Annotated in this window: 62 protein-coding genes, 1 tRNA gene and 1 pseudogene (1 of these 64 cut by a window edge); 22 read left to right on the plus strand and 42 right to left on the minus strand. The window is 68.7% G+C overall.

What is annotated here, in order from left to right; translation table 11 throughout:
* A partial coding sequence (locus tag TU34_RS16340; RefSeq protein WP_150116573.1) for a DUF2207 domain-containing protein occupies positions 1–325 on the minus strand: 325 nt, incomplete at its 3' end.
* A 10-nt stretch (positions 326–335) separates the two neighbouring features.
* A complete protein-coding gene (locus TU34_RS16345) occupies positions 336–728 on the minus strand; it encodes a nuclear transport factor 2 family protein (protein ID WP_082080368.1) in 393 nt (130 codons plus the stop codon).
* 89 nt (positions 729–817) lie between these two features.
* On the opposite strand from TU34_RS16345, the gene TU34_RS16350 reads away from it, so the two are divergent.
* Entirely contained in the window at positions 818–1,873 is a 1,056-nt protein-coding gene (locus TU34_RS16350; RefSeq protein ID WP_045823973.1) for a threonine aldolase family protein, read from the plus strand.
* Here TU34_RS16350 and TU34_RS16355 read toward each other — a convergent pair.
* The 10 genes from TU34_RS16355 to TU34_RS16400 form a co-directional block, all read right to left on the minus strand.
* Positions 1,860–3,374, minus strand: a complete 1,515-nt coding sequence (locus TU34_RS16355) for a phytoene desaturase family protein (protein WP_045823974.1) — start codon at positions 3,372–3,374, stop codon at positions 1,860–1,862. The genes TU34_RS16350 and TU34_RS16355 overlap by 14 nt on opposite strands.
* A gap of 51 nt (positions 3,375–3,425) precedes the next feature.
* Positions 3,426–3,917: a DUF6841 family protein gene (locus TU34_RS16360; protein ID WP_045823975.1), complete on the minus strand. Its 492-nt coding sequence runs from the start codon at positions 3,915–3,917 to the stop codon at positions 3,426–3,428.
* A 105-nt stretch (positions 3,918–4,022) separates the two neighbouring features.
* A complete protein-coding gene (locus TU34_RS16365; RefSeq protein WP_045824062.1) occupies positions 4,023–4,628 on the minus strand; it encodes a TetR/AcrR family transcriptional regulator in 606 nt (201 codons plus the stop codon).
* A 13-nt stretch (positions 4,629–4,641) separates the two neighbouring features.
* Positions 4,642–5,877: an acyl-CoA dehydrogenase family protein gene (locus TU34_RS16370; protein WP_045823976.1), complete on the minus strand. Its 1,236-nt coding sequence runs from the start codon at positions 5,875–5,877 to the stop codon at positions 4,642–4,644.
* Positions 5,878–6,059: 182 nt separating this feature from the next.
* Positions 6,060–6,132 (minus strand) — tRNA-Ala (locus TU34_RS16375).
* A gap of 53 nt (positions 6,133–6,185) precedes the next feature.
* On the minus strand, positions 6,186–6,521 hold the full coding sequence (locus TU34_RS16380) for an MmcQ/YjbR family DNA-binding protein (protein ID WP_045823977.1): 336 nt from the start codon (positions 6,519–6,521) through the stop codon (positions 6,186–6,188).
* Positions 6,518–7,498, minus strand: a complete 981-nt coding sequence (gene sepX / locus TU34_RS16385; protein ID WP_045823978.1) for a divisome protein SepX/GlpR — start codon at positions 7,496–7,498, stop codon at positions 6,518–6,520. Before sepX ends, TU34_RS16380 begins: the two co-directional genes overlap by 4 nt.
* 159 nt (positions 7,499–7,657) lie before the next feature.
* A complete protein-coding gene (locus TU34_RS16390; RefSeq protein WP_408068705.1) occupies positions 7,658–8,323 on the minus strand; it encodes a GNAT family N-acetyltransferase in 666 nt (221 codons plus the stop codon).
* Between the two features lie 13 nt (positions 8,324–8,336).
* Entirely contained in the window at positions 8,337–9,605 is a 1,269-nt protein-coding gene (gene glp / locus TU34_RS16395; protein ID WP_045823979.1) for a molybdotransferase-like divisome protein Glp, read from the minus strand.
* Between the two features lie 89 nt (positions 9,606–9,694).
* On the minus strand, positions 9,695–10,627 hold the full coding sequence (locus TU34_RS16400; protein WP_045823980.1) for a UTP--glucose-1-phosphate uridylyltransferase: 933 nt from the start codon (positions 10,625–10,627) through the stop codon (positions 9,695–9,697).
* Between the two features lie 205 nt (positions 10,628–10,832).
* Between TU34_RS16400 and TU34_RS23105 the strand changes: the two genes are divergently transcribed.
* The 4 genes from TU34_RS23105 to mscL all read left to right on the plus strand — a co-directional run bounded on the left by TU34_RS23105 (position 10,833) and on the right by mscL (position 13,219).
* Positions 10,833–11,471 carry a 5-formyltetrahydrofolate cyclo-ligase gene (locus TU34_RS23105; RefSeq protein WP_065973626.1) on the plus strand — a complete coding sequence of 213 codons (639 nt, stop codon included), beginning with the start codon at positions 10,833–10,835 and terminating at the stop codon, positions 11,469–11,471.
* Positions 11,472–11,545: 74 nt separating this feature from the next.
* Entirely contained in the window at positions 11,546–11,917 is a 372-nt protein-coding gene (locus TU34_RS16410; RefSeq protein ID WP_045823981.1) for an FmdB family zinc ribbon protein, read from the plus strand.
* 81 nt (positions 11,918–11,998) lie between these two features.
* Positions 11,999–12,685: an SAF domain-containing protein gene (locus tag TU34_RS16415; RefSeq protein WP_045823982.1), complete on the plus strand. Its 687-nt coding sequence runs from the start codon at positions 11,999–12,001 to the stop codon at positions 12,683–12,685.
* A gap of 108 nt (positions 12,686–12,793) precedes the next feature.
* A complete protein-coding gene (gene mscL, locus TU34_RS16420) occupies positions 12,794–13,219 on the plus strand; it encodes a large-conductance mechanosensitive channel protein MscL (protein ID WP_045823983.1) in 426 nt (141 codons plus the stop codon).
* Positions 13,220–13,249: 30 nt separating this feature from the next.
* Here the strand turns inward: mscL and TU34_RS16425 are convergent, their stop codons facing one another.
* The 14 genes from TU34_RS16425 to TU34_RS16485 all read right to left on the minus strand — a co-directional run bounded on the left by TU34_RS16425 (position 13,250) and on the right by TU34_RS16485 (position 26,615).
* Positions 13,250–14,857, minus strand: a complete 1,608-nt coding sequence (locus TU34_RS16425; protein WP_045823984.1) for a solute symporter family protein — start codon at positions 14,855–14,857, stop codon at positions 13,250–13,252.
* A complete protein-coding gene (locus TU34_RS16430; RefSeq protein ID WP_045823985.1) occupies positions 14,854–15,228 on the minus strand; it encodes a DUF485 domain-containing protein in 375 nt (124 codons plus the stop codon). Before TU34_RS16430 ends, TU34_RS16425 begins: the two co-directional genes overlap by 4 nt.
* Before the next feature lie 113 nt (positions 15,229–15,341).
* The gene (locus TU34_RS16435) at positions 15,342–17,129 is read right to left on the minus strand and encodes a sodium/solute symporter (RefSeq protein ID WP_045823986.1); all 1,788 of its coding nucleotides are present in this window, start codon (positions 17,127–17,129) and stop codon (positions 15,342–15,344) included.
* Positions 17,130–17,133: 4 nt separating this feature from the next.
* Positions 17,134–17,511, minus strand: coding sequence for a membrane protein (locus TU34_RS16440; protein ID WP_045823987.1), 378 nt, complete (start codon positions 17,509–17,511; stop codon positions 17,134–17,136).
* Positions 17,508–18,332, minus strand: a complete 825-nt coding sequence (locus tag TU34_RS16445; protein WP_045823988.1) for a LytR/AlgR family response regulator transcription factor — start codon at positions 18,330–18,332, stop codon at positions 17,508–17,510. Before TU34_RS16445 ends, TU34_RS16440 begins: the two co-directional genes overlap by 4 nt.
* A 7-nt stretch (positions 18,333–18,339) precedes the next feature.
* Positions 18,340–19,527 carry a sensor histidine kinase gene (locus TU34_RS16450; RefSeq protein ID WP_045823989.1) on the minus strand — a complete coding sequence of 396 codons (1,188 nt, stop codon included), beginning with the start codon at positions 19,525–19,527 and terminating at the stop codon, positions 18,340–18,342.
* Between the two features lie 69 nt (positions 19,528–19,596).
* The gene (locus TU34_RS16455) at positions 19,597–19,857 is read right to left on the minus strand and encodes a hypothetical protein (protein WP_045823990.1); all 261 of its coding nucleotides are present in this window, start codon (positions 19,855–19,857) and stop codon (positions 19,597–19,599) included.
* 254 nt (positions 19,858–20,111) lie between these two features.
* A complete protein-coding gene (locus tag TU34_RS16460; protein ID WP_045824065.1) occupies positions 20,112–20,822 on the minus strand; it encodes an MspA family porin in 711 nt (236 codons plus the stop codon).
* 52 nt (positions 20,823–20,874) lie between these two features.
* Entirely contained in the window at positions 20,875–21,507 is a 633-nt protein-coding gene (locus tag TU34_RS16465; RefSeq protein WP_238981352.1) for an MspA family porin, read from the minus strand.
* A gap of 381 nt (positions 21,508–21,888) precedes the next feature.
* The gene (locus tag TU34_RS24120) at positions 21,889–22,062 is read right to left on the minus strand and encodes a hypothetical protein (protein WP_203225483.1); all 174 of its coding nucleotides are present in this window, start codon (positions 22,060–22,062) and stop codon (positions 21,889–21,891) included.
* A gap of 9 nt (positions 22,063–22,071) precedes the next feature.
* Complete coding sequence (locus TU34_RS16470; protein WP_045823992.1) at positions 22,072–22,758, minus strand: MogA/MoaB family molybdenum cofactor biosynthesis protein; 687 nt, start codon at positions 22,756–22,758, stop codon at positions 22,072–22,074.
* Positions 22,758–24,317: a trypsin-like peptidase domain-containing protein gene (locus TU34_RS16475; RefSeq protein ID WP_045823993.1), complete on the minus strand. Its 1,560-nt coding sequence runs from the start codon at positions 24,315–24,317 to the stop codon at positions 22,758–22,760. Before TU34_RS16475 ends, TU34_RS16470 begins: the two co-directional genes overlap by 1 nt.
* A 167-nt stretch (positions 24,318–24,484) precedes the next feature.
* Positions 24,485–25,894 carry a HAMP domain-containing sensor histidine kinase gene (locus TU34_RS16480; RefSeq protein WP_045823994.1) on the minus strand — a complete coding sequence of 470 codons (1,410 nt, stop codon included), beginning with the start codon at positions 25,892–25,894 and terminating at the stop codon, positions 24,485–24,487.
* 34 nt (positions 25,895–25,928) lie between these two features.
* Positions 25,929–26,615 (minus strand): response regulator transcription factor, encoded by a 687-nt coding sequence (locus TU34_RS16485; protein ID WP_045823995.1) that lies wholly within the window; start codon positions 26,613–26,615, stop codon positions 25,929–25,931.
* A gap of 238 nt (positions 26,616–26,853) precedes the next feature.
* Between TU34_RS16485 and TU34_RS16490 the strand changes: the two genes are divergently transcribed.
* From TU34_RS16490 to TU34_RS16510, 5 genes are read left to right on the plus strand one after another with little or no spacing between them, the layout of a single operon-like run.
* The gene (locus TU34_RS16490; RefSeq protein ID WP_045823996.1) at positions 26,854–28,086 is read left to right on the plus strand and encodes an SDR family oxidoreductase; all 1,233 of its coding nucleotides are present in this window, start codon (positions 26,854–26,856) and stop codon (positions 28,084–28,086) included.
* Positions 28,083–28,298: a hypothetical protein gene (locus TU34_RS16495; RefSeq protein ID WP_045823997.1), complete on the plus strand. Its 216-nt coding sequence runs from the start codon at positions 28,083–28,085 to the stop codon at positions 28,296–28,298. The genes TU34_RS16490 and TU34_RS16495 overlap by 4 nt, the downstream gene beginning before the upstream one ends.
* Entirely contained in the window at positions 28,262–29,089 is an 828-nt protein-coding gene (locus TU34_RS16500) for a phosphatidylserine decarboxylase (protein WP_238981353.1), read from the plus strand. The genes TU34_RS16495 and TU34_RS16500 overlap by 37 nt, the downstream gene beginning before the upstream one ends.
* Positions 29,086–30,243 (plus strand): hypothetical protein, encoded by a 1,158-nt coding sequence (locus tag TU34_RS16505; protein WP_045823998.1) that lies wholly within the window; start codon positions 29,086–29,088, stop codon positions 30,241–30,243. Before TU34_RS16500 ends, TU34_RS16505 begins: the two co-directional genes overlap by 4 nt.
* 52 nt (positions 30,244–30,295) lie before the next feature.
* Positions 30,296–32,524, plus strand: coding sequence for an MMPL family transporter (locus tag TU34_RS16510; protein ID WP_045823999.1), 2,229 nt, complete (start codon positions 30,296–30,298; stop codon positions 32,522–32,524).
* 82 nt (positions 32,525–32,606) lie between these two features.
* Here the strand turns inward: TU34_RS16510 and rpmF are convergent, their stop codons facing one another.
* From rpmF to mrf, 3 genes are read right to left on the minus strand one after another with little or no spacing between them, the layout of a single operon-like run.
* The gene (gene rpmF / locus TU34_RS16515; RefSeq protein ID WP_045824000.1) at positions 32,607–32,780 is read right to left on the minus strand and encodes a 50S ribosomal protein L32; all 174 of its coding nucleotides are present in this window, start codon (positions 32,778–32,780) and stop codon (positions 32,607–32,609) included.
* Positions 32,781–32,805: 25 nt separating this feature from the next.
* Positions 32,806–33,069 (minus strand): type B 50S ribosomal protein L31, encoded by a 264-nt coding sequence (locus TU34_RS16520; RefSeq protein WP_045824001.1) that lies wholly within the window; start codon positions 33,067–33,069, stop codon positions 32,806–32,808.
* Entirely contained in the window at positions 33,066–34,379 is a 1,314-nt protein-coding gene (gene mrf / locus TU34_RS16525; RefSeq protein WP_045824002.1) for a ribosome hibernation factor-recruiting GTPase MRF, read from the minus strand. Before mrf ends, TU34_RS16520 begins: the two co-directional genes overlap by 4 nt.
* Positions 34,380–34,470: 91 nt before the next feature.
* Here mrf and rpmB point away from each other — a divergent pair, with 91 nt between their 5' ends.
* The 6 genes from rpmB to TU34_RS16555 all read left to right on the plus strand — a co-directional run bounded on the left by rpmB (position 34,471) and on the right by TU34_RS16555 (position 37,298).
* A complete protein-coding gene (gene rpmB, locus TU34_RS16530; RefSeq protein ID WP_045824003.1) occupies positions 34,471–34,707 on the plus strand; it encodes a 50S ribosomal protein L28 in 237 nt (78 codons plus the stop codon).
* A complete protein-coding gene (gene rpmG, locus TU34_RS16535) occupies positions 34,707–34,877 on the plus strand; it encodes a 50S ribosomal protein L33 (RefSeq protein ID WP_045824004.1) in 171 nt (56 codons plus the stop codon). The genes rpmB and rpmG overlap by 1 nt, the downstream gene beginning before the upstream one ends.
* A gap of 1 nt (position 34,878) precedes the next feature.
* Positions 34,879–35,184, plus strand: a complete 306-nt coding sequence (gene rpsN, locus TU34_RS16540) for a 30S ribosomal protein S14 (protein ID WP_045824005.1) — start codon at positions 34,879–34,881, stop codon at positions 35,182–35,184.
* 108 nt (positions 35,185–35,292) lie between these two features.
* Positions 35,293–35,550: a 30S ribosomal protein S18 gene (gene rpsR / locus TU34_RS16545; RefSeq protein ID WP_045824006.1), complete on the plus strand. Its 258-nt coding sequence runs from the start codon at positions 35,293–35,295 to the stop codon at positions 35,548–35,550.
* A 100-nt stretch (positions 35,551–35,650) separates the two neighbouring features.
* The gene (locus tag TU34_RS16550; protein WP_045824007.1) at positions 35,651–36,586 is read left to right on the plus strand and encodes an AEC family transporter; all 936 of its coding nucleotides are present in this window, start codon (positions 35,651–35,653) and stop codon (positions 36,584–36,586) included.
* A 58-nt stretch (positions 36,587–36,644) separates the two neighbouring features.
* Complete coding sequence (locus tag TU34_RS16555) at positions 36,645–37,298, plus strand: DUF1707 SHOCT-like domain-containing protein (protein ID WP_045824008.1); 654 nt, start codon at positions 36,645–36,647, stop codon at positions 37,296–37,298.
* An 8-nt stretch (positions 37,299–37,306) separates the two neighbouring features.
* On the opposite strand, the gene TU34_RS16560 is transcribed toward TU34_RS16555, so the two are convergent.
* The 4 genes from TU34_RS16560 to TU34_RS16575 form a co-directional block, all read right to left on the minus strand.
* Positions 37,307–38,125, minus strand: a complete 819-nt coding sequence (locus TU34_RS16560; protein ID WP_045824009.1) for a DUF72 domain-containing protein — start codon at positions 38,123–38,125, stop codon at positions 37,307–37,309.
* Positions 38,122–40,122, minus strand: a complete 2,001-nt coding sequence (locus TU34_RS16565) for a vWA domain-containing protein (protein ID WP_045824067.1) — start codon at positions 40,120–40,122, stop codon at positions 38,122–38,124. Before TU34_RS16565 ends, TU34_RS16560 begins: the two co-directional genes overlap by 4 nt.
* Before the next feature lie 27 nt (positions 40,123–40,149).
* A complete protein-coding gene (locus TU34_RS16570; RefSeq protein ID WP_238981354.1) occupies positions 40,150–41,556 on the minus strand; it encodes a sigma 54-interacting transcriptional regulator in 1,407 nt (468 codons plus the stop codon).
* Positions 41,557–41,660: 104 nt separating this feature from the next.
* A complete protein-coding gene (locus tag TU34_RS16575; protein ID WP_045824011.1) occupies positions 41,661–42,398 on the minus strand; it encodes a sulfite exporter TauE/SafE family protein in 738 nt (245 codons plus the stop codon).
* A gap of 179 nt (positions 42,399–42,577) precedes the next feature.
* Between TU34_RS16575 and TU34_RS16580 the strand changes: the two genes are divergently transcribed.
* The 3 genes from TU34_RS16580 to TU34_RS16590 all read left to right on the plus strand — a co-directional run bounded on the left by TU34_RS16580 (position 42,578) and on the right by TU34_RS16590 (position 45,341).
* Positions 42,578–43,582: a methionine ABC transporter ATP-binding protein gene (locus TU34_RS16580; protein ID WP_045824012.1), complete on the plus strand. Its 1,005-nt coding sequence runs from the start codon at positions 42,578–42,580 to the stop codon at positions 43,580–43,582.
* Complete coding sequence (locus TU34_RS16585) at positions 43,579–44,322, plus strand: methionine ABC transporter permease (RefSeq protein WP_045824013.1); 744 nt, start codon at positions 43,579–43,581, stop codon at positions 44,320–44,322. Before TU34_RS16580 ends, TU34_RS16585 begins: the two co-directional genes overlap by 4 nt.
* Positions 44,323–44,432: 110 nt before the next feature.
* On the plus strand, positions 44,433–45,341 hold the full coding sequence (locus TU34_RS16590; RefSeq protein WP_045824014.1) for a MetQ/NlpA family ABC transporter substrate-binding protein: 909 nt from the start codon (positions 44,433–44,435) through the stop codon (positions 45,339–45,341).
* A gap of 102 nt (positions 45,342–45,443) precedes the next feature.
* On the opposite strand, the gene TU34_RS16595 is transcribed toward TU34_RS16590, so the two are convergent.
* The 9 genes and pseudogenes from TU34_RS16595 to TU34_RS16635 form a co-directional block, all read right to left on the minus strand.
* A complete protein-coding gene (locus tag TU34_RS16595; RefSeq protein ID WP_238981355.1) occupies positions 45,444–45,905 on the minus strand; it encodes a hypothetical protein in 462 nt (153 codons plus the stop codon).
* 319 nt (positions 45,906–46,224) lie between these two features.
* Positions 46,225–47,160 carry an MlaD family protein gene (locus TU34_RS16600; RefSeq protein WP_238981356.1) on the minus strand — a complete coding sequence of 312 codons (936 nt, stop codon included), beginning with the start codon at positions 47,158–47,160 and terminating at the stop codon, positions 46,225–46,227.
* An 8-nt stretch (positions 47,161–47,168) separates the two neighbouring features.
* A complete protein-coding gene (locus TU34_RS16605; protein WP_238981357.1) occupies positions 47,169–48,233 on the minus strand; it encodes an MlaD family protein in 1,065 nt (354 codons plus the stop codon).
* Positions 48,230–49,366, minus strand: a complete 1,137-nt coding sequence (locus tag TU34_RS16610; RefSeq protein ID WP_052688990.1) for an MlaD family protein — start codon at positions 49,364–49,366, stop codon at positions 48,230–48,232. The genes TU34_RS16605 and TU34_RS16610 overlap by 4 nt, the downstream gene beginning before the upstream one ends.
* Before the next feature lies 1 nt (position 49,367).
* Positions 49,368–50,372 carry an MlaD family protein gene (locus TU34_RS16615; RefSeq protein ID WP_052688991.1) on the minus strand — a complete coding sequence of 335 codons (1,005 nt, stop codon included), beginning with the start codon at positions 50,370–50,372 and terminating at the stop codon, positions 49,368–49,370.
* Positions 50,369–51,352 carry an MlaD family protein gene (locus tag TU34_RS16620; protein ID WP_238981358.1) on the minus strand — a complete coding sequence of 328 codons (984 nt, stop codon included), beginning with the start codon at positions 51,350–51,352 and terminating at the stop codon, positions 50,369–50,371. The genes TU34_RS16615 and TU34_RS16620 overlap by 4 nt, the downstream gene beginning before the upstream one ends.
* A complete protein-coding gene (locus tag TU34_RS16625; protein WP_052688992.1) occupies positions 51,267–52,505 on the minus strand; it encodes an MlaD family protein in 1,239 nt (412 codons plus the stop codon). The genes TU34_RS16620 and TU34_RS16625 overlap by 86 nt, the downstream gene beginning before the upstream one ends.
* On the minus strand, positions 52,505–53,296 hold the full coding sequence (locus TU34_RS16630) for an ABC transporter permease (protein ID WP_238981365.1): 792 nt from the start codon (positions 53,294–53,296) through the stop codon (positions 52,505–52,507). Before TU34_RS16630 ends, TU34_RS16625 begins: the two co-directional genes overlap by 1 nt.
* 82 nt (positions 53,297–53,378) lie before the next feature.
* Positions 53,379–54,215 (minus strand): annotated as a pseudogene (locus TU34_RS16635) (MlaE family ABC transporter permease); the annotation flags it as partial.
* Positions 54,216–54,407: 192 nt separating this feature from the next.
* Here TU34_RS16635 and TU34_RS16640 point away from each other — a divergent pair.
* From TU34_RS16640 to TU34_RS16650, 3 genes are all read left to right on the plus strand, one after another.
* A complete protein-coding gene (locus TU34_RS16640; RefSeq protein ID WP_045824018.1) occupies positions 54,408–55,643 on the plus strand; it encodes a CaiB/BaiF CoA transferase family protein in 1,236 nt (411 codons plus the stop codon).
* Positions 55,644–55,656: 13 nt separating this feature from the next.
* A complete protein-coding gene (locus TU34_RS16645) occupies positions 55,657–56,352 on the plus strand; it encodes a TetR/AcrR family transcriptional regulator (protein WP_045824072.1) in 696 nt (231 codons plus the stop codon).
* 253 nt (positions 56,353–56,605) lie between these two features.
* Positions 56,606–56,788 carry the start of a WD40 repeat domain-containing protein gene (locus TU34_RS16650; protein ID WP_045824019.1) on the plus strand. Its footprint extends 3,414 nt past the window's final position, so only the first 183 of its 3,597 coding nucleotides appear in the window; its start codon is at positions 56,606–56,608; its stop codon lies off the right edge, out of view.

Consider the following 56,788-nt stretch of genomic DNA (forward strand, 5'->3'; position numbering starts at 1 on the left):
TCTCGGTGCTCACGTCGAGGCCGTCGGGGCGTCCGTCGCGGGTCACCCCGATGTCCTTCGGGACCAATCGTGCGTCGGGGTTGTTCGGGTCGACCACGTCGAAGAAGCGGAAGATGCCGTGGCGGTAGAGCGGGAAGTCCACGCGGAGGGTCTCGGTGGCGCGCAGCGTGCCGTCGCGGGCGACGTCGAACTGGGCCTGGTAGTCGGTGATGGTGGCACTCTCGGTGCCCGACGCGGCGTCGTCGCTGGAGGCGAACACCACCGGGGTGAACATCGCGGCGAGTGCCACGATGAACCCGACCAGCACCAACACCGCACGCCTCATGGCGCGGAGCCTACTGTGCCGAGGTGTTCATCCGCTCCATCTCGAGCGCGAACTCGGTGGCCATGCGCTCGGCGAGGGCGTTCGCCGCCGACAGCGGCCGCACCATGACGGTGAACTCCTCGATGAGGCCGTCGGCGTTCGTGTGCAGGATGTCGCACCCGTTCACGCTGCGGCCGTTGATCTCGGCCTCGAAGATGAGGACGTGGTCGTCGCCGTCGTCGATCTGCCGCACGTAGCGGAAGTCCTCGAACACCCGGAACACCGCACGCAGGATCCCTGCGGTCACCGGGCGACCGGAGTAGGGCTTGAACGCGACCGGCGACCGGAAGACGACGTCCTCGGCCAGCAATCGCTCCATGGCCTCGTGGTCGGCGGTCTCCACAGCGTCTCGAAATGCCTGCACGTCTGCTCCCTGCGTCGCGTAAAGGTGGTGAGTGAACGTCTTACCGGAATTCTATGCTCAGGTCCATAGCTCGTGAGCGAAAGGCACGCATGCCCGACTCCCCCGCACCTCTGCACGGATACCTCAGCGACAACGCCGCCGGCGGGGCTCCGGAGATCCTGGCCGCGGTCACCGCGGCGTCGTCGGGACTCGCGGCTCCCTATGGCAACGACGAGCACTCGCGAGCGCTGGTCGCGAAGGTCGCCGACGTGTTCGAGCGGCCGGCCGATGTGTTCGCCGTCGGCACCGGGTCGGCCGCGAACGGCATCGCCATCGCCGCGCTCACGCCGCCCTGGGGGTCGGTGCTCGGTCATCGCACCGCCCACATCGACACCGACGAGGCCGGAGCGCCGGAGTTCTTCGCCGACGGCGCGAAGATCGTGGGGCTCGACGGCGCGGATTCGCGCATCGACCCCGACGCCCTGCGCGCTGCGGTGGCTCGCCGACGCGGTGACGTCCACAGCGTGCAGCCCAGCGTCCTGAGCATCACCCAGGCCACCGAATCGGGCAGCGTCTACGGCCTCGACGAGATCCGGGAGCTGTCGCGTATCGCCCACGACGCCGGGCTGCGGGTGCACATGGACGGCGCGCGATTCGCCAATGCCCTGGTGGCACTGGACGTCACCGCGGCGGAGATGACCTGGCGCAGCGGCATCGACGTCCTGTCGTTCGGTGCCACCAAGAACGGCGCGCTCACCGCCGACGCCATCATCTCGTTCGACCCAGCCCTGCGCACCGAGTTGTCCTACCGCCACAAGCGCGGTGGTCAGCTGACCTCGAAGATGCGGTTCCAGACCGCACAGCTGCACGCGTACCTCACCGACGATCTCTGGCTGCGCAATGCGCGCCACGCCAACGCGATGGCCGCACGCCTGCGCGAGGGACTCGCGCAGGCACCGGGGGTGCGGATCCTCGGCGACCTGGCGGCGAACATCCTGTTCTGCCACTTCCCCGAGGACCTCATCGCGGGGCTGCTCGACCGCGGCTACGGCTTCTATCACGATCGCTGGGCACCGGGCACGGTCCGTCTCGTGACCTCGTTCGTCCACCGCGAGAACGACATCGACGACCTCCTCGCCGCGGTCGCCGACCTCACGCGTCGCTGACGGACCCCTCGGCGGGACCGATCAGGTCGGCGACGATCTTTCCCGAGAGCATCACGAGCGGTAGCCCGCCACCGGGATGCGAGGAGCCTCCGACGAGGTAGAGCCCGGGTATGCGGGATTCGTTGCCCGGGCGCAGGAACGCCGCGCGGGGTCCGTTCGACGACGATCCGTAGATCGAGCCCCCCGGGGTCAGGGTGCGGCGTTCGAGTTCGGCCGGTGAGAGGATCTCGCGCCAGCGAACTCGCGAGCGCACGTCGACGCCGCGGTCGGCCATGATCTCGAGGATCCGGTCCGCGTAGTCCTCGGCCAGACCGGGTGCATCCCAGTCCATCCCGGCATCGGGGTCGTGTCGCGGCGCGTTGACGAGAACGAACCACGCACCGGCGTCCGGCCCGGGGACGATCGCGGGATCGTTCGGTGCGCTGATGTAGACCGTGGGTCGCTCGACCGGCCGGAGTCCGCCGTTGCGGCCGAAGAGGGCGTCGAACTCGGCGTCGTAGTCCTCGGTGAACAGGATCTGGTGGTGCGGTTGATCGGCGGGCGGATCGTCGACCGCGAGCAGCAGCACGAACCCGGAGAACGAGGGTGTCGGTGTCCGGACACGTTTCGCCATCCGAGTCGCCGTCGGCGTGCGGATGAGCGTGCCGTAGACGGTCCGGGCGTCGGCGTTGGCGACCACGGTGTCGGCGGAGATCCGGCGCCCGTCGGCGAGGCTGATCCCGTCGACGCGTCCCGAGGGGTCGGTGGTGATGGCGGTGACCTCGGTGTCGAACTCGATACGTCCCCCGAGCGCGTCGAGCCGCTCCTGCAGTGCCGTGGCGATGCGACCCAATCCGCCTGCCACATACCACGATCCGTAGGCCTGCTCCGACCACGGCACGGTCGCCAGCGCCGCTGGGGCGCGTCGGGGATCGGATCCGGTGTAGGTGGCATAGCGATCGAGCAGCATGCGCAGCCGCTCGTCGTCGAGGTACCGACGACCCAGTCCGCGCATCGACCGCAGCGGCGAGATCGCGGCCAGTGCCGACAACGGCGGGGGCGGTCGCCGACGCATCGCCGAGATGGTCAGCGGCGACTCGAGGAACATCTCCCGCGAGAGATCCCACATGCGTTCGGCGCGTCGTAGGAACGCCGACCATTCGGCACCGCGGCCGGCGCCGAGTGCTGCATCGATGGCCGCCGGGATCTGCGCGAGCTCACCCGGCATGTCGAGGACGGTGCCGTCGGGGAAGCGGTACTGCGCGGCGGTGTCGAGGCGCTGGAGATCGAGGACGTCGTACACCGACACCCCCGTCGCGGCGAACAGGTCGGAGAGGATGTCGGGGAGGGTCACCAGCGACGGCCCGGTGTCGAAGACGAACCCGTCACGCTCGATCACGCCGAGCTTGCCGCCCGCGGTCGGTGCCTGCTCGAACACCGTGACCCGATGCCCGGCCGCGGCCAGGCGCGCAGCGGCGGCGAGACCGCCCACGCCGGCGCCTATGACGACGATCTCGGTCACTCGCAGCACTCCACCCCCTCCATGGTGCCATCCCACGGGGATGGCACCCGGTCAGGCGGGTCGGTCGATCCGTTCGGCGGCCTGGTCTGCCCAGGCCTCGGCCAGGGTGTCTCGGCGTGTGTCGTGCCCCTGGATACCCACCACGCGCCACCCGTCGCCGAGCCGGGCGATCTCGAAGTGGACTGCGAGTCGCTGGATCTCGAACTCGTCGGCGCGACGTCGCGACCAGATCGCCTCGATCGCAGCTCCCGAGGGGCTGTAGACGGTGACCTTCCGGTCGGGCACCACGGTGTGGTGGTAGTCGTTCTCGCGCAGAGGGCGGTGGGTCTCGGCGAGAAACGCCGACACGTCGGCCTCGGTACGGCACCAGAACGATGTCCCCGAGACGCTCACGTGCATCGGCGTGCCCCAGAAGCGGTGGATGAACGCAGGATCGGCGTCGCCCTGTGCGGCAGCCACCCACTGCGGGAAGTACTCCTCGAAGAACCAGGCGACGACCTCCGCCTCGACCGATCCGGGGTTCCGTCGCGTGGTTTCGCTCATCGCCCCAGTCAAGTGGCAGAGCACTTTCGGCACAATGCCCGTCGACCGGCCGGCCGTCCAGAATCGGACTCCCCGCATGGTGAACCCGAACAACCGGGTGGTGGATCACTCGCTGAGCAGTGCGGCCTCCGCCAGCGCGACCCACGAGCCCAGGTGCGGATCGTCGGCCGGATCGCGTCGCTCTATCGCGTAGGTGAGCGCGACACCGCGCATGCTGGTGTTGAGCACCTCGCGCACCATCGGGTAGTCGGAATGGGCTGCGAGATCGTCGCCGAAGAAGGTGTCGGTCGACGCGCGCACCATCGCGCCCATCGCGCGTTCCTCCGGGAGCAGGGCCTCGCGCAATCCCTCATGCGACCGCGCGGCCACCCACAGTTCCACCGACGCCCAGAAATACGGTTGCGCGTACGTCGCCCACATCGTGGCGACGGCTTCGGCGATCCGGTCTCGCGGATCGTCCGGCCAGTCGGTGCGCGAGCCGAGATCCGCGACCCGCTCGGCCGCGAGATGATGGACCGCGGCGACGAGCAACTCGTCACGTGAGGGGAAATGGTGCAGCAGCCCGCCGCGTGAGATACCCGCCTCCTTCTGGATCCGCAGGGTGGTGGCGTGGGCGTACCCCTCGTCGACGAGTACGCGGACCGCGGCGTCGAGGATCCGACGCTTGGCCTGTCGGCTGCGTTCCTGCTCGGGGCGGGTGCTGGTGGTCATCGCCACCACTATCTCAGCCGGTGACGTCGCGCCCGATGAGGTTGCGCGCGATCACCCACTGCTGCAACTCGTTCGCACCCTCGAAGATCTCGAGGATCTTCGCATCGCGATAGAGCTCCTCGAGGCGCACCGACTCCCCCGTCTCGGCGATCTGACGGGCGAACCCGAAGCCGCCGTGGATCTGCAACGAGTCACGGACGGTGTCGACGGCGACCCGCGTGCCGTAGGCCTTGGCCATCGCCGCCTCGGGTTCGGCGGCCCGGTCGCCGAGGTCGAGACGCATGGCCGCCTTCTGGTAGAGCGAACGCGCACATTCGATCTCGGTGGCGCGCTGGGCGAGGGTGAACTGCCAGTGCTGCATCCGCCCGAGCGGCCCTCCGAACACCTGTCGCGTACGCAGTCGGTGCACCGCGAGATCGAGCGCCGCCTGCGCCACACCGACACCGGCGGCGCCGATGCCGATCCTCCCGCGTGTGAGGCACGACAGCGCCACCGACAGGCCACCGCCCGGTGTGCCGAGCAGATGCTCACGGGGCACCACCACGTTGTCGAGGACGATGTCGGCGGTGATCTGCCCCCGGTGGCCCATCTTGAGGTCCGGCGCACCGACGCGCACACCGTCGGCGGTGAGGTCGATGAGCAGCATGTTCATCCGCTGACCCGTCTTCACCAGCACCGCAGCCCATTTCGCGACGACACTGTTGGTGATCCACCGTTTGCGGCCGTTCACCACGAATCCGGTGTCGGTCTCGGTGGCGACGGTCTGCAAGGTCTCGGTCGACAGGTCGCTGCTCGCGTCGGGTTCGGTGGTGGCGAACGAGAACGCCTGTTCGCCCGAGATCAACCGCGGCAACAGCGCAGACTGCATGTACTCGGTCGCGAAACTCAGCGCCTGGGGTACGAGGATGCACTGTCCGTCGTAGACGCCGGCCATCGACGACGAGTGATAGGCGATCTCCTCGGTCACCGTGCACGTGCCGAGCATGCGGTGGTGTAGTCCGCGTCCGAGGGGACCGTCGAAGGGCACCGCGAACATGCCGGCGTCGGCGAGGCCTCCGAAAGCATCCCACGGGAAGTTCTCGACCGATTCCTCCTGCGAGCCGATCCGTCGCGCGACAGGGGCGACGGTCGCCTCGACGGCGCGACGCGCGTCTGCTCGCAGCTCGGCGATCTCGGCGGGCAACCAGATGTCGTGCGACATGGTGTCCTGCGTGCGCGGGACCTTGTGGATGGTGAGCGTGCTCGTCATGGCCCTGCTCGATTCGATCGGGGTCGGCTGTCCGCACCACAGAAGCACCGATCCACCAAACAGTCAACACTGACTGTTTATCCAGAAGGCGAAAGACATCGCCGACGACCGTGACCGAATGGGAAGCGTCGCGATCCGCGCGAGATTTGCGGAGAGAGACGACCAGATACGAAGTAAAAGAGTGGAGCTAGGGAGAATCGAACTCCCGACCTTCTCGATGCGAACGAGACGCGCTACCAACTGCGCTATAGCCCCTGGTACAACTCGACAACTCTAGCAAAGGGTGGCGGCCCGGAAAAAACGCGAGGTCAGAGGCCGTCGAAGCGAGCGACCATGGCCTTCGGGGCACGCGTGCGCCACGCGTCGGTCAGCAGGTCGAACACGACCGCCGGGTCGGCCTCGGCGAGGGTCACCGCGACCGCGCACGGCTTCGCACCCCACATCACCGTTGTGCACCAGTCGAATTCGGCGACGGCCTCGTCGATCTGGTCCTCCGCCACCATGATCCGCACAACGGTGTCGTCGGGCGCGGTGGCGAGCACGTTCTTCCGGAAACGGACGGCACCCATCCCGTGGTGATCACCGACGGTGACCTCCGGGAGTTCGACGGCGCGGGCGCACAACGACTCCCAGCTCAGGGTCACTGCCCGACGACTCGCTGCAGATCGGAGTCCTCGCGCATCACGCGACGACGCTGGAAGGGCGGGAGGTGTTCGAAGACGGGGTGCTCGTCGTCGATCTCCAGCACGACGGCACCGGGGCGGCGCAGGTGCAGCGGGATCTCGTCGTCGAGCGGACCTCCGGCGTCATCGTGGTCGCGCACACCCGGTCGCATCTGCCGGCCGGCCCGCGCAGCGCGCGCCGCCCGCTGCCGGCGGATCCGCTCCTCGACGCGCACCGCACGCCGCAGGAAGGCCATGTAGCCGACGAGCAACGCCACGCCGACGCCGGTGACCGCCCAGCCGATCCCCCCGAGGAACACACCGACACCGATGCTCGCGACGGCCAGCACCGCGAGGACCATCACCACACGCTGGCGGGAGCGGTACCGGGTCTCGCTGCGACGGGAATCTTTGTCGGCGTCGTATCCCCCACGACCGCGACGGGTCAGGGGTTCGGCGACGACCTCGTACTCGGCGTCGTCGTACTCGTCGACCTCGGCATCGGACTCGTCGATCTCGTCCGCCTCGTCGGCGACACCCTCGTTCTCGCTGTCGTCGGCGACGTCATCGGTCTCAGCGGTGACGGTGGCCTCGGCGTCGGTGGTGATCGTGGCGTCCGTCGACACGGCGTCATCGCCCTCGACCGACTCGGCGTCCTCGATCACGTCGTCGGCCGCGACCTCGGCACGCGCATCGGCGTGATCGTCGGCGTCGTTGAGCAGTTCGCCGCGCTTGCGGTACTCGCGCGCCGGGGCGACCCACTCGGCGTCGTGCGGGTGGCGACCGCTGGCGACCTTGCTGGTGGCGCGGGCCATGGCCCGTCCGCCGCGGTTGATGACGCGCGTCGCCAAGGTCGCCTCGGTGGTCTTGCGCACCTCGGGACGTCCCTTGATGACCATCGGGACCAGCACGAACAGCCAGATCGCCACCAGACACACCCACAGAACCGAATTCGGCATGATCGGGGCTCTCCTCTCCGTGCGAACCGCTCGCGACACGTCACCGCAACCACATCAGTCACAGGCTCGGTCCCAGGCTAAGGCGACACGGGGCCGGACCAGCGCAGACGCGCCGACGACACGGCGACTTCGGGACTGGGGAGTTCGAGGGGAGAGACCTCAGGAGGGGAACGCGGCGCGACCGCTGCGCACGAGCGCCTCGGCGGCGCTGGACGAGATCTCCTCGACGGTGAGGGCGAACAGCAGGTGATCGCGCCATCCGCGGTCGACGTCCATGTACCGCTCGAGCAGGCCCTCGGTGCGGAACCCCACCTTGGTCAGCACCGCCCGCGACGCGGCGTTCGTCGGCTGCACGGTCGCCTCGAGACGGTGCAGTCCGACGGCACCGAAGCAGTGGTCGACACCGAGAGCGACCGCGGCGGTCGCGACCCCCTGGTTGGCGAGGGCGTTGTCGATCCAGTAGCCGATCCATGCGTTGCGCAGCGCGCCCCGCTGGATGTTGCCGACGGTGAGCTGGCCGGCGAACTGACCGTCGACCTCGATCACCAACGGCAGCATCGCCCCGGCTTTCGCCTCGCGGCGGAGAACCGAGTGCAGTGCCGGCCACGAGGTGATGTGGTGGCGGTCGGCCCAGTCGCCCTGTCCGGTGGGTTCCCACGGCATGAGCGTGTTCTGGTTCGCGATGCGCAGATTGCTCCAGGGGCGGGCGTCGCGCATCCGCACCCCGCGTAGGGTCACCGCGCCGGCACGGGTGATCAGCGGACCCAACTCAGCAGGCCACCCGGGGTGCGAGGCACCGCTGCCACCGGTCAACCGTCGGATCACAGGGGGAACTGTATTACCCGCGCTGGGCGAGGAAGGCGACATCCACCTCGTCGCCGGTGCGCACCTCGTCGACGTCGGCGTCGACCATCACCAGACAGTTCGCCTCGGCCAACCCGGCCAACAGATGTGACGACCCGCTCTCCGAGGTGCCGATGACCTGCACGAGGTACTCGCCGGTCTGCTCGTCGCGCATCAGCTGGCCCCGCAGATATCCCTTGCGGCCCTGCACCGAGGCGATCGGACCGACCGTGCGGGCGCGTATCACCCGGCGCATCGGTTTGCGCTTGCCGAGCGCGATGCGGACCAGGGGGCGCACCATCACCTCGAACGCCACCAGCGCGCTCACCGGGTTCGACGGCAACAGGAACGTCGGGACCTCGTCGCGTCCGAGCTGGCCGAACCCCTGCACCGACGCCGGATGCATCGCGATCCGGCCGACGTCGATGTCGCCGAGGGGCCGCAGCGCATCGCGGATGTTGTCCGACGCGGTTCCGCCGAGCGGGGCGCAGATCACCACGATCTCCGAGCGGATGAGCTGGCCCTCCACCACATCTCGCAGCTGCGATGCCTCGCGGCTCGCGATGCCGACCCGGTTGACGTCGGCACCGGCGTCGCGGGCGGCGGCGGCCAACGAGTAGCTGTTGACGTCGAAGACCTGTCCTGCGCCGGGGGTCCGGTCGATGTCGACGAGTTCGCCGCCGACCGAGATCACCGACAGGCGCGGGCGCGGATGCACCAGCACGCGCGTACGGCCCACGGCGGCAAGCAATCCCACCTGCGCGGCACCGATGATGGTGCCCGCGCGGACGGCGACGTCGCCGGGCTGCACGTCGTCGCCGACCCGACGCACATAGTCGCCGCTCTCGACGGCGTGTCCGACCTTCACCTTCGACAGGCCACCGTCGGTCCACCGCAACGGCAGCACCGCGTCGGCGAGGGTCGGCAGTGGCGCACCGGTCTCCACGCGCACGGCCTGTCGGGGCTGCAGCCGGGTGGGGGTGCGGGCACCGGCGGCGACCTCACCGACCACGGGCAACACCACCACGACGTGCTCGCCGGGAGCCTCGGAATCGTCGGACGCGACGACCCCCGCCTCGGCCACGTCGACACTGCGCACGGCGTACCCGTCGATGGCCGCCTGATCGAACCCGGGCAACGGGTTCTCGGTGACCACCTCTTCGGCGCACAACAGACCCTGGGCCTCGGAAATGGCCACACGTACCGGACGCGGCGCCACGGCAGCCGCCGTGACCCGGGTCAATTGATCTTCGACCGACCGCATCTCGCCTCCTGACGTCGTTTGACGTTAACCGGTCGGAGGCACCAAACCCGTGCGCGACGCGGTGTGGTGGCCGGGTCGGCGGTGATCGGTCAGTCCTGCTGGAGTCGCCATTCGAGGAACTCACGCAGGTCGGGACCGTAGTCGTCGCGGTCGAGTGCGAAGTCGACCGCCGCCTTGAGGTAGCCGCCCGGGTTGCCCAGGTCGTGTCGGGTGCCGTGGTGGATCACCACGTGCACCGGGTGGCCCTCGGCGATGAGCAGGGCGATCGCGTCGGTGAGCTGCAGTTCGCCGCCGGCGCCGGGCTCGATGCGCCGCAGCGCGTCGAAGATCGCGCGGTCGAGGATGTAGCGACCCGCCGCCGCGAGGTTGCTCGGGGCGTCGGCCGCGTCGGGCTTCTCCACCATCCCCTTGAGGCGCATCACGTTCGGGTTGTGGGCGTCGGGGAGCTCCTCGACGTCGAACACGCCGTAGGCGCTGATCTTCTCCGGCGGGACCTCGATGGCGCACAGCACCGTGCCGCCGCGCCGCGCGCGGGTACGGGCCATCACCTCGAGCACACCACCGGGCAGCACCAGGTCGTCGGGCAGCAGCACCGCCACGGCGTCCTCGTCGTCGGCGAGCAGCGGCTCGACACAACCCACGGCGTGGCCCAGACCCAGCGGCTTGTCCTGGACGACGGAGGCGACCTCCATCAGCGACGGTGCGTTGCGGACCTTCGCCAGCATCGCGTTCTTGCCGCGCTTCTCCAGCGTCGACTCGAGCACCAGGTCCTCGACGAAGTGTGCGACGACGCCGTCTTTCCCGGGCGAGGTCACGATCAGGAGTCGTTGCGCCCCGGCCGATTTGGCCTCCTCGGCGACCAGTTCGATCCCGGGGGTGTCGACCACCGGCAACAGTTCCTTGGGGACGGTCTTCGTCGCCGGGAGGAACCGTGTGCCGAGCCCGGCGGCGGGCACGATGGCCGTCCGCGGGAGCGGTGGTGTGTTCGGTACCGACTCGTACTCGACCCCTTGGGATCCCATTCCCTGCCCTTCCGTCGCGCGTGAACGCGTCCGCTTCGTCGTACCCGTGGCTCGTGCCCGTGTGGCGTGCACGCAACCGTATGTTCCCGAACTGACGACCTACTGTGAATCTAACGGGTGGATGATGAACGTGAGGGGTGGAACCCATGGGCGGTGCGGTTGTTCACATGATCGGGTGGTCGGACATCGTGCGGGTACCGAGCCGGTGACCGACACCGTCGCCGATGCCAAGAGGGCCCTGCGCAGCAGGTTGGTGACCGCGCGCACCGAGCGCGACCCCGACGTGCGCGCCGCCGACGGCGAGGCGCTCGCGCGGTGGCTCGACGCGACGCCGGTGCCGCTTCATACCGGCGACACCGTGGGCGCCTACGTCTCGATCGGTACCGAACCCGACACCTCCGCCCTGCTGTCAGCGCTGGCCGATCGGGGGCTTCGCGTACTGGTGCCCGTGACCGCCGACGGCCCGGCGACCGCGCTGACCTGGGCGCAGTACACCAGCCGTGCGGATCTCGCGCCGGGTCGGTTCGGCCTGCGCGAGCCCACCGGCGAGCGCCTCTCGGCCGATGCGATCGACACGGCAACGCTGGTCTTCGTGCCCGCGCTGGCCGTCGACCGGGCGGGGACGCGGCTCGGTCGGGGCGCGGGGTACTACGACCGATCGCTGACGACCACGACCGCGGAGCTCGTCGCCGTGGTCCACGACGCCGAACTCCTCGCGGAGGTGCCCGGCGACGGTCACGACGTCCCGATGGGGTGGGCGCTGACGCCGCACGCGGGCTTCACCCGTCTGACCCGCCCCGGCGCAGTTGGCACTCAAGCGCGGCGAGTGCCAGACCAGCGCTAGAATGAGGGCCGGCTCGCGGCGCGAGCACCCACGCTCTCGAACTCGTTCGACTATCTCACCCTCGGAGGTACCCGGTGCCGACCTACTCGTACGCCTGCACGCAGTGCGACAACAAATTCGACATCGTCCAGTCGTTCACCGACGACTCACTCACCGAGTGCCCCGTGTGCGGCGGCCGGCTGCGCAAGCTGTTCAACTCGGTCGGCATCGTGTTCAAGGGCAGCGGTTTCTACCGCACCGACAGTCGATCGGGATCGACCGCGTCGGAGAGCGCGAGCAGCGACTCCTCGAGCTCGGATTCCTCGAAGTCCGATACGTCGAGCACGAAGGACACCAAGAAGGACTCGAGCTCCACGCCGTCGACCAGCACGTCGGGCGGTTCGGGGTCGAGCAGCTCCGGTTCGGGCAAGGGCTCGGACTCGACCTCCTCGGCCGCCGCGTCCTGATCGGTCCACAGGTACGGGCGCTCCCCAGGGGGTGACCGCACCGGGTCGCCGCGGGCGGCCCGCGGACATAGCGTCGCCGCCATGGCCGACCGCACCCGTCTGTCCCCCACCCTCAACGACCGCCTGCGTACCGCCGTGCGGCCCGGATGGATCCGCACGCTGGCCGTACGCCGTGTCGCGGCGATCGTGCTGCTCACCGCGTCGATCGTGATGGCCGTGGTGGCCCACCGGGGCGAGCAGCTCTCGACGGTGTTGGTCGCCGCGCACGATCTCACCCCCGGCTCGATCCTGGTGGCCGGCGACCTCGTGGACGCGCAGGTAGCTCCGGGATCGGTCCCCGACGGCGCCCTGCGGATGGACCGTGACGGCGTCGGCCGCACGGTCACGGGCCCGGTACGCGGCGGGGAGATCCTCACCGACTGGCGACTGCTGTCGGCGAGACTGCCCGCACAACTCGTCGGCGACCCCGACGCACGCCTGGTGCCCATCCGCCTCGCCGACGACGCCGTCATCGATCTGCTGCGCTCCGGCGACGTGGTCGACGTCCTCACCGAATCGGCGGACACCGACGCGCCCGGCCAGGGACGAGGCGGGCCGGCCGAAGGCCGCGTACTGGTGCGGGGTGCGGTGGTGGCGGTGGTGCCCGCGCACGACTCCCGCGATCGTGGGGGTCGGGCACCGGTGGTGATGCTGGCGATGCCCGAACGCGACGCCCACGCCGTCGCGGGCACCGCCCTGGCGGCGCCGGTGACCGTCGTTTTCCACTGATCGTCTCCGCACATCCGCACGAGTGCGGGGTCGGGTGGCTACGATTTGCCCACACGCGATGTGACCGGGGCAAGATCACATCGCACACCGGAGCGAGGAGACATCGACATGGTCAAGGGTTTCAAGGAATTCCTGTTGCGCGGCAACGTGATCGATCTGGCGGTCGCGGTCGTCGTCGGCGCGGCGTTCAGCGCGATCGTCAAGGCGTTCACCGACAGCATCATCCAGCCGCTCATCAACTCGGTCGGGGGCACCGACCAGGCCCAGGGCCTGGGCTTCCTGATCCGCAACGGGCAGGAGAACACCTTCGTCGACTTCGGCACCCTCATCACCGCTGCGCTGAACTTCATCATCATCGCCGCGGTCGTCTATTTCGTGATCGTGATGCCGTTCGAGAAGCTGAAGGCGTTGCGCGCCAAGCAGGGCGACGATGCCGCTGCTCTCACCGAGGCCGAACTGCTCACCGAGATCCGCGATCTGATCGCCCAGCAGGGTTCCGGCACCACCTCGCCGCCGCCCAAGCACGAGCAGTAGGGCCCGAGCACGAGCGCTGATCACGGCCGATCAATGCGAGACGGGCTTCTCGACGCCGACGCCGGTCAACGAGCGCACCTCCATCTCGGCCTGGCGAGCGGCGTTCTCGCGTCGACGGCCACCGACGTAGGTACCGATCACGGCGAGCAGGAAGCCGGCCGGGATGGACACGATGCCCGGGTTCGACATCGGGAAGAGGTCGAAGTTCGCGTCGGGGAACATCGACGTCGGCTTACCGGAGACCGCAGGCGAGATCACGATGAGTCCGATGCAGGTGATCAGACCGCCGTAGATGCTGAACAGCGCCCCGGTGGTGTTGAAACGCTTCCAGAAGAGCGAGAACAGCAGTGTCGGCAGGTTGGCCGACGCGGCGACGGCGAACGCCAGTGCCACGAGGAACGCAATGTTCTGACCCATCGCGAGGATGCCGAGGACGATGGCGACGACACCGATCACCACCACCGTGATCCGCGAGACACGCACCTGCTGCTCCTCGGTGGCCGTGCCACGCTTGATGACGCTGGCGTAGATGTCGTGGGCGAACGACGCCGACGCGGTGATGGCGAGTCCGGCGACGACGGCGAGGATGGTCGCGAAGGCGACCGCCGAGATCACCGCCAGGAAGATGGTCCCGCCGAGTTCGAACGCCAACAGCGGCGCCGCGGCGTTCTCCTTGCCCGGGGCGGCCTGGATGACGTCGGGTCCGACCATGCGGGCGGCACCGTAGCCGAGGACCAGCGTGAACAGGTAGAACGCACCGATCAGACCGATGGCCCAGGTGACCGAGCGTCGGGCCTCCTTGGCCGTGGGCACGGTGTAGAAGCGCATCAGCACATGGGGAAGTCCGGCGGTGCCCAGCACGAGGGCGATGCCGAGCGAGATGAAGTCGAGCCGCGACATCGCGCTGATGCCGTACTTGGCGCCCGGCGCGAGGATGTCCTTGCTCGAGTTGGCCTGCGCGTCGGCGAGCAGAGTCGAGAAGTTGCCCTTCACCGCGACGAGCACGAGAACGAACATGATGCCGGCACCGAGGATGAGCAGGACGGCCTTGACCATCTGCACGTAGGTGGTGCCCTTCATGCCGCCGATGAGCACGTAGGCGATCATCAGCAGTCCGACGACCGCGACCACGACGCCCTGCCCGAACTTGCCGTCGATGTTGAGGAGCAGCGACACGAGTCCGCCGGCACCGGCCATCTGCGCGAGCAGATAGAACAGCGACACGGCCAGGGTCGACAGCGCGGCGGCCATGCGCACCGGCCGCTCGGACAGACGGAAGCTCAACACGTCGGCCATGGTGAAGCGGCCGGTGTTGCGCAACAGTTCGGCGACGAGCAGCAGGGCGACCAGCCAGGCGACGAGGAAGCCGATGGAGTAGAGGAAACCGTCGTAGCCGTACACCGCGATGGCGCCGGCGATGCCGAGGAACGATGCGGCCGAGAGGTAGTCGCCGGCGATCGCGAACCCGTTCTGCGGCCCCGAGAACTGCCCGCCCCCGGTGTAGAAGTCCGAGGCCTTCTTCGTGGTGCGGCTCGCGCGGATCACGATGGTCATCGTGACCACCACGAACGCGACGAAGATGGCGATGTTCAGCGCGGGGTTGCCGACCGATGCGCCCGCTGCGGCGAGAGTGCTCATGCGGCAGGTCCTTCCAGCTCGTCACGGATGGCCGCGGCCCGCGGGTCGAGCTCGCGGTTGGCGAAGCGCACGTAGATCGCGGTGATCACGAACGTCGACACGAACTGCCCGAGGCCTAGGATGATGCCGAGGTTGACGTTGCCGAACACCTTGGTGGCCATGAAGTCCGCGGCGTACGTCGCCAGCAGCACGTAGACCGCGTACCAGGCGAGGAAGAACCCGGTGATCGGGAAGACGAACGTGCGCAGACGCCGCCGCAGCTCCTGGAACTCGGGGGTGGCCTGCATGTCGACGAAGGCCTGCGCGTCCGGGGTGCGCCGCGGCGCACCCTGGGCGTCGGACCCGTGGGGTTCGAGATCTGCTGCTGTCATGCGCAGACGGTAGCGAGACCCAGGTCACATCCGTGGGCTGTGGGCACGGTCACACGGCGAGGGGTCAGGCTGTGCGACGAACGGTCGCCCGGGCGCGACGAACGGCGGTTCGGTCACCCCTCGCCCGGCGACCCGTCACGCAGTCCGATCTCACGGTCGCGGCCGACTCCGAGTCGTTCGGGGGCGTGCAATCGGGTGAAGATGCGACCGACATCGGCGGGGATGCGGGTCGGCGTTGCACGGGACACCACGATCATGGTGGCGAACGCGAGTGGGACGCTCAGCGCCGCGGGGTACCCCGCCAGCACCGACGGCCACCCGCCGGCCACAGTGTCGTCGAATCCGCCGAACGTGGTGGCGACGACGGCCGCGCCGGCCACCGACGCACCGACGAGGAGCCCGCTCACCGCCCCGACCGCGGTGAGTCCGCGCCACCAGATGCCCAGCACCAGAAGTGGGCAGAGGGTCGATGCCGCGACGGCGAACACCAGACCGACCGTGCGCGACAGGTCGACCGACGTGACGCCGACGGCCATCAGTACCGGGACCACCCCGGCCACGACCGACGCGACACGGAAGTCGCGCACACGACCGCCCAACACGTCGGTGCTCACCACCCCCGCGACGCTGACGAGCAGACCCGACGACGTCGCGAGGAACGCCGCGATGGCGCCCGCGGCGACGAGCGCCGCGAGCAGCTGACCGCCGATCCCCGACAGCACCGATCCCGGCAGCAGCAGCACCGCGGCGTCTGAGGTGCCGGTGATGAGCAGTTGCGGGACGTAGAGTCGCGCGAACGCGCCGAGCACCGTCGGGAACAGGTAGAACGCCGCGAGCAGACCGACGACCGCCATCGAGGTCGCCCGCGCCGAGCGGCCGTCGCGGTTGGTGTAGAACCGCACCAGCACATGCGGTAAACCCATGGTGCCCAGGAAGATCCCGATGATGAGCGAGTACACCTGGAACAGCGGATGTGGTCCGCCGAACCCCCAGCCCGGCCGCATCCAGTCATCGTGGGTGGTGGGCGCACCGGCCACCACCGGGACCGGCGATCCGGCGGCGAGATCGAGCGAGGTACCCGCCGACACCTCGTGTTCGCCGGGCTGCAGACGCAGCGGCCCGGCGACCTCGGCGCCGTCGATGCGGCCGTCGGCGTCGAGCAACAGGGGCGTCGAGACGCTGACGCGGACGTCGGTGGTGACGTCGACCGTGGTCGCCGTGGTCACCACCGGCGGCGCCGCGGAGCCCAGATCTCCCGGTCGTCGGTCGTCGGCGTAGAAGTGGATCGCGAGCACCAGTGCCGGGATCGCGATGGCGGTCATCTTGAGCCAGTACTGGAACGCCTGCACGAAGGTGATAGAGCGCATGCCGCCACCGACGACGTTCGCGATGACGATGAGCCCGACCACGGTCGCCCCGATCCACGGCGGCACCCCGAGCAGGATGTCGAGGGTGAGGCCGGCGCCCTGCAGCTGCGGCACGAGGTAGAGCACACAGATCAACACCACCGACGCCGTGGCGACCGAGCGCAGCCGTCGTGAACCGAGTCGGAACTCGGCGAAGTCGGGGACGGTGTAAGCACCGGAACGGCGCAGGGGCGCCGCGACGAACAGGAGCAGACCGACGTAGCCCGCGGTGAATCCCACGGGATACCACAGCGCGTCGGCGCCGTACTTGGCGATCAGGCCCGCCACACCGAGAAACGATGCCGCCGAGAGGTATTCACCCGAGATGGCCGCGGCGTTCCACCGTGACCCGACGCTGCGGGAGGCGACCAGGAAGTCGCTGGTGGTCCGGGCGAGGCGCACGCCGTAGGCGCCGATGGCGACGGTCGCCACGGCGGCGGCGATCAGCGCGATCGCCGTCGCGACCGGGACGGTGTGTCCGGCGATGGTGGTCATCTCCTCAGTCGTCGACGAGGTCGACGAACTCCTGCTCGTTGCGGTCGGCGCGACGGACGTAGAACCGGCACACACCGAACAACACCGGGTACACGGCCACACCCAGGATCAGCCAGGGCAGCCCGATGCCGGCGACGCTGATGTCGGCGATCGACGGGACGAGCAGGAACAGGACCGGCAGCGCGACCAGTGCCGTCGCGGCCACGCCCCCGACGCGCAGGGCGAGCCCGAGTTGCGCGCGGATCAGTCCGCGGACGAACGCGTCGCCGATCTCGGTCTGCTCCTGCACCTCGACCCGACTGCGGACCCGTCGGGCACCCCGGCGCTGCGCGAGGACGACCCGCTCTCGCGGCGGCGGGCGTCGATCACGCGGGGTGGTCACCGCGGCCCCGGCGAGCGGCCGCCGACGAGTCGGTCCTTGAGGTCGCGCGTGTGTCGTCGGCTGACCGGGAGTTCGACACCCGGCGCGTCGCCGACGGGTCGCAGGCAGACCACGGTCTGCGAACCGGCGGTGCGGATGCCCGTCACCGACGGCAGGTGCACGAGATACGAGCGGTGGACGCGGACGAATCCGGCGTGCTCCCAGCGGCTCTCGAGTGTCGACAACGGTGTGCGCACGAGGTGGGCGTCGCGATCGGTGTGCAGGCGGGCGTAGTCGCCGACGGCTTCCACCCACCGCACGTCCGACCGCGGCACCAGGGTGGTGACGCCGGCGATCTCCACCGCCAGCACCTCGTCGGCGTCGCGTGCGTGCTCCGGACCGGGCGTGGCCGAGGGCGCTGCGCGATGGTCGACGACCCGCCGGACGGCCTCGGCGAGACGTTCGGCGCGCAGCGGTTTGAGCAGGTAGTCGACCGCACCGAGGTCGAAGGCCCGCACCGCGCGGTCGTCGTGTGCGGTCACGAACACCACCGACGGCGGATCGGCGAACGCGCCGAGCACCCGGGCGAGTTCGAGGCCGTCGAGTCCCGGCATGTTGATGTCGAGGAACACCGCGTCGATGGGTGTCGGGGAGTCGGTGATGAGCCGCAGCGCCGTCGTGGCGTCGGAGGCGGTCAGCACCGTCGTCACCGGATCGGTCTGCATCAGCGCGAATTCGAGTTCGTCGAGCGCGGGGAGTTCGTCGTCGACGGCGAGAACGGTCAGGCCACGACGCGGTGGCGGTGCGGCGAACTCGGGGATCTGGGTCACGACGGGAGCCATGCTGCCATCACACGGTGATCCCGGGGCGGAACTTCGGCACACGCATGCTGACCTTCGTACCCGCACCCGGCGCGGTCTCCACGACGAGTCCGTAGTCGTCGCCGAACGCGGCGCGCAGACGATCGTCGACGTTGGCCAGTCCGACGTGTGCGGTCTCGGCGGCGCCGGAGCCCGCCGCGGTCACGCCGTCGAGTCCGGACCGCAGCAGTTCGGGATCCATCCCGACACCGTCGTCCTCGACGCTGATGACGCAGTCGGCACCCTCGTCGTCGGCGACGATGGTCACCGTCCCACCGGTGGGTGTGCCCGAGATGCCGTGTCGGACCGCATTTTCGACGAGTGGCTGGAGGGCGAGGAACGGCAACACGACATTGAGCACCTCGGGGGCCACCTGCAGGCGTACGTCGAGGCTCTCGCCGAACCGCGCCCGCTCCAGGGTGAGGTAGCGGTCGATGTTGCGCAGCTCGTCGGCGAGCAGGGTGTACTCCCCCGCCGCGCGGAACGAGTAGCGGGTGAAGTCGGCGAACTCGAGGATGAGTTCCCGCGCCCGTTCGGGGTCGGTGCGGACGAACGACGCCACGGTGCTCAGGGCGTTGTAGATGAAGTGCGGACTGATCTGGGCACGCAGCGCCCGGACCTCGGCGCGGTCGAGTCGGGCACGCGAGGCGTCGAGTTCGGCGAGCTGGATCTGGCTGCCCGCGTACCTCGCGACATCGGTGATCGCCGACAGCGCACCCGGTCCCGGTGTGGTGCGGCTGACGACCCCGAGGACGCCGAGGACCTCGGTGCCGGTGAGCGGCTCGACGACGATGGCGCGGACACCGGTCTCGCCGAGGCCCGAGGTGATCAGGATGCGCCGGCCGTCGGCCACGCAGCGGACCGCGGCGTCAGCGAACCGTTCCGCGAGGCCCTCGTGCGGACCGTCCCACACCAGGACCGCGCCGTCGGCATCGGCCACACCGACCGCATCGGCGGCGGTCAGCGAACGCAGGTACGGAGCGGCCAGCTCGGCCGACTCGGCGGTCAGCCCTCCGCGGAGCGGAGCGGCGGCCGACGACGCCGTGTGCAGGGTCGCGTGGACCGCACGTTCAGCGGGTGTGGTGAGGGTCGGTCGGGTGCGGGTCCGCAGCACCATGACCGCCGTCGCCACGACGAGAACGGCGACGATCACCCCCACCCACGCGAGGGTGGACATCAGTGGTGGTGCGCCGGTCCGGTCATCGGGCCATCATCGCAGGGCCGCCGTCGCGCGGCGGCCGGAACGTCAGCTCGCGCGCGCCAGCCAGAGACGCTTGCGGCACACGGCGCGCATCTGCTCGGCCACGCGGGGCGGCAGGGCATCGGTGTTGCCCGAGTCGAGCTGGGACCGCAGACGGGTGAAGAACTCGACGTCACCGAAACCGAACTCGGCGCGGATCGCCTCGGTGGGACCGCCACCCCGCTGGAACCAGCCCAGCTCGAACTGCACCAATCGGTCATCGCTGAATTCGCCGGTCGCCCGGCCGATCTCGGTGTCAACAGTCATTGTCGGTCACCCCGTTTCTTCGCATCGCAGAGAGTGTGTCGATGCCACGCCCCCGCGTGGACAACCAGATCATTGTGCATGCGAAAGGTGAGCCGCGCCACCAATTCGCGCACCGGCGCGCCCAACTCTAGGGAACCCATGTGACACCGCACCGAACCCCGGGTGACGAGTCGGCGCGGATGCCCCGAACACGACACAGGGGGAGCGGCCCGAAGGCCACTCCCCCTGTGTGGGAGAACTGATCAGATCAGCGATCAGCCGAGGCTGAACGGGCGACCGACGAGGGTCACATAGCCGTCCACAGAAGGTGTCGAGACCTTCACCTTCACGTATGCCTTGGCCTCGGCGTATCCCGCGCACTGCTCGACGCTGAAGTCGACCTGGCTGTAGGCGATGCCCGCCTTGCTGCCACTGAAAGCGACGCCGTTGACGGTGTCACCGTCGGAGTTGGTGTAGCTGACGACCGGGAAAAATCCGATAGCGCCCGGCGCCAGGGTCAAAGAAATGCCCTGCGTAGCAGTAGCCCCGGCGTTGGGCGCGTAGGTCGACGGACCCGAGGAGATCACGTTGGTCGTCGGATCGAGAACCTGATCCGACGAGCCTGCGATACCCGCAGTGCCTCCGGCACCTGCGGTGGCTCCAGCGCCGATCGCAACCTGGCAGCCCACGTAGTAGCCGGCGACGATGCTGCCGCCCTGCGACTTACCGTTGACCGTGACGCGCACCTTGCCGGACACCCACGCGTGGCGGCTGGTCGGGATCGCTGCCACCGAGCGCGAAACGTTGTAGGCCTGATCGGTCAGGCTGACGGTGACCGACGTTCCGTCGACCAGCTTCTGCGTGATGACCTTGTTGGGAAGTGTTGCGGCGGCAGCGTTGCCGGCACCCATGCTGGCGAGCGCCACCGCGGAGACGCCGGCGATTGCTGCGGCGGAGGCCGCGCGTCGCATCGTGTTGTTCTTCATCATTACCCTTCGGGAAAAGTTCAGCTTGGTTCGGAGTGGAATGGTCAGGACGTCAGTTCAAGCTGAACGGCGTGCCGTACAGGGTCGACTTCACGTAGTTGTCGCCACGCAGCTCGATGGTCGCCACCGAACGCGCCGACGCATATCCACCGCACTTGGTGAGGTCGATACGAACCTGCTGGTACTGCACCCCCAGGGTGCCGCTGTCGCCGGACTTCTCGCCGATCTCCACGAGCTTCGCCTGCCCCGGTGTGAGCGGGATCGTCAGACCCGGGCTCACAGCGGCACCCAAGGTGAGGGGTGTTCCGTTGGTGCTGAGGAGGTTGATGCCCTGGTTGAAGCTGATGCTCGGCGAGAAGCTGAGGTTGGTGATATCCACTTGGCAGCCAACGACATATCCGACGTTGAGCACGCCCGCATCCCCCTTGGGGAACGTGGCGAAGACACTGCCGGTCACCTCGGCGCCGCGGTCGATGCCGTTGTTGGACTCCGTGCGAATCGGGAAGACCTTCTCACCGGTGCGGGAGAGCTTGACGACGGAACCGTCCACACCAACGGTCGTTTTCGAGCCGTTGGGGAGGGGCTTGGCGGCAGCGGTGCCTGCACCCATGCTGGCCAGACCGACGGCGGCAACCGCGGCGACGGCGCTCGCACCGATCACGCGGCGGAGGCCGGAGTTGCTCATCTTGCTCATTCGTTCCCTCTCAAGGAAGTGCGTATATCCCGACGACATCGAAATGTTAGCCCGGAGTGACCTGACGGTTCTGCAGAATGGTGTCGCGGATCGTTAACAGGCAGATTGCGCGACGTTACCGATGGGTTAACTTCGCACGCTGCTCGCGCCGACCTGATCCACACATCTCCAGTGCGACCCAGCACCCCCCGAGGCCGGCACGGTGCTGTGTCAGGTGGGACGTTAGCGGTAGCGTGCGCAACCGACAACACATGGGCCCACTCGTGTCGGAAAGGGTCAGGTCACAATCGCGCATCCGAGGCAACGAAGCGCCACGAATCGGGCATGCCGGACGTAGCGCGCTTCACGCGCGCACAGCGCGGTGACGAGCGGTTATCCGTGGTGAGGCGGGCGATTGTCGAGGAACCAGCGATCGTCGGCGGACCGTGCCGACGAGTGATCTCGGTCACTCGTCGGCGAGGCCTCGTCGGTGGTGACACCGGGCAGGTCGTCGCCGAACACCTCGGCGAGTCGCCGGCGCCGTTCCCACTCGTCGCGGTCGGTCACGGCGACGCCTCAGAACTCGGTGATCGATTCGATGATGGCCTTGGCCAACGGGGTCACGGTGGCCATGCCGTCGCGAACCGCGGCGCGCGAGCTGGCCAGGTTGACCACCAGGGTCTGACCCGACATGCCCGCCACGCCGCGGGAGAGGCCGGCGTCGGCGGCACCGGCGGCGAGACCCGAGCTGCGGACCGCCTCCTCGATGCCGGGGAGGGTGCGATCGAGCAGGCCCGCGGTGGCCTCGGGCGTCACGTCGCGGGGACGCACGCCCACGCCGCCGACCGACACCACCAGGTCGACACCGCCGATGACCGCGGTGTTCAGGGCGTTGCGGATCTCGACCTCGTCGGCCGCGACGGCAACAGTGGCGTCGACGTGGAAGCCCGCCTCGGTGAGCAGCTCACCGACGAGGGGACCGATCAGGGTCTGGTCCTCGCCGTGCGCGGCGCGGTCGTCGACCACGACGACGAGCGCCCGGCCGAGTTCCTGCGACTCCAGGCTCACCGCATTCATCTTCTGTCCTCTCGCGTCGGCAGCCAGGCGCTCGGCTGCGACATCGGCGGCGGCGAGGTCACGGCTGCTCACGCGGCCGATCAACCCCGATTCGTCGGTCTCGCCGATGACAGTACTGCTGTGTACCGAGGGCACGATCCGCAGCACACCGGAGTCGGCGGGCGTGTCGGTGTCGATGGTGCTCATCAGCGGCCTCCGGTGTCGAGGGTGTCGAGGGTGACGTTGACCGTGCGGCTCGTGCCGTTCGCGGTGAACGTGATGGCGACCTGGTCGCCGGGTGCGTGCGACCGGATGGCCGCGACGAGGGCATCGCCCGAGGCGATGACGCGATCGTTGACCTTGGTGACCACGGCACCCGACGGGATGCCCGCCTTGGCCGCCGCGCCGCCGGGAGTGACCGCGGAGAGCTGGGCACCGGGGGTCTGGGCGTTCGCCGACGCCGACTGCACCGACACCCCGAGGCCGGCCTGTGTGGCGCGGCCGGTCTGCTGGAGTTCCTGGGCGACCCGCATGGCCTGGTCGATCGGGATGGCGAAGCCGAGGCCGATGCTGCCCGCCTGGGCGCCGGCACTGTCGGACAGGCTCGCGATGGCGGTGTTGACGCCGATCAGCGCGCCGTTGGCGTTGACCAGCGCACCACCGGAGTTACCGGGGTTGATCGCGGCGTCGGTCTGGATCGCGTCGATCACCGACGCGGTGCTGTTGTCCTCGCCCTGCGTGGACACCGGGCGGTTGAGCGAGCTGATGATGCCGGTGGTGACGGTGCCGGCGAGACCGAGCGGCGAGCCGACGGCGATCACGCTCTGGCCCACCGCGAGGTTCCCGGACTGTCCGAGGGTGATCGGGGTCAGTCCGGTCTTGGAGGCCTTGATGACGGCGATGTCGGAGATCGGGTCGGCGCCGACGACGGTGGCACCGGAGGTCGAGCCGTCGTTGTAGCTGACGGTGAGCTCGCCGGTACCCGACGACTCGGCGGTGACGACGTGGTTGTTGGTGAGGATGTAGCCGTCCTGGCTCAGGACGATGCCCGAACCCTCACCCTCGCGGTTGCCGATGCGCACGTCGATCGACACGACCGACGGCAGCACCTTGGCCGCCACCTCCTGCACCGAGCCGACCGCCGCCGCGGCGGGCTGCGAGTTGTCGCGGGGCCCGCTGACGACACCACCCGATACCGAGTTCGACGACGAGTTCTCCAACCCTGCGCCGACGACCCCGCCGATGCCCCCGGCCAGTGCGCACAGCACCACCACGAGGATCACCAGACCGGCGCGTGAGCCGCCGCGCGACGCCGTCTGCGTGCCGCCCGGGTACGACGAGCCGCCGTAGGACGCGGCGGGATAGTAGGCCGGACCGGCGCCCTGCTGGGAGTATCCGTGCTGACCCGCCTGGCCGTACGAATGGCCTGACCCGTACTCGTGCCCCGATCCGTACTGCCCGGAGCCGTACTGACCCGACCCGTACTGCCCGGAGCCGTACTGATCCGAGCCGTACTGCCCCGACCCGAAGGGCTGGGTGCCGGAGGAGCCGGCCTCGTGCTGACCCGATCCGTGCTGACCCGATCCGTACTGGCCGGAGCCGTACTGGCCTGACCCGTACTGCTCGGAGCCGTACTGACCCGATCCGTACTGATCGGACGAAGGGGTGGTCGAATCGTGCTGGTCGGGGGAACCGGGCTCGGATGCCGACCGGTCCCCCGGCGTCGATCCCTGTCCCGATTCCGACCCGTGCTGGCTGTCGGTCATGGCCTCGATGCCCCAATCATGGTCGTGTCGCCGTGTGGCTTCGCGCCGCGATACGGACCCGTGTCCGTCGCGGCTGCGCGCAATATCTGACTGCTTGACCCTAACGGTGCGTGACCGTCCTGAGAGGGGACTGAGACCCCAGCCCCCGGTTTCCTTTGAAGAAGCGTTCAGCGTGGCGCGTCGACCGGGGCGGTCTCCAGCGGTGTCGGACGGCCCGGGAGTTCCATGCGGATCAGGGCGCCACCCATGTCGGATTCGCCGGCGGCGACGGTGCCACCGTGCTTGCTGACCACCTGGCGCACGATCGCGAGGCCGAGCCCGGAGCCGGGCATCGAGCGGGCGGCGGTCGAGCGATAGAAGCGGTCGAACACGAGTTCACGATCCTCCGGTGGGATACCCGGCCCGGCGTCGCCGACGGTCAACTCCACGCGATCGGGGCCGATCGGCCGCAGGGTCACGACCACAGGACGGTCGCGGGGACTCCACTTGGCGGCGTTGTCGAGCACGTTGAGCACCGCGCGCGAGAGGCCGTTGGACTCACCGAACACGAACCACGGCGTGATCGAGACCGCGAAGTCGACGTCGTTGCGCCGCCGCCGGACCCGCTCCAGCGAACGCTCGAGGACCTCGGAGAGATCGACCTCCTCGTGCACCACCTGCGGGGCGTCGTCGCGCGCGAGATCGACGAGATCGCCGACCAGCGTGGACATCTCCTCGATCTGCGCCATCACGTCGGCACGCAGGTCGGCCATGTCGGCCTCGGGGAGCGCCCGTGCGCCCGGCGCGCTGCTCGCGATCAGCAACTCCAGGTTGGTGCGCAACGACGTGAGCGGGGTGCGCAATTCGTGCCCGGCGTCGGCGACGAGTCTCGATTGTCGGTCCCGCGATTCGGCGAGCGCCCGCAGCATGAGGTTGAAACTCTGTGTGAGACGGGCGAGTTCGTCACTACCGGTCACGGTGATCGGGTTGAGGTCGTCGGTGCGGGCGACCCGTTCGGCGGCCTGGGTGAGGCGGGCAACCGGGCGCAGACCGGCGCGGGCGACGGTGGTGCCGGCCACGGCGGCGAGGATGACACCGCACCCGCCGACGATGGCGAGAACCCACGCGAGACGGCCCAGGACCTTGTCGGTCGGGCCGAGGCTCTGCGACATGATCAGGGTGTTGCCGTCGACCAGCTTGCGCGCCATGACGCGTTGGTTGTCGACCGTCCGCAGGGTCGAGGAGGTCCCGCTGTCCCCGGCGACCACCGCCTTCTCGGTCGGACCGTAGGGGACGTCACCGATCTGGAAGGCGCGTCCGTTGGGCAGCACGAGCGCCACCGACATGTCGGTGGAGAACAGCGTTCCGGCGACGAGGCTCTCGGGCGAGTCGTCGAGCACGCCGTAGCGCGCGAGCTGGGTGATGCCGTCGGCCCGGTTGAGCAACTGGGCGTCGACATCGGCGTACATGGCGCGGTACACCACGGCGTAGGCGCTGACCGCCATCACCGCGACGGCGATGCCGACGACGGTCGCCGCGAGGAGGGTGACCCGCAGTCGCAACGAGATCGAGCGGGTGAGCGCGGTGGCGTCGCGCATCCGCCCGTGGCCTGAGGTCACCGATGCGTCCCGCTCACGGCGGTGTCTCGCGCAGCACGTAGCCGATGCCGCGCACGGTGTGGATCAGACGCGGCTCCCCGTCGGCCTCGGTCTTGCGCCGCAGATAGCCGACGTAGACCTCGAGCGCGTTGCCCGACGTCGGGAAGTCGTAGCCCCACACCTCCTCGAGGATGCGGCTGCGGGTGAGCACGCGCCGCGGGTTGGCCATCAACATCTCCAACAGCGCGAACTCCGTGCGGGTGAGGCTGATCGACCGCTCGCCGCGGCTGACGTCACGGGTGACCGGATCCATGGTCAGGTCCGAGAAGGTCATGGCCTCGGAGTCGGCGTCGACCTCGCCCCCGGCGCGACGCATCAGCGCGCGCAGCCTGGCCAGCAGCTCCTCGAGCGCGAACGGCTTCGGCAGATAGTCGTCGGCGCCGGCGTCGAGGCCCGACACCCGCTCGGACACGCTGTCGCGGGCGGTGAGCACCAGGATCGGCAGATCGTCGCCGGTGCTGCGCAGCCGTCGGCACACCTCGAGGCCGTCGAGTCGGGGCATCATCACGTCGAGGACGACGGCGTCGGGGCGGGTCGACGCGATCTGCTCGAGTGCCTCGACCCCGTCACCGGCGGTCTCGACGGTGTAGCCGTTGAACGACAGGGATCGGCGAAGGGACTCCCGGACCGCGCGGTCGTCGTCCACCACCAGGATGCGCATACGCACCAGTGTGACGTGAACTGCTGAGACCTCGCTGAGACACGTCCGAACGGCGCCGAACGGGTACGTGAGACGCGCAACTCATTTCCGCCGTCACCGAATGAGATGTTCTCAACAGCTGTCATGGCCAGGCCTGTGGAACCTCACAAACCTGGCGCGCTTTGTCACGAACGCCCGACCGGAGCCCCTAGCGTCGGCAGTCGTTCGAACAACGTCGGGACAGAAGGGTCGGGGACACATGACAACAGGGGTGGGAAGTCAAGGAGAGTCGCTGCGTCCGATCTGGCCGCACGCCGACGCGTTGATCACCTCGGAATGCCGGGGACAGCGCTTCAACGGCAAGTACGCCGATGTCGTCGCGCTGAGCACCGGCGATCCGACCGCACTGCGGCCGACCATCGACGAGGAGACCCGCAAGCGCGTCGCCACGTTGCCCGCCCCGCGCCGCGACACCGCACTCATCCTCGGCGCCAACGGGTTCCTGGGCGCGCACCTCATCGGGACCCTCACCCGCGACCCGTCGATCACCCGCGTGTACGCGATGATCCGGCCGACCGACGCCCAGACCGTCGAGCAGCGACTGCAGGCGACGCTCGACCAGTACGAGATCTCGGTCGACACCGCGAAGGTGGTGTTCGTCGAGGGCAACGTCACCGAACGCCGCTTCGGCCTGAGCAAGGAGCGCTACCTCGAACTCGCCGACGACGTCGGCCTGGTCTACAACTGCGCGAGCTCCACCGACTACGTCTCGAGCTATCTCGACCTCCGTCAGGACTGGTTCGTCAGCCTCCTGCGCACCCTGGAGTTCTCGATCACCCACACCCGCAAGCACGTGACCTATGTGGGCAGCATCGGGGCGCACCTCTACCAGCGTCCCGAGGACTTCCGCCGCGCCGACTCGTGGTGGTACTCCGGCTACGCCCAGATGAAGTGGGTCAACGCCGCACTGCTCGGGTGGCTGTCGCAGTCGGACACCTACTCGGTGACGCTCTGTGAAGCGCCCTACATCCTGGGCAGCACACAGCGCGGTCTCGATCCCGGTCGGGCATACAGCTTCTGGCGCATCGTCGAGGTGGCGATCGCCGTCGGCGCCATCTGGGACGGACCGGGCATGAACTACGTGCCCGTCGACGTGATCTGCGAGGTGATGGCGTGCAACGCCACCTCCGAGCAGCCGATGACCCGCCTGCTGCCGAGCAATCCCGAGGACTACGACCACAGCCTCTACGCCGACCTGCTGGGGCTCGATCTCGTCACGTGGGACGAGTTCTTCGGCAAGGTCGCCGATCTCGTGGGCACGAAGTTCGCCCAGACGATGCTGGGCGACAACATCGACATCCTGATGCGCAAGGTGCACAAGCCCGAGGCGATCCTGCCCGCCGACCACGACGCGTCGTGGTGCGATCATCGTCGCCTGTTCGAGCTGTACTTCAGCACGGTCAAGCTCAAGGACATGGCCGCCTCGGCATGACCGCAACCGGGGGACGCACGCGGCGGGTCGAGCCCACCGCGGTGCGTCTGTCCGACACCCCCCTCGCCGCCGAGCTCGTCAACGCCGCGTACTCGGTGGGGTTCTACCTCGCCTGCGCCGGCATCGGCCTGCTCCCGCGACGTGTGGGGTCACCCCTGCTGGAAAGGTATGTGTCATGGGCAGCCTCGATGGACGAGGGCCGATCGCAGTGATGTCGCCCCTGCGGTGGTGGCTCGTGGCCGCCGTGACGTCGGTGGGGTCCTTCGTGGCCGCGGTCGTCTACTGGCGTCTGCGCTTCTTCTTCCGTGACCCACAACGCATCCCACCGACCGATCCGCGAGCGGTGGTCGCCTCGGCCGACGGATTCGTCACCTACGTCAAACGCGTCGAGGCCGGTCGCGTGCCCTTCGCGGTGAAGAAGGGCCGCACCATCCCGCTCTCGGAGTTCACCGACGTGGTGCACGCCGAACCCGGATCACCCGACGCCAGTGGCTATCTCATCGGCATCTACATGTCGGAGTACTCGGTGCACCGCAACCGCTCGCCGATCGCGGGGTCGGTGGTCTTCCGCAGGCACCGTGGCGCGGACCCCTTCAACCGGTCGATGGCACGCGTCGGGGCGAACCTCATCGCGCGGCACTCCCCCTACGACGAGGGGTGCGACTATCTGCTGGCCAACGAACGACTCACCATCGGCGTCGAGCACGCCGGCGGTGCCGTCGCGACGGTCACCCAGATCGCCGACCTGTGGGTCGATCGGATCGTCGCGCACGTGGAGGTCGGCGACACCCTCGACCGCGGCGAGCAGTACGGCATGATCCGATTCGGCTCGCAGTGCGACGTGTTCCTCCCCGACTCGCTCGTCGCCGAGATCACCGTGAGCCCCGGGCAATACGTGTTCGCGGGCAAGACCACGGTCGCACTGTCGCCGGTGTCGGTGTCGCACCCGCCACGGGCCACCCCGCACGTGTCGGCACGGACACCGCTGGAGGTGCACTCGTGATCACCGTCCGCCCCGTCCAGTCCGCGCGCGACTGGGATGACTTCGCAGCGGTGTACCGGACGGTCTACCGCGACGACCCCCACGCGCTGCCCGACGAACCGATCGACCTGACGATCCTGCGTCGCCCGAACCCGGAACTGGCGCAGGAGCGCCGGTTTCAGGCCTTCGTGGCCCGCGACGGCAACCGACCCGTGGGCCGCGTCGTCGCGATCCACGACCTCGCCTTCACGCAGTACACCGGGGAGTCGTTGGGGTTCTTCGGTTTCTACGAGGCCATCGACGACCACGTCGTCGCGACCGACCTCCTCGACGCCGCCGCGGCCTGGGTGTCGGTGCGCGGGCTGGCCACCATGGCCGGACCGTTTAGCCCGTCGATGTTCTACAGCGCCGGCATCGTCGTCGACGCGCAGGCCCGCCTCCCGCTGATCGGTATGCCGCACAACCCGCTGTACTACGCCGAACAGTTCGAGAAGTGGGGACTGGTAGGCATGAAGGATTTCTACAGCTATCGCTTCGACGAGCCGTACCAGATGTTCTGCAGTGAGAAGTTCGCCCGCCACAAGCAGCTCTACGAGCGGGTGAGCGCGCGGTCGGAGATCACGTTCCGGCGCATGCGCTATCGGACGCTGGCCCGCGACACCGAGATCATCCGCGAGCTGTACAACACGACGTTCCAGGACTTCTGGGGCTTCTCGCCGCTGTCGCGACCCGAGATGCGGGATCTGCAGAAGATGATGCTGCCGATCCTCGACCCGCACCTGACGTTGTTGGCCGAGTACCAGGGCACGCCGGTGGCCTTCTTCATGGGCATCCCCGACGCGAACCAGGCGATGGAGCGCGCGTCGAGGTTCCGGTTCCGCTGGGTCCGTGACGTCGCGACGCTGTGGTACGTCAAGGGCCCCAAGCGGACACGCCTGATGGACGGCGTCCGCGTCGACATGATGCTCGTCGACTCGACCTGCCCGGACCGGTCGGTCGCCTCGCAGGTCATCGTCGAGATGTGGCGCCGCATCGAAGAGCGCGGCTACACGCGGATGGAGGGCGCACCGGTCCTCGACGACAGCGAGTGGATGAAGGGATCGGTGCTGTCCCGCGTCGAGATGGGTCCATATCGGACATACCGGATCTACAGTCGGGATCTGGATCCGGCGTGAGCCGGTGACGCGGCGCACTGCACGGCAGACGATCTGGAGGTGGCGAGACGCCATGGTGGACACCGCACAGCAGCCCGGGGAACGACAGGGGCGCGCGTCGACCGGTCGGGCACCGATCGGTCAGCGGTGGGGCGAGTTCGTCGCACGACACCGCTACCGCGTCATCGTCGTCGGTCTGCTGCTCGCCCTCGGCTCGGCCGCGCTGTACCCGGCGCTGCAGTCGAAGCTGGTGGGAGTCGACTTCTCGGTGTCGGGCACCGACTCGAGCCGCTCGGATGCGTTGCTCGCGAAGCACTTCGCCGACTACGGGACCGAGCAACTCGCGGTGACCTTCTCCTCGACCACCGCCACGACCGCCGATCCGGCCTTCCGGTCGCGGGTGACCGCCGTCGTCGACGATCTCCGCACCTCGCCCGACGTCGTCAGCGTCGTCGACCCCTATCAGACACAGGGTTTCGCCCCGCAGATCTCCCGCGACAAGACCGCGGCGGTCGCCCTCGTCGGGGTCCGCGGCGACGCGAGTCAGCGCATCGGCGTCGCCGAACGCCTCCAGGAACGGCTCGACGGCGCCTCCCGCGACGGCATCACGGTCGCGATGACGGGCTACTCCCCCATGACCGTCGACCTCACGCGGGTGGAGTCCGCCGACGCCACCCGCGCCGAGAGTGTCGGCATCCCGTTGGCGTTGCTGGTGCTGGTGGTGGCCCTCGGTGGTCTGGTCGCCGGGTTGATCCCGTTGATCTCCACCGGTTTCGGGCTGCTCATCGCGTTCGGCGTGATCGCGCTGTTGGCCAACGTCATGACCTTCGACATCCTCGTCACCACGGTCGCGTCGATGATCGGACTCGGTCTCGGTATCGACTACTCGCTGTTCATCGTCAGCCGGTTCCGCGAGGAACTCGCGCGCCGCGGGGTCACCACGCGCGGTGACACCGACGCCATACGGCGGTCGGTCGGTGTCGCGATGGCCACCGCCGGGCACACCATCGCCGTCTCGGGTCTGGTGGTGATGATCGCGTTGGCCTCGCTGACCATCGTCGACGTCCCCGCGGTGCGCACCATCTCCCTCGTCGTCGCGGTCACCATCGTGTGCGTGCTCGCGGTGGCGTGGACGCTGCTACCCGCCGCCCTGGCGGTGCTGGGCCCCGCGGTCGATCGCATCGGGCTGCCCGCCCGCTACCGACCGGCCGATGCCCGTCCCACCGACGGGTCATCGGCCGGCGGCAGCTGGTGGGCCCGCTGGGCGCGACACGTGATGCGCAACCCGTGGCGCTACGCCATCGCCGGGGTGCTGCTACTGGTGATCTGCATGATCCCGATCGGTTCGATCCGCTACGGCGTCGACATCGGGACCGCGGCGCTGCGCGACCAGCCGAGCGGCCCGGCCAACACGGTGCTGTCGGAGAAATTCGCCGCGGGCACCATCTCGCCGATCACGACGGTGTTCACCGGAGGGTCGGACGGCGGGCAGCTCTCCGACAGCCAGGCCGAACGCGCGGTGGAGTTCGAATACGGTCTGCGCACCGACCCGCGGGTGTCGTACACGTACTCGCAGAGCAACGACGGCCGCTCGCTGATGGTGGTGATACCCGCGGTCGCCATCGACTCGACCGACGCCATCGAGCTGGTGCAGAACATCCGCGACAAGGCCACGACGATGACCGCCGAGGGCGGTCCCCGCGCCTATGTCGGGGGGACGACCGCGCTGGTCGTCGACGCGTCCGACGAGATCTCGGGGAAGATGCCGTGGGTCGTCGTTCTCATCCTGGGATTCTCGCTGCTGTATCTGGGGCTGGTGTTCCGCAGCGTCGTGATCCCGGTGAAGGCCGTGGTGATGAACGTGCTCGTCACCGGCGCCGCGCTGGGGCTGACCGTCGCGGTCTTCCAGTGGGGGTGGCTGCAGTCGGTGCTGGGGTTCACCTCGGCCGGCTACATCCAGGTGTACCTACCGGTCACGGTGTTCGCGGTCGTGTTCGGTCTGTCGATGGACTACGAGGTGTTCCTCATCGGGCGCATGCGAGAGGTGTTCCGTCGCGACGGTGACAGCGACGCCGCCGTGGTCGACGGCATCGAGCACACCGCCCGACCCATCACCGCCGCCGCGGCGATCATGGTCGTGGTGTTCGGTGCGTTCCTCAGCGCCGACGTCCTCGAGCTCAAACAGTTCGGGTTCGCACTCGCGGTCGCGGTCATCTTCGACGCGATCCTGGTCCGGATGATGCTGGTGCCCGCGATGATGACGCTGTTCGGTTCCCGCAACTGGTGGCCGGGACACCGCTGACCCGACCTGCTCAGGTCACAGCAAAGGGCCGGTCGCCGCGAGTGCGACGACCAGCCCTTGTGCGGTGCTGTGCGAGAAGGGTCTAGCGACGATCGAGATCGATGATCCCGAGCTTCACTGCCTTCACGAGGCGACGCGGCACGCGCTGGCTCACGCCACCGGCCTTCACCTCTTGCAACGGCGGGTTCTCCGCCTTCCACTGCGAACGACGACTGCGGGTGTTGGACCGCGACATCCTGCGCTTCGGTACAGCCATGATCAAGCCCTTCTTCGAATTCCACTCACGTCTGGGTCGGACGCGCTCGGCGCCCGTATCGGCGCTCGAACTTCTCGACTCGTCCTGCCGTGTCCATCACGCGGGTCGCCCCGGTCCAGAACGGGTGCGAGTCGGACGTGACATCGACAACCACAAGAGGGTACCGGTTACCGTCCTCCCACTCCAAAAGCACGTCGGAGGTCACGGTCGACCGCGTGAGGAACGTGGTGCCCGTCGCGGAGTCGCGGAACAGCACGGGGTGGTAGTCGGAGTGGAGTCCTGGCTTCATGGTCGGTCTGCCTCTCGTGGGTGGGTGGCGGGGACGTCGGTGGATTCGGGACCGGCGTCGTCGAGCGGTTCGGAGTCGGCGCAGGGGTCACGATGGAAGGTGCCGAAGGGGTCGGGCCAGCGGTCCCAGGCGGCCTGGCCGGCGGCCATCTCGGCATCGGTCAGGCAGGCCGCGCCCAGGGTCTCGACGATGTGCCGCGGGTCGGCGCGGTGGACCAGCACGACGATGCTGGTGTCGCGGTCGCCGAAGTCGGGGTGCCACCGCAGCGAGGCCATGGACACCCGCTCGGGCGCACATCGGGCGACCTCGTCGGCGGTCATCGTGGCCAGCCACGGGCCGCCGGTCGCCACCCGCAGGCCACCGCCCGCGCTCTCGAGCCACAGCGCCTCGTCGGGTTGGGTCGCCACCCACAGCCGTCCGCGTGAGCACACGACACCGTCGAGCAGGCAGTCGATCGCCTCGTGCAGGCGGCCCGGGTGCATCGGCCGGTCGGCGGTGAACTCGACGATCTGCACGCCGCAGTCGTCGTCGAGCGGGGGTTGACCGGCCAGGAGCGGATCGTGGGCACCGGTGCTGCGGCCGCGACGCGCATCGGGTGCGACGGCGGCGAGCAGGGCCTCGATCATCGCCGCCGACACCGGCCGCTGAGGTGTCTCGAGCAGGACCGGCGCCCGTGGTGCGAGTCGTGCCACCACCGCCCCGAACCGTGCGGCCTGCCACCCGTCGTCGGCCGCCGCGCCCACCACGAGTGCGTCGGCGAACTCGACGTGACCGACCGCGACCTGGGCCATCGTCCGCTCGTCCTGGTCGTCCGGTGGGAGGAGTCCCGCCTCGGCGAGGGTGTCGTCGCCCGTCGCGTCGGCCAGCCAGGTGGCGCCGTCGACGCAGCCGATCACCGCGGCGATCTCCACGTCGCGGCCGGCAGGACCGTCGATCTGCCCCGGCACGTCGGCGACGACGACATTGTCGATGGCCCAGCACAGGGGCTCGGGCTCGACGAGGGGGTCGAGGGCCAACACGATGCGCTCCACCCGACCGCGACGGTGCAGTGACCGCAGCAGCGGCAGGAGGTCCTCCCGCAGCGCGCACGACACGCATCCGTGCACGAGGTCGATCTGGGTGACACGGGTGAGCGGTGCGCCGGTGGTGTCGTGGTCGTAGATCGTGCGGGTCATCGAGCCCTGTGAGAGCGCGGCGAGGTCGTGGTGGACCACCACCGTGCCGGGGACCGCCATGGCGGAGGCGACGGCGTCGACGGCGAGGGGGTCGAACCCGGCGACGACCACGACCGGTGTGCGGTTCACGGCCACGGCGACCCCCCTTCGTTGTTGATAACCATTGTCATCATGGTGCTAGCCTAGCCCGTATCGACAATCGTTTCCAACAAGCATCGGAGGGATCATGTCCGCCCACTGCCAGGTGACCGGGCGCGCGCCCGGTTTCGGCAAGCAGGTGTCGCACTCGCATGTAGGCACCAACCGCCGCTGGAACCCCAACATCCAGCGACGCCGCTATTTCGTGCCGAGCGAGGGACGCAGCATCACGCTGCGTGTGTCGACCAAGGGCATCAAGACGATCGACCGGGACGGCATCGACGCCGTCGTGGCCCGTATGCGCGCACGTGGGGAGACGTTCTGATGGCCGGCAAGAGCACCGACATCCGACCGATCGTGAAGCTGAAGTCGACGGCGGGCACGGGCTACACCTACGTGACCCGCAAGAACCGTCGCAACGACCCCGATCGCCTGGTCATTCGCAAATACGACCCGGTGATCCGCGCGCACGTGGACTTCCGAGAGGAGCGCTGACATGGCCAAGAAGTCGAAGATCAACCGCAACGAGCACCGTCGCGAGGTCGTCGCACGACATGCGGCGCGCCGGGCAGAGCTCAAGGAGATCGTCCGCAGGCCCGGGTCATCGGACGACGAGCGCGCCGCCGCGCAACTGGCGCTGCAACGACTGCCCCGCGACGCCAGCCCCACACGCGTGCGCAATCGCGATGCGGTCGACGGGCGTCCTCGCGGTTACATCGGCAAGGCGGGCGTCTCCCGGGTGCGCTTCCGCGCGATGGCGCACAACGGAGAGCTGCCGGGTATCACGAAATCGAGCTGGTGACGCCGCGACGGGCCGCACCCTCGACGACCGTGGTCAAGAGCGGGTCAGATCTCGCGTAAGATGGACAATCGGCGATTGACCGAACGACAATGAACTGAGGAAGCGATCATGGCTGCCAAGCCCACCCGTAAGCGCAACGAGAAGCCGACGAAGGTCGCCGCGAAGCGCAACATCCTGCGCGAGCGCAAGATCGACCACATCGACTACAAGGACGTCGCCCTGCTGCGCACGTTCCTCTCCGACCGCGGCAAGATCCGTAGCCGTCGCGTCACCGGCCTGAACCCGCAGCAGCAGCGACAGGTCGCCACCGCGATCCGCAACGCGCGTGAGATGGCCCTGCTGCCCTTCGTCACCACCGGTCGGTGATCGTCGGCCGACCGGCACGCCACGCCTCGCGATGGTGCACCGGTCGGTCACTCGTCCCGTGATCCCCAGTTCTGCCGGCACCGGACGCTAGACGGCGCCGGTGACCGGAGTCGTCCAGGGTTTCACCGTCATCTTCATCGTGATCGCGGTGGGTTACGTGCTGGGTCGCACCGAGGTCCTCGGACCCGACGCCCAGCAGGTGCTCGCCCGACTGGTGTTCTTCGTCTTCACCCCGGCGTTGTTGTTCGATTCTCTCGCCACCACCGACATCTCGGTCATCTTCTCCTCGACCCTGGTGATCGCCGGGGGAAGCGCACTGCTGATCGGGCTGGCCTATTTCGTGCTCGCCCGGCTCGTGCTGCATCGCGAGATCCCCGAGGCCACGATCGGCGCGCTGGCGTCGTCGTATGTCAACAGCGCCAATCTCGGCATCCCCATCGCCATCTTCGTGTTGGACGACGCGTCGTTCGTGGCGCCGCTGCTGCTCTTCCAGATCATGATCTACTCGCCGATCGCGTTGACCGCCCTCGATCTGACCGCTCTGCGTGACGCACCCGGCCGGATCACCCTGCGCGACACCGTCATAGCACCGCTCACGAACCCGATCGTGCTCGGCGGTGCCGCCGGCCTGGTGATCTCGCTCGCGGGGTGGCGGCTGCCGCACGCGGTCGCCGAACCGATCTCGATGCTCGGCAACGCCTCGGTGCCCGGCGCCCTCCTCGCGTTCGGGCTGTCGCTGACCGGGGTGTCGGTGCTCCGCAAGGGCGAGAGTCCGCGCCGCGACGTCGCGCTGGCGTCGGTGCTGAAGATGATCGCGCAGCCGCTGCTCGTGTTCGCGCTGTCGTACTGGCTGTTCGGCGAACGCGGCCACCATCTGTTCGCCCAGGTCGTGATCGCCTCACTGCCCACCGCGCAGAACGTGCTCGTGTACGCGACCCGTTACCGCCGCGGCGAGGTGCTCGCCCGCGACACGGCACTGGTCACCACGGTCGCGTCGATCCCCGTCATCGCGATCGTGGCCCTCCTGCTCGCCTGAGCGGATTCATGACATTTGTCGTAGCGGCGACGCCGCGGCGTTGGTTACCGTCGGTCACATGACCGAACCGTCGCCCTCGTTCGACAAACGTGCACGGCTGCGTGCCTCCGACGCCGACCGGGCCCTGGTGCACGACATCCTCGCCGCGGCCATGACCCAGGGGCACCTCTCCCCCGTCGAATACGAGACGCGGGCGTCGACGGCGGTGTCGGCGACCACGTTCGGCGAACTCGACGCCCTCACCGACGACCTGCCGGTCAACGACATCGCCGCACACGCGGGCGAACTCTCGCTCACCAAATCTGCTGTGGCACCGGCCTACACGATGGGGTCGGGGCCCGATCCGGCCACCGTGCACACGAAGGTCGCGGTGATGAGCGGGACCGAACTGAAGGGCACCGTGCCCGTCGGCGACCGCCTCACCGTGGTCACGGTGATGGGCGGCGCCGAGATCGACCTGCGGCGCGTCGAGTTCACCGCCCCGGTGTTGACGATCCAGGCGGTCGCGGTCATGGGCGGCATCGAGATCCTCGTCCCCGAGGACGCCACCGTGCAGGTCCGCGGGATCGGTGTGATGGGTGGGTTCCCGCACGACGCCGCCGGCCGCGGACGCCCCGGCGCACCCACCATCGTCGTCAACGGACTCGCGCTCATGGGCGGCGTCGAGGTGTCGCGCAAACGTCCCTCGATCTCACGGGGAGACGAGCATTAGAGCGCGGATCAGGTGAGCCGGTCGAGCAGACCGCGGGCATCGACCGGCGCGCGGACCTTCTGATCGTTGTCGAAGTAGACGAAGACGTCGCCGTGGTGGGCGCGATCGGCGAATCGGCTCGCCCACGTGTCGAGGGCGTCGTCGGTGTAGCCGCTGACGTAGATCTCGGCGTCGCCGTGCAGACGGGCGTAGGAGAAGTCGGTGGTCATCTCGTCGATCACGGGGAACTTCTCGGCCGAGTCGGCGAGAACGACCGCGACTCCCGCGCCGCGCAGCAGATCGATCAGGGTGTCGTCGACGAAGCTGGGGTGACGGACCTCGAGCACGTGGCGCATCGGGCGATCGGTCTCGACCGTTGTCCACGCCCGTCCGTCGAGGCGTGCGTTACGGCCGCGGGCGAGTTCGGCCGCCGCCGCCGTCGTCGCGGGCAACCGGTCCAGGAAGTCGTGGAGCACCGCGGCGTCGAACCGCATGGTCGGCGGGAGTTGCCACAGCACCGGGCCGAGCTTGTGCTCGAGTGCGAGCACGCCCGAGGCGAAGAAGTTCGCCAACGGCGTCTCGACGTCGACGAGCTTCTTCATGTGGGTGATGAAGCGCGGCCCCTTCATCGAGAACACGAAGTCATCGGGTGTCGACTCCGCCCAGCGGCGATAGCTCTCCGGCTTCTGCAGCGCGTAGAACGAGCCGTTGATCTCGACGGAGTTCAGTGTGTGCGAGAGGTGTTCGAGCTCGCGGCGCTGCGGCAGGCCCTTCGGATAGAAGGTGCCCCGCCACGGCGCGTACACCCACCCCGACGTGCCGACCCTGACGGTGCCCGCCGTGGTCACCGACGGCGGCCCCGGCGCGACCCGAGGTAGTCGCCGACCACGGCGGCGCCCAGGCCGTCGAGGTCGGGGGCCACGACCCGGCCGCCGATCCGACGGGCCACCTGGTCGATGAACCGTTCCAGACTCGGGTCGTCACCGAGCCGGAAGATGGTGACCTGCGCCCCGAGTCGCGAGATGTTGTCCAGTTCGCGGACGGTGACCGCGAGCGTCGCGGGATGCGGCGGCCAGTCGAAGAAGGAATGCCCGTCGGGTTCGAGATGCGAGGTCGGTTCGCCGTCGGTGACGATGAGGACCACCGGCTGTGCGTTGGGGTGCTTGCGCAGGTGTCGTCCCGCCAACAGCAGAGCGTGGTGCAGGTTGGTGCCCTGCTCGGCCACCGCCTGCAGCCCGGTCAGCTCGGAGATGTCGATGCTGCGGGCGTGCCGACCGAACGCGATGATCTCGAGTTCGTCGCTGCGGAACCGCGTGCTGATGAGGTGGTTGAGCGCGACGGCGGTGCGCTTCATCGGCAACCAGCGACCCTGCATCTCCATCGAGAACGAGGTGTCGACCAGCAGGACGACCGCCGCCTGCGTGCGCGACTCGGTCTCCGAGACCTCCACGTCACGCACGTCGATGCGCACGCCGTGGCGCGCGAGATCTCCTGCGGCCAACGACCTCTCGGGATCCTCGATGATGGTGCGTCGCACCGCGTTGCCGACGGTGGCGGTCACGTCCCACGGCTCGGTGTCGCCGAACTCCCATTCACGGGTGGCCCCGGTCGACTCACCGGTCGCGCCGGCACGACGCGTCTGGCGGTCACCCGAGCGGCCCGAGAGTCGGTCGGCGACGTCGCGGAAGATCGATTGACCCAACTGCCGCATGGCCTTCGGCGACAGGCGGAGGTTGCCGTCGGCGTCACGATCGAACAGGCCCTGCTGGGCGAGCGCCTTCTCCAGCTCCGCCAGGGTGCGCGCATCGACCGCGGCCTCGGGTCCGAGCTGGCGGGCCAGCGCCTCGAGGTCGATGTCGTCGAGTTGGGACCCGTTGTACTGCTGCGAGAGCTGCTCGGACAACGACTCCAGTTCGGCGAGATCCTGCAGCGCGCCGACACCCTCGCCCATACCCATACCCTGCTGGCCCTCGAAGTCCTGCGAGTCGCCCCACCCGAGGTCGGGGCGGGCCTCGCGGAGCTGCGAGTCCATCTGGCTCAACTGGTTCATCAGGTCGGGCGAGCCGAAGGCCTGCTGCGACAACTGATCGAGCTCGGCCCGCTGCTCGGGCGAGAGCGAGTTGTAGAACGCCTGCGCCGCCGCGGCACGCTTGGCGAGGGAGTCGATGAGCTCCTCGGTCGACTGCGGGTTGTCGGGGAAGTGCTGACCGTGCTTGCCCATGAACTCGTCGAACGCCTCGGTGGTGTCCTCGCCCCGGTTGTGCTTGGCGAGAAGCTCGTTCAGGTCGGCGAGCATCTCTGTGATGGCCTGCCGATCCTCCTCGGTCGCCCCTTCGAGGGCCTGCTTCATGCCCTCGAAACGCTGATCGAGCATCTCCCGGCCGAGCAGGTCCTTGATCTTGTCGTAGTCGGCTTTCGCCTCGGGGCTGCGGAACTCGTAGTTCGCGAGCTCCTGCACCGCCTGCGCGGTCGACGGCGACAGGTTCTCGATCTGCATCTCGGCGAACCGCGCGTCGTCGTCGAGATCGCGGGCGAGCTGCTTGCGTTCGGCGAGTACGGCGTTGTCGAGCAGCTCCTTCACCTCGGCGAACGTGCCGTCGAGGTTGCGCTTCTTCAGCAGCTCCTGGCGTTTGCGGTTGATCTCCTCGCGCAGCTTGTCCAGGCCCCGCATCTCCTGCGTACCGCGACGCAGGTACTCGCGCATCGCGCGCTGCGGCGAGACGCCGGCCATCACGTCGGCACCGATCTCGTCGAGTGCCTCACGCAGGTCGACCGGCGGGGCCAGCGGGTCGGGCCCACCGGTGTAGCGGCGATACCGTGAGCGGTGGAATCTGTTGCGGGCCATCATCAGTCTCTGTCCGTGTGGTGTGTGTCAGCCGTAGATGGTCTGACCGGAATCGTCGGCCTCCTTGCCGATCCGGCGGGCGAGGAACAACCCCTCGAGCGCGAGTTCCAGTGCGCTGGCGCGTTCCCCGTCGTCGGTGGCCTCCAGGCGCTCGGCGATGGTGTCGATGACCGCACCCGTGCGCTCGGGCTCCGGGATCGATCCCAGGAGTTCCTTCGCCGTCACGCGGTCACCGGTGACCACGGGCTCGCCGGTCTCGAGTGCGGAGACCAACGGCGCCATGTCGATCCCGGCGAGGTGCTCACGCACGGTGTCGGCGGTGGCTTTGCGCAGCAGATGCTCGAGGATCTCCATCTCGCGGCCCTCCTCGCCCGACTCGAACTCGACCTTGCCGCGCAGCACCTCGATCACCGATCCGAGGTCGACGACGCGTGCGGTCGCCGACTCCTCGCCGACGACCGTCGCCCGGTGCAGCGCCGCCGCGGCGACCGTCTCGGCGCCGGCGATCGCGAAACGCGCGGAGATGCCCGAGCGCTGATCGACCGACGGGTGATCCCGCACGTAGCGGGTGAAGCGGGCGAGGATCTCGGTGACGAAGGTCGGCACGGTGGCGACGAGATCGGCCTCCTGCTCGATGACGGCGACCTCGTCGTCGAGTTCGAGCGGATAGTGGGTGCGGATCTCGGCGCCGAAGCGGTCCTTGAGCGGGGTGATGATACGACCGCGGTTGGTGTAGTCCTCGGGGTTGGCGCTGGCCATCAGCATCACGTCGAGCGGCAGGCGCAGCGAGTAACCGCGGACCTGGATGTCGCGCTCCTCCATCACGTTGAGCATGGAGACCTGGATGCGCTCGGCGAGGTCGGGGAGCTCGTTGATGGCGACGATGCCGCGGTGCGCGCGGGGGATGAGACCGAAGTGGATGGTCTCCGGGTCACCGAGGCTGCGGCCCTCGGCCACCTTCATGGGGTCGACGTCGCCGACGAGATCGCCGACGGAGGTGTCGGGGGTGGCCAGCTTCTCGGCGTAGCGCTCGGAGCGGTGCTTCCACGCGATCGGCAGGTCGTCCTGCAGATTGGCGGCCTTGCGGATCGAGGCCGGGGTGATCGGCTCGTAGGGGTGCTCGTTGAGCTCGGCGCCCTCGATGACCGGCGTCCACTCGTCGAGCAGGCCCACGAGGGTGCGCAGCAGGCGGGTCTTGCCCTGGCCGCGCTCACCGAGCATGACCACGTCGTGACCGGCGAGCAGGGCGCGCTCGAGCTGCGGGATCACGGTCGTCTCGAACCCGACGATGCCCGGCCACGGGTCGGCGCCGGTACGCAGCGCGGTGAGGAGGTTGTTGCGGATCTCGTCTTTGATCGATCGCTGGATGTGTCCGGAGGCGCGGAGTTCCCCGAGGGTGCGCGGCGTGGGATGAGCAGTTTGCTGAGACGTCACCACTCCACGCTACGAGTCTTTGGATGTCCGTGCACCGGACTGCCCTCGTCCGGTCGATTCCTCGCACGTCGCCGTGTCCCGCTCGGCGGAGGTTTTCGGCACGGTCAACGGACGGCGAGCCAGACGGCGAGTGCGAAACCGAGGATGCCGATGGTGATGCGCAGCGGGGTCTCGGGCAGCCGGGCGACGACGGGCGGCCCGGCGTACCCGCCGGCGAGGCAGCCGATGCCCATCGCGACCGCGGCGACCCAGTGCACCGGACCGGTCGCGGCGAACACGATCGCGGCGACGAGGTTGCAGATGCCGAGCAGCGCCGACTTCAGCAGCGTGGCCCGCCACAGCGGATGGGCGCTGGTGACCAACGCGAGTGCCAGGAAGATCGTGCCCGCACCGGCACCGAAGTAGCCGCCGTAGACCGAGACGATCGCGATGCCGACGGCGAACACGATCGGCAGTTCCCGATGCCCCGCCATCCGCCGCAACCACGGCTGGGCGAGCACGGCCGCCGACGCCAGCGCCACGAGGTAGGGCACCACGGTCTCGAACGAACCGGGCGGCGACCGCAGCAGCAGGATCGCGCCGGCCAGTCCCCCGGCCGCCGACAGCACTCCGAGCGCGACCAGCCGCCGCGGCTCGTCGAGCAACTTGGTCCCCGACTGCGCACTGCTGCCGACGCCGACCGACACCAGCGCGACGGTGTTGGTGACGTTCGCCGCGAGCGGCGGCAGACCGGCCAGCAGGAGAGCCGGATAGCTCACGATGGACGCGAGACCGGTGATGTAGCCGACCAGCCCAGCGCCGAAACCGGCTGCCACGAGCAGCACCAGGGTGAGGAACGTCATCAGGAGGCCATTGTGCGCGTCGGCGTCGGACGTTTCGGCGTCCGGGTGGCCGCAGGCGCGGTGCTAGCACGAATCCTACGCTCGGGTAAAGGGTTACGCGCCTCTGCCGAGGCCGGGCCACGAATCACGCTGATTTGAACACTTGGGACATCCGCCCCCGGTCACCGATGATTCTCGGCGTGATCGAGATCCATGACCTGACCAAGACCTACGGCCGCGGCGCCGACGCCGTGACCGTGCTCGACCGTGTCGACTTCACCGTCTCCGCCGGTGAGATCTTCGCCGTCGTGGGGCCGTCGGGTGCCGGCAAATCCACGCTCACGCAATGCATCAACCTGCTCGAACGTCCGACGTCGGGAGAGGTGGTCGTCAACGGCGAACGCCTGACCGATCTCGACGCGAAGTCCCTGCGCGTCGCACGCCGCCGCATCGGCACCGTGTTCCAGTCGGCGAACCTGTTGAGCCGACGCACCGCCGCGCAGAACGTCGCGCTGCCCCTGGAGTACCTCGGGGTGACGACCGCGCAGACGAAGGCCCGTGTCGCCGAGCTGCTCGACCGGGTCGGATTGTCCCCGCACGCCGACAAATACCCGCACCAGCTCTCGGGCGGGCAGCGCCAGCGGGTCGGCATCGCCCGTGCCCTGGCCCTGCGACCGTCGGTGCTGCTCTCCGACGAGGCGACCTCCGGGCTCGATCCCGCGGCCACCGAATCGTTCCTCGACCTGCTCCGCGAGGTCCGCGACGACCTCGACCTCGCCGTGGTGTTCATCACCCACGAGATGGACACGATCGTGAAGATCGCCGACCGCGTCGGTCGACTCGATCACGGACGCATCGCCGAGCAGGGCGCCGTCGTCGACCTGCTCCTCGACCCCGAATCCGTTCTCGGGGAGGCCCTTCGACCGCAGAGCGCGGCGTCGTCCGCCGCACCCGGACAGGTGGTCGTCGAGGTGACCCACAACTCGGTCGCGGTTCCTGGCGACTGGATCGTGCGACTGTCGAACCAGATCGGTGCGCCGGTGTCGGTGCTCGGCGGTCACGTCGGCGACGTCGCCGGGGTGTCGGTGGGCCACTGGACCCTCGCCGTGGATGCCACTGCCGCGGACAAGGTCCCTGACGCCGTCGGCGCGCTGGGCCTGGCGGAGCGGACCGATGTCGCCGCTGCATCGGTGGTCGCGGCATGAGCGCGACAACATCGGTCCTGGCGTCGATCACGGTTCCCACGAACGAGATCCCCGGCCTGTTGATCCCCGCGTTCCGGGACACGATCATCATGGTCGGGATCGTGATGGTCATCGTGCTGCTGGTCGGCGTCCCGCTCGGCGCGATCGTCCACAACCTCGCGCCCGGCGGACTGTTCGAGAACCGTCGACTCCACACACCGCTGTCGTGGATCATCAGCATCGGACGGTCGCTGCCCTTCCTGGTGCTGATGACATCGATCATCCCGTTCACCCGATTCATCACCGGCACCAACATCGGCATCCCCGCCGCGGTCGTCCCGATGTCGATCGCCGGTATCGCGTTCTTCACCCGCATCGTCGAGAACTCGCTGCGGGCGGTGCCCACGTCGGTGGTGGCCGCGGCGACGGCATCGGGGGGATCGACCGTCCAGATCATCTGGACCGCACAGATATCCGAGGCCCTGCCGAACATCGTCGGCGGTCTCACCATCAACACGATCGCGATGATCGAGTACTCGGCCATCGCGGGCACCATCGGCGCGGGCGGCCTCGGATACATCGCGGTCACCTACGGCTACCAGCGTTTCGATCACCAGGTGATGATCGCGACCATCGTCACCCTCGTGATCACCGTCGCGGCCATCCAGCTCATCGGCGACGCTCTCGTCCGGTTCCTCACCCCCGAGAAGTCACGCCGGTCGACCTCCCGCCGAACCGACACCGTTCCCACCCCGGTCTGACGCCACCCCGGTCTGACCCCACCGCCGTCTGACCCCACCGTTCGACCCGACACACCGTGCACACGCCGATCCCGGCGTGCGCAGATCATCCCTGCCCGGAAGAAGAGGACATGACCCAGACAAGCAACACGCCCGTGCGCAACGACAACTCGGGATTCGAGGTGAAGAACAACCGGCGCCGACCGCTGATCATCGGTGCCGTCGTGCTGGTGGTCGTCATCGTCGCCGCCGTGATCGGATGGCGTATCGCGGGCTCGGATGACAAGTCCCCCAACGACACCGCCGGTGCGACCCTCACCGTGGTCACCGCCGAGGGCAACGCGAACGAGCAGGCACTCGTCGACTACATCGCGGCGAACGTGGCCCCCAAGTACGGCATCAAGATCACGTTCAAGGGCCTCGCCGACAGCACCACGCTGAACCGTGCGGTCAGCGACGGCGAGGTCGCGGGCACGATCTACCAGCACAAGCGTTGGCTGTCCCAGGTTCTCGACGCCAACCCCGACTTCAAGGAGGTCGCCGCGACACCGGTCTTCCGCTGGGGCTTCGGTGTCTGGTCGGACAAGTACACCGACGTCTCGCAGCTGCCCGACGGCGCGAAGGTCTCGCTCTACTCCGACCCGGCCAACGAGGCCCAGGGCCTGTGGCTGCTGGAGCGCGCCGGTCTGATCACGCTGAAGTCCGGGATCGACAAGTCGCGGGCCACCCAGAACGACATCGCCACCAACCCGAAGAACCTGCAGTTCACGCTGCTCGACTTCGCGGCCCAGTCGCGAGCGCTGCCCGACCTCGACGCCACCGTCGGCTACACCGAGTACTACCTCGCCGCGGGTATCCCGATCAGCAAGCAGATCTTCTCGCCGGCGGCCCCCGACGAGTTCGCCGGCCAGCTCACCATCGGCACCCGGTGGCAGAACGCCGACAACATCAAGAAGCTCGTCGCGGTGTTCAAGGACCCGGCCGTGCAGCAGTACCTGCGCACCGACCCGACCGTGAAGAACATCCTGCTGCCCCTCTGATCAAATGGTCACGATGATCTGACGGCGATCGACGCCCGTCGACACCTCGGCCCCCGTTCGCGAGCAGATCGCGGACGGGGGCCGAGTGCGTTGCGGGGTGCCCTACTTCGTGGAGAGTGGAGCGACGCCTCCGCTGATGTCGGTGATGGCCCAGTTCTTGTTCTTGTCGACCGTGATCGGGTACAGCGCAGTGGTCTTGACCCCGCCGGGTGACTGGACGTTGGTGACCTGTACGTCGACGAACACCTGCACCACGTAGACGCCGTTGTTCTGCGACTTGATGTCGCTGCCGACCAGCGTGCCCTTCGACACCCACTGCAGCTGCCCCAGCAGTTGTCGCAGAACGGGTTCGGTGTCGGCGAACTGTTTGATCATCGCGTCGTCGACGCCGGTCTTCAGCGCCGCGAACCAGGGATCGAAGTCGCGGTAGTCGATCTCGGCGGCTTTCACGGCGTAGTCGCTCGCGACATCCTCGGCCCGCTGGGCCTGTGCGTTCTGCGTCTTCAGCCCCTGGTAGTCATCGCGGTAGCCCAGCGCGGAGACGATCGCGACCGTGGTGGCCACGGCCAGCACCACGACCAGCACGGCCGCGGTGACGAGCAGGCCCCGGCCGGGGCGACGGGCCGAGTCGCCCGCGGTCGCGAACGACTTTCGGCGGTGGTGCTCGCGGCCGTCGTCGTGGTGGGCTCGGCGGTCTCGGCGGCAGCGGTCACCGAGGTGGTCTCGACCGGTTCCGTGGGCGAGGCGGACTTCTCGGGTTTCGGCGTTTCCGGCGTGCGGGGCGAACGCCCGTCGAGTCCGGAGAACTCCGAGGCAGACTTCTCCTCGTCCGGCTTGCCCGACTCAGACACTGGCAGTCAACTCCTTGTGCATGCGGCCGACGCTACTTGGTGGCCACGCGGAACCGTACGACGCCGTTCTCGTCGACGATCTGCAGGCCACGTTCGACGAACGACGCGATGTCGATGTTGGTGGCGGGGGCGATCTGGGAGATCAGGGGCAACAGGACCCCGAGCGGTGGTGTCACCTTGGGCAGGATGCGTTGCAGGTACTCGCTGAGTTTGGTGACGAACGGGTTGATCACCTGATCCCACGCCACCGCACCGTTCGTCGCGCTCGCCAGCCCCGGGAACAGCCCGAACAATGCGGTGATCGACGCCTGATTCGTCCCGAGGGCCCTCGATCCCGACGACAGCGGCGGGCCGATACCGTCGGCCTTGCGGACGAATTCCTGTGCGGTGTCGAACAGGTCCGAGAACTCGGTGCGCTGGGTGGTGACGGTGCGCGAGAACTGATTCGAGAACTCGCCGAGTTTCGTGATGTCGTCCTCGCGGCCGATGTACCCGGCGTTGATGGTGTTCGCGATGCTGAGCAGCCGCTTCGGGTCGATCTGGCCGACCAGCCGTTGCAGATTGGTCAGCGTCTCCCCGACCGTCGCCTGCGTGATCACGTTGCGGCTCAACACCGCACCGTCACGCAGGTACGGACCGGTGGCGCGGGTGGAACTGAAGTCGACGTACTGCTCGCCGACCAGCGACAGGTTCGCCACGGTCACCTCGGCGTCGGCGGGGATGTCGTACCCGGCGTCGATCGACAGCGTCGCGCGCAATCCGTCGGGACGGACCGCGATGTCGGTGACATGGCCGACCTCGATGCCGTTGTAGAGCACCCGCGAACGGGGCAGCAGTCCACCCGACGACGCCATCTCCACGGTGACGGTGTCGGTGTCGGCGAACGGCTTCAGCTTGAGGATCCCGATCCCCAGGTAGGCCGCCAACGCCACCGAGACGACCACCAGCAGCACCAGTGACGTGCGCACGCCGATCCTCATCGCATCGCGCCGATCATCCGCAGTGTCGATGCCACGGTGCGGATCTGGTCGTTCGACGCGGTCGGCGTCGACAGGCCGCGCGGGGAGGTGATGTCGACGATGTTCACCGACGGGCTCGCCAGCAGCGGCAGGATCTTGTCGTTCACGAGCGCGTCCAGCCGGGCGATGTCCGACGGTGCCGACGCATCGAGTGACACCGCGAGGTCGACGAGCGGATTGGCGGTGTCGATCAACCCCACCAGCTGCTGATAGCGCGGACCGAACAGCTTCGTGACGCTGGTCAGTTGGAAACCCAGGGAGGTCAACACCTTCGCGAACCCGACGAACGACACCAGTGCCCCGCCGATGCGTTCGGGGCCGACGTCGAGCGCGAAGCCGAGCCCGGGTCCCTCGGCCTGCACCGAACGGCCCAGAACGCCGAGCGAATCGAGGATCTCCCCCACCGACGAGGAGTTCTCGACGATGCGGGCGATCAGTTCGCGGGAGGTCTCGATGCCCTTGTCGCGTTCACCCTTGTTCTCTGGGAACGCGGTGTTCGCCTTGTCGACGGTGCGCTGGATCTTCTCCAGTGTGCCGCCGTTGGCCAGCGCGGCGATACCGCCCAGCAGGTCCTCGACGGCCGGGGTCACCGTGGTCTGCGACAACGGGATCGTCGCCCCGTTCCCGAGCCGGACGCCACCGCCGGATGCGGGCGGGGTCAGTGAGATGTAGATGTCGCCGAGAAGCGTCGACTGCTCGAGCGCGGCGCGGGTGCCCTGCGGCACGTCGACGTCGGACGCGATGTCGACCGTGGCGACGGCCACCGGCGAGGTCGCCGTTCCGCCGATGCCGACCGACCGCAACACCCCGACCTTGGTGCCGTTGAGCAACACCTTGCTCCGGGCGGGCAGGTTCAACACGTTGCTGAACTCGATCTTCAACGCCCTGCTCTCCCCCGACACCCGTGTCCCGGGCAGCGGCAGGTCGGTCACCTGGATCCCGCAGGCCGCCGACATCCACGCGACGAGGAGTGTCGCGACCACCATCACGGTGCGCCGCACACGACGCCGGTCGCCGATCATCGGATACCTCCCGATCCGAGGACGAGAGCGACGAGGTCGGTGTCGACCGGCTCCCGCGCTCCCGGGGACTCACGGCACGATCCGGCCAGGGCGCGGTTGAGGGCGGCGCAGGTGACGCCGGCCGAGGCGACGGGAACCCGCACACGCGGGGGCTTGATCGTGATCGCCAGACCCGCCTGCTTGTCCTGCGCCATCGCCTGCAGGGCCGACATGACCGGCGGCAGAGACTTGAGCAGCGCCACGATCTGGTCGGTCGGCAAGAGCTCCACCAGCGGTGTGATGAGGCCGAGCAGGGTGAACAGGATCGGGTCGAAACGCTGCAGGTTCGACGCCAACTTGGGGACCACCGACGTGAGCCGCACGAGCGCGGGGTTGAGTTCGCGTGTCAGGTCGCCCAGTGCGGTCGCGAACTTGCCGACGTTGTCGACCGCGAGTCGCACGTCGGGCCACCGCTGCACGAAGAAGTCGGCGAGCTGCTGGCCGTTGGTGATCAGCGACCGCAGCTGGGTGTCGCGCAGTTGCGGATCACCCAGTGCGGCACCGAGTCCCTGGACCGCCCGGTTGAAATCCTCGGCGGTGCCCTTGAGGCTGTCGTCGACCGACGCCAGGGCGGTGCACACCGCCTGCTGCTGCTCGGGCGAGCGGCCACCGGCGTCGGTCAGCTGCGCGGAGAGCTTGTCGAACGCCGAGAACGCCTCGCTGAGACTCTTCGGGGTGTGGGTGCGCTCGAGGGGGATGCAGTTCCTGGTGTCCCAGGTGGCCCCACCGACGTAGCTGGTGGGGATCTCCAGGCGCCGATCGGTGACGATCGAGTCCGAGGTCGTCACCGCCGACACGTCCGCGGGGAGCTTCGTGGCCCAGTCCATCGAGAAGTCGACGCGGACATGGCCGTTCGACGGTGCCACGCCGGTCACCTTGCCGATGTTGACGCCGAGCAGGGTGAGATTGCTACCGGGGTAGAGCCCGATCGAGTCGGACATGATCGCGCATCCCGCGGTGCTCGACGCGTCGTCGTTCGCCCGGACCGCGGCGACGCATCCGGCGATCACGGCCACGATGGCGACGACGATGACCGACCGGGTGGCCCAACGGCGCAGTCCCGACGGGGCGGGCGATGTCACGGAGGTGGTCACGTCAACACCGCCGATCCGGCATCGGGATGCACAGGGCCGGGGCGTCGGCGACGGTCTTCGACAGGTCGACGGTGGGCGTGCCCGACACCCCGAGCGCCGACCCGAGCTGGTTGGCGATGGCGGTCAGCCTGTCGAGGATCGGCCCCGATCCGGTGAGCGTGGTCCGCACCCGGTCGACGATGGCCTTGATCTTGTCGATCTGCGGATCGATCGTGCCCGAGAGGTCTTCCACCGGAGGCTGCAGTAAGGCGAACAGCGCATCGACCCCGCGCACGGTCTGCAGACCCTGCTCACGGAACTGATAGAAGCGGTACCCGATGACCCCGACCAGGCGCAGCAGGTTCACGAGCTTCGCCCGACCGTTGTTCAGCGCGCCGATGTACTCCTCGGTGACGGCGATGGCGCGATCGAGGTCCTGGTCGCGGTCACCGAGGGTGGTCGTCACCTGCGACACCTGGGAGATGATGTCGCGCACCGCATCGGACCGGCCTCGCAGGGAGAGGTTCACCTGCGAGAAGGTCTCCCGCGCGGTCTGGGCGTCGAGCTTGTCGACCACGTCGCCCGAGTCGCGGATGACGTCGGTCAACTCATACGGCGTCGACGTCCGTTCCCGGGGGATGTGACCGCGCAGCGGCGACGTCCCCTTCGGTGTCACCGCGAGGTAGTGCCCACCGATGGCCGTCGACAGGCGGATGTCGGCGGTGGACTCGTCGCGCATGGTGACCGAGTCGTCGACGTCGAAGGTGATCTCGACGTGGTCGCCGACCACCTTCACCGACCTGACCTCGCCGACCGGAATGCCGGCGACCCGCACCTCGTCACCGGACCGGATCTGCCCGCTCGAGGTGAAATCGGCGGTTATGTCCGACGATCCGAAGGGCACCACGTAGAGCAGTCCGGCGACCGCGGCGACGATCACGATGACCACCACGCCGCCGAGGCCGAAGAGCACCTGCCGGCGACGCACGGCGGCGGCATCGCGACGTCGGGTCAGCTGCGGGCTCATCGGCAGATCACCACCGGGGCGCCGGCGAGCAGCACGCTGGTGATCGGTCCGGGGACCGACTGACCGCGGCCGCAGCTGTAGGAGGCCTTCGTCGCCGAGTTCACCGACGCGAGCAGCGAATCGAGGACGCCGGGGATGCGCGCGAGCAGGTCGGAGGCGTCGTTGGTGGCCGGGATGTACTTGCGCAGCAGGCGGTCGATGTCGGCGTAGTTGCCGTAGTAGACGCCGTTGAGGCTCTGCAGGACGAGACGCAGCGGGGTCAGCGCCCTCGCCGCGAGCGTCAGCGACCTCTCGGTGCCGTCGAGGTCGGAGGCCAACGCGCCCAACGCGTCTCCGGCGCGACTGATCAGTTCGTTGAGCCGCGGCGACTTGTACTGGATCTCCTTGGCCACCGACCCCAGGCCGGTCACGAACGCCGCCACCATGTCCGAGCGGTCGGCGACCAACGACGTCGCCTGGTTCAAGTTGTCGAGGATCGAGCCCAGGTCCGGCCCCCGACCCTGCACCACGGCCAGGATGTTCTCGGTGAACTCGTTGATCTCGGCCGGGTCGAGCACCTTGAACACCGGCCGCAGACCGTTGAACAGCGCGGTGATGTCGAACGACGGGATCGTGCGGGCGGTCGGGATCACCTCGGTGGTGTCGGCGCGGCCGCTGCCCGGACCGTCGGTGAACACGTCGAGATACCGCTCGCCCACCAGATTCAGATAGCGGATGGCGATGTCGGTGTTGTCGAACAGCGGCACCGATTTCTGTGTCCGGAACGTGACCCGCGCGATGTCGTCATGTAGTTCCACCGACGTCACCCGTCCCACCCGCACACCCATCTGGCGGACGTCGTTGCCCGATGACAGACCCGAGGCGTCGGAGAAGTCGGCGGTCACGGTGCGCTGGTCACCGGGAACCGACGGCGACAGGGCGCCGACGACGACCCAGGTGGCCCCGATCATCACCACCACGAACAGGGCCAGATACACCATCGACGAACGCCGGAGCCTCATCGTCCACCCGCCTTCGGGGCGGCGTTCGGCGCCGGGCTCGTCGGGGCGGCCTTCGGCGCCGGGCTCGTCGGGGCGGCCTTCGGCGCCGGGGACGCGAGCACTGCAGGAACGGCGCGAGCTGAGGCATCTGCGCGACGGTGAGCCCGACCTGCAGGGTGACCTTCCCGTTCTGGGTGGGCATCGACTTCTCCAGGCGGCCCAGCAGTTCCCGCGCGTCGCCGACCGCTGGCGGGATCGACCGCAGCGTCTGTCCCAGCGGCGATCCGGTGACGATCAGGAAGTCGAGCAGGGTGGCCAGTCCGTCGTAGTTGTCGCGCACGAGACCGCCGAGGCCGCCGACGGTGGTGACCAGTCCCGACAGCGAGTCCTTCACCGAGTTCACCACGCGGGGATCGGTGTAGGCGGCGGTCTGCCGGGTCAGGCTGATGAGCACCGAGTCGAACGGCCCCTCGAGATCCGCGACGCCGCGCGTGACCGGGCCGAGGATGCGGATGAACTCCGCGAGCGGCATCTGCTGCCGGGACGCGGCGAGGTTGAGCAGGTCGAGCCCGGACCGCACGAGCGGCTGCACCGCGGTGACCAGCCGATCGGCGATGTCGATGGTGCGGCTGAACTCGTCACCGGTGATGGTCGTCGAGATCTCGCCCACCTGGCGCAGCAGATCGGCCACCGACACGTTCGTCGAGTCCGCACCGATGGTGATCCGTTCACCATCGCGCAGGCGACCCGCGCCCGGCGTCGGACCCGACGCGGTCGAGGTGGCCGCCTGCAGTTCGATCCCGGTGACGCCCAACAGGTTCGACGGTGCATAGGCGGCCGACACCCGGTCGGGGATGGACGACGCCTGGTTCGCGTCGATCGACATCGCGATCTCCTGGCGACCGTCGTCGGTGACGGTGACCCCGTCGACCCGTCCCACGATGAGACCGCGGTACTTCACGTCGCCGCCGGCCGCGAGACCGTCGCCCACGGAGTCGGCCACCGCCGACACCCGCACGGTGCTGTCGAAGTCGCCGCGGGCGTACAGGGTGAGCGGGATCGCGAGGACCAGCACGACGACCAGGGTCGCCGCACCGAGGGCCAGCAGTGCCGTGCGTGAGGGGCCGCGCCCGGACGGATCGTGGTACGCCATCAGCCGGAGAACCTGAAGCCGACGTCGGATCCCCAGAAGATGAGGGTGAGCAGCATGTCGAGGACGACGATGATGACGAAGCTGTTCTTGATGGCGCGGCCCGAGGCGACGCCGACACCCTCTGGTCCGCCGCTGGCGTAGAAACCCTGATAGCAGTGGATGAGGATGACCGCGACGACGAAGACGACGGCCTTGATAACCGCGAACAGCATGTCGACGGGGGCGAGGAACGCGTTGAAGTAGTGGTAGTAGGTGCCCGGTGACTGCCCGTTGACGGTGTTGACGACGAAGGCGCACGACAGGTAGCTGAGGATCAGGGTGATGAGGAACAACGGGATGATCGTGACGATCCCGGCGATCACCCGTGTGCTGACCACGAACGGGATGGGGCGGATGGCCTGGGCCTCGAGGGCGTCGATCTCCTCCGAGATCCGCATCGACCCGATCTCGGCGGTCATACGACAGCCCGCCTGGGCGGCGAATCCGATCGCGACGACGATCGGTCCCAGCTCGCGGGTGTTCACATACGCCGACAGGAAGCCGGTCAGCGGGCCGATGCCGAACAGCTTCAGCGTCGCGAACGACTCGATGCCGATCGACCCGCCCACCGACAGTCCCAGCACGACGAGCACCACGACCGAACCGCCACCGACGATGAGGCCACCCGATCCCCACATGAGGTCGGACAGGACCGCGCCGGTCTGGCGGCGGTAGACGCGCAGGGCGTGCGGGATCGAGCGCAGGACGTCGAACACGAAGTGGACTGGTGTCCGATGCGTTCGACCACCGATACCGGGACGACCGCGGCACGGCCGAGGTTCGTCGTCCACCGCCGCGACCTCGCATACGTCTGCAGTCCGACGATGCGGGCCAGCCCGCCTTCGTCGTCACGAACATCGTGACGAGCTGGGTGACGGCGAGATTGAGCAGGAACGACGCGACGACGCCGAGCACGACCGCGGCGTTGACGGCGTCGGCGACACCGCGCGGACCACCCCGGGCCTCCAGGCCGCGCTGGCAGGCGATCGCCACGACCACGATCCCGAACAGGATGGACTTCGCGATCGCGATGACGAGATCACCGACCCCGGCGAACTGCCCGAATCCGCCGAGTTAACTGCCGGGGGCGCCGCCCTGGAACGACACGTTGATGAAGTAGCCGGCGGTGACGCCGACGAAGATGATCTCCATACACACCAGCGGCGCCACGAAGACGACCGCGAGCAGTCGCGGCGCGACCACCCGACGAGCCGGGTCGATACCCATGGTGCGCATCGCGTCGATCTCGTCGCGCACGGTGCGGGCACCGAGGTCGGCGGCGATGGCCGACCCCACGGCACCACCGATGAGCAGGGCCGACGCGATCGGCGCACCCTGCTGCAGGATGCCGAGTGCGCCCGCCGCGCCGGCGAGCGAGGACGCGCCGAGCTGCTGGGTGAGGCTGCCGACCTGGACCGAGAGGATGACGCCGAACGGGATGGCGACCAACACCGCGGGGATACCGGCGACGCCGGCGAAGAAACTGGTCTGGGTGAGGGTGTCGCGCCACTTGTGGCGACCGGTGACGATGTCGCGGAGGAGATGGGCGAACGAGCTGGCGGTGAGCTCGATGAGGCGGCCGAGGGTGGCGATCGCCGACAGAACGGCGTCGACGAACCGCTCGAGGGTCGACGATCCGCGTTGGGAGACTCCCACCGAACCCGCCACCACCGCTCCCCTGCCCGCGCTTCTTCGCGACTCACCGTCGCCGTGATCGTGGTCACTGTAGTGGTTGCGATGTGAGTTTTGCTTCTTTTGGCGCGGTTCGTTGGACGCCTGACCGGGAACCGTCCGGTCGATGGTGACGGCGTCCCACGAGCACGCCGTCCACGCTGCGCCGAACGCGGGTGGCACCCTGGCACCATGACCGAATCGCACCCGCAGGACACGCCTGCGACGCCCTCCGGCCGCGGCGCACTCGACGGTGTCCGGGTCCTCGAACTCGGCACGCTGATCGCGGGCCCGTTCGGCGCCCGCCTGCTCGGCGACATGGGGGCCGACGTCATCAAGTTCGAGGCGCCGGGCTCCCCGGATCCGTTGCGCGGGTGGGGACAGGCCGAACGGGACGGCCATCGGTTCCTGTGGACGGTGCACGCGCGCAACAAGCGCGCGGTCACCCTCGATCTGCGCGACGAACGCGGTCGGGCCCTGTTCCTCGACATGGTGGCGACCGCGGACATCATCGTGGAGAACTTCCGGCCGGGGACCCTCGAACGGTTCGGCCTCGGCTACGACGTTCTGCGGGAACGCAATCGGGGCATCATTCTCGTACGGGTCTCCGGTTACGGACAATCCGGACCCGATTCGGCGCGCACGGGATATGCGTCGGTCGCCGAGGCGGTCAGCGGTCTGCGCCATCTCAACGGCTATCCGGGACAACGGCCGCCCCGCCTCGCACTGTCCCTCGGCGACACCCTCGCCGGGATGTTCGCGGTCCAGGGCGCTCTGGCGGCGCTCTACCACCGCACGGTCACCGGCGAGGGACAGGTCGTCGACTGCGCGCTCACCGAATCCTGCCTGGCCGTGCAGGAGTCGACGATCCCCGACTACGACATGGGTGGAGTGGTCCGTGGTCCGTCGGGCACACGCCTCGATGGCATCGCGCCGTCGAACATCTATCCGAGCGCCGACGGGTCACTCGTGGTGATCGGCGCCAACCAGGACACGCTGTTCCGGCGACTGTGCGCGGCGATGGGTCGTCCCGAACTGGCCGACGACGAGCGCTACGCGACCCACATCGCGCGTGGACGCAACCAGGACGAGCTCGACGCGGAGATCGAGGCGTGGACGTCCACCGTGCCGACCGAGGACCTCATCGAGACACTCACCGCCGCCGGGGTGGTGGTCGGCCCGATCAACACCGTCGCCGAGGTCGTCACCGATCCGCAGATGCTCGCGCGCGACATGATCGTCGCCCACCACGACGAGCGGATCGGCGAGACGGTGCTCGGACCCGGTGTCGTGCCCAAGCTCCTGGGCACCCCGGGGTCGGTACGCAGCGCCGGCCCGGCCACCCCGGGACACCACAATGCCGAGGTCTACGCCGATTTCCTCGACGCGCAACAGCTGGCCGACCTGCGCGCAGCGGGTGTGGTGTGACAGCGGGGCCACGGTGACGACCGCACCCGATCCCGCCGCACCCGATGCCCCGGATGGCTCGGGAGCGACAACGCCGAAGGGTCGCCGCACCGAGCGGGCGCTGCTCGACGCGGCGCGGACCGTGTTCGCCGAGAAGGGCTACCTCACGGCGAAGATATCCGACATCGCCTCGGCCGCAGGGCGATCCACCGGTTCGTTCTACAACTACTACGACAGCAAGCAGCAGCTCCTCGAGGCGCTGCTCGGGGACTTCGCAGCCCAGGTGCTCGACGAGACGCGCCGCAATCTGACACCCGACCCGGCGGTGAACGTCGAGCAGGCCGTGCGCGCCTACTGGAGCTCCTACCGCGACTACCTGCCGGAGATGATCGGCGCGTTCCAGTTGTCGATGACCGATCCGCAGTTCGCGCAGTGGTGGCGCCACCGGCGATCCGAGGGCATCTCCGCCGTCCTGGCCGTCTTCCGTTCCGCCGAGGCCACCGGGGTGCGGATCGGGCTCGACAAGTACCTGTTCGCCTCGGCGATCGTGTCGATGCTCGAATCCTTCTGTTGGACATGGTTCGTCACCGGCGGCGACGAGGCCGTGGAGCGATCGGCGACGTCCGACTCCGCACCGGACGAGGAGAGCGCGATCATGACGCTCACCGAGATCTGGCGCCGCGGACTGATCAATCCGGCCGAGAACGATGCGCCACCACCGAATCCGTAGCGACACAAACTATGTCGACGCGGCCGTCGCCCACCGGGCTGCCATTGGACAAAAGCAGTGGGTGTGCCCACAATGGCGGGCGGGGAACACGCGGTACCGGCCGATCGGCCGACCGTAGGAAACATCCCGGCGGTCGCGAGACCACCGGATCGAGGGGGGAACCTCGTGCACACACACCACGGAGCTCAACCGTGCCCGGAATCGGACGCGGGGTCGCCGGCGGCGACCCGTCCGACCGCCGACGAGGTCGACCATGTCCTACGACGGGCGTGAGCGGGGCGGGGCCGACCTGCGCGAGGTCGCGTCCCCCGTTCAACCGGACGCCACCGCACCGGACGCCACCGCCTCGGACACCACCGACACCGACGTCGATGCCGACACCACCGCCGAGGTCGTCGCGGCGCCGGTCGCGAACCCGGTCGTCGATTCCGGTCCC

It is taken from the genome of Williamsia herbipolensis (genome assembly GCF_000964005.1).
Taxonomy (GTDB): Bacteria; Actinomycetota; Actinomycetes; order Mycobacteriales; family Mycobacteriaceae; genus Williamsia_A; species Williamsia_A herbipolensis.

Coding starts and splice junctions, on each gene's coding strand:
- TU34_RS16350 (WP_045823973.1), top strand. CDS start 818: ATGCCCGACTCCCCCGCACCTCTGCACGGATACCTCAGCGACAACGCC.
- TU34_RS16360 (WP_045823975.1), bottom strand. CDS start 3,917: ATGAGCGAAACCACGCGACGGAACCCCGGATCGGTCGAGGCGGAGGTC.
- TU34_RS16365 (WP_045824062.1), bottom strand. CDS start 4,628: ATGACCACCAGCACCCGCCCCGAGCAGGAACGCAGCCGACAGGCCAAG.
- TU34_RS16370 (WP_045823976.1), bottom strand. CDS start 5,877: ATGACGAGCACGCTCACCATCCACAAGGTCCCGCGCACGCAGGACACC.
- sepX (WP_045823978.1), bottom strand. CDS start 7,498: ATGCCGAATTCGGTTCTGTGGGTGTGTCTGGTGGCGATCTGGCTGTTC.
- glp (WP_045823979.1), bottom strand. CDS start 9,605: ATGCGGTCGGTCGAAGATCAATTGACCCGGGTCACGGCGGCTGCCGTG.
- TU34_RS16400 (WP_045823980.1), bottom strand. CDS start 10,627: ATGGGATCCCAAGGGGTCGAGTACGAGTCGGTACCGAACACACCACCG.
- TU34_RS16415 (WP_045823982.1), top strand. CDS start 11,999: ATGGCCGACCGCACCCGTCTGTCCCCCACCCTCAACGACCGCCTGCGT.
- mscL (WP_045823983.1), top strand. CDS start 12,794: ATGGTCAAGGGTTTCAAGGAATTCCTGTTGCGCGGCAACGTGATCGAT.
- TU34_RS16425 (WP_045823984.1), bottom strand. CDS start 14,857: ATGAGCACTCTCGCCGCAGCGGGCGCATCGGTCGGCAACCCCGCGCTG.
- TU34_RS16430 (WP_045823985.1), bottom strand. CDS start 15,228: ATGACAGCAGCAGATCTCGAACCCCACGGGTCCGACGCCCAGGGTGCG.
- TU34_RS16435 (WP_045823986.1), bottom strand. CDS start 17,129: ATGACCACCATCGCCGGACACACCGTCCCGGTCGCGACGGCGATCGCG.
- TU34_RS16445 (WP_045823988.1), bottom strand. CDS start 18,332: ATGGCTCCCGTCGTGACCCAGATCCCCGAGTTCGCCGCACCGCCACCG.
- TU34_RS16450 (WP_045823989.1), bottom strand. CDS start 19,527: ATGTCCACCCTCGCGTGGGTGGGGGTGATCGTCGCCGTTCTCGTCGTG.
- TU34_RS16455 (WP_045823990.1), bottom strand. CDS start 19,857: ATGACTGTTGACACCGAGATCGGCCGGGCGACCGGCGAATTCAGCGAT.
- TU34_RS16460 (WP_045824065.1), bottom strand. CDS start 20,822: ATGAAGAACAACACGATGCGACGCGCGGCCTCCGCCGCAGCAATCGCC.
- TU34_RS16465 (WP_238981352.1), bottom strand. CDS start 21,507: ATGAGCAACTCCGGCCTCCGCCGCGTGATCGGTGCGAGCGCCGTCGCC.
- TU34_RS16470 (WP_045823992.1), bottom strand. CDS start 22,758: ATGAGCACCATCGACACCGACACGCCCGCCGACTCCGGTGTGCTGCGG.
- TU34_RS16475 (WP_045823993.1), bottom strand. CDS start 24,317: ATGACCGACAGCCAGCACGGGTCGGAATCGGGACAGGGATCGACGCCG.
- TU34_RS16480 (WP_045823994.1), bottom strand. CDS start 25,894: ATGCGCGACGCCACCGCGCTCACCCGCTCGATCTCGTTGCGACTGCGG.
- TU34_RS16485 (WP_045823995.1), bottom strand. CDS start 26,615: ATGCGCATCCTGGTGGTGGACGACGACCGCGCGGTCCGGGAGTCCCTT.
- TU34_RS16490 (WP_045823996.1), top strand. CDS start 26,854: ATGACAACAGGGGTGGGAAGTCAAGGAGAGTCGCTGCGTCCGATCTGG.
- TU34_RS16495 (WP_045823997.1), top strand. CDS start 28,083: ATGACCGCAACCGGGGGACGCACGCGGCGGGTCGAGCCCACCGCGGTG.
- TU34_RS16500 (WP_238981353.1), top strand. CDS start 28,262: ATGGGCAGCCTCGATGGACGAGGGCCGATCGCAGTGATGTCGCCCCTG.
- TU34_RS16510 (WP_045823999.1), top strand. CDS start 30,296: ATGGTGGACACCGCACAGCAGCCCGGGGAACGACAGGGGCGCGCGTCG.
- rpmF (WP_045824000.1), bottom strand. CDS start 32,780: ATGGCTGTACCGAAGCGCAGGATGTCGCGGTCCAACACCCGCAGTCGT.
- TU34_RS16520 (WP_045824001.1), bottom strand. CDS start 33,069: ATGAAGCCAGGACTCCACTCCGACTACCACCCCGTGCTGTTCCGCGAC.
- rpmB (WP_045824003.1), top strand. CDS start 34,471: ATGTCCGCCCACTGCCAGGTGACCGGGCGCGCGCCCGGTTTCGGCAAG.
- rpmG (WP_045824004.1), top strand. CDS start 34,707: ATGGCCGGCAAGAGCACCGACATCCGACCGATCGTGAAGCTGAAGTCG.
- rpsN (WP_045824005.1), top strand. CDS start 34,879: ATGGCCAAGAAGTCGAAGATCAACCGCAACGAGCACCGTCGCGAGGTC.
- rpsR (WP_045824006.1), top strand. CDS start 35,293: ATGGCTGCCAAGCCCACCCGTAAGCGCAACGAGAAGCCGACGAAGGTC.
- TU34_RS16555 (WP_045824008.1), top strand. CDS start 36,645: ATGACCGAACCGTCGCCCTCGTTCGACAAACGTGCACGGCTGCGTGCC.
- TU34_RS16565 (WP_045824067.1), bottom strand. CDS start 40,122: ATGGCCCGCAACAGATTCCACCGCTCACGGTATCGCCGCTACACCGGT.
- TU34_RS16575 (WP_045824011.1), bottom strand. CDS start 42,398: ATGACGTTCCTCACCCTGGTGCTGCTCGTGGCAGCCGGTTTCGGCGCT.
- TU34_RS16585 (WP_045824013.1), top strand. CDS start 43,579: ATGAGCGCGACAACATCGGTCCTGGCGTCGATCACGGTTCCCACGAAC.
- TU34_RS16590 (WP_045824014.1), top strand. CDS start 44,433: ATGACCCAGACAAGCAACACGCCCGTGCGCAACGACAACTCGGGATTC.
- TU34_RS16605 (WP_238981357.1), bottom strand. CDS start 48,233: ATGATCGGCGACCGGCGTCGTGTGCGGCGCACCGTGATGGTGGTCGCG.
- TU34_RS16615 (WP_052688991.1), bottom strand. CDS start 50,372: ATGAGCCCGCAGCTGACCCGACGTCGCGATGCCGCCGCCGTGCGTCGC.
- TU34_RS16620 (WP_238981358.1), bottom strand. CDS start 51,352: ATGGTGTATCTGGCCCTGTTCGTGGTGGTGATGATCGGGGCCACCTGG.
- TU34_RS16625 (WP_052688992.1), bottom strand. CDS start 52,505: ATGGCGTACCACGATCCGTCCGGGCGCGGCCCCTCACGCACGGCACTG.
- TU34_RS16640 (WP_045824018.1), top strand. CDS start 54,408: ATGACCGAATCGCACCCGCAGGACACGCCTGCGACGCCCTCCGGCCGC.